At 71.2% G+C, this 42,225-nt stretch carries 39 protein-coding genes; 25 read left to right on the forward strand and 14 right to left on the reverse strand.

All coding sequences use genetic code 11. The features are described 5' to 3' along the window. The first annotated feature begins 17 nt into the window (after positions 1–17). The 8 genes from ACFVYA_RS34555 (at position 18) to ACFVYA_RS34590 (ending at position 5,711) form a co-directional block, all read left to right on the forward strand. A complete protein-coding gene (locus ACFVYA_RS34555; protein ID WP_387051017.1) occupies positions 18–1,124 on the forward strand; it encodes a hypothetical protein in 1,107 nt (368 codons plus the stop codon). Between the two features lie 24 nt (positions 1,125–1,148). After that, positions 1,149–1,616, forward strand: a complete 468-nt coding sequence (locus ACFVYA_RS34560; RefSeq protein ID WP_387051019.1) for a cupin domain-containing protein — start codon at positions 1,149–1,151, stop codon at positions 1,614–1,616. An 88-nt stretch (positions 1,617–1,704) separates the two neighbouring features. Further along, a complete protein-coding gene (locus ACFVYA_RS34565) occupies positions 1,705–1,902 on the forward strand; it encodes a hypothetical protein (RefSeq protein ID WP_387051021.1) in 198 nt (65 codons plus the stop codon). A 2-nt stretch (positions 1,903–1,904) separates the two neighbouring features. Then, positions 1,905–3,032 (forward strand): 3-oxoacyl-[acyl-carrier-protein] synthase III C-terminal domain-containing protein, encoded by a 1,128-nt coding sequence (locus tag ACFVYA_RS34570; RefSeq protein WP_387051075.1) that lies wholly within the window; start codon positions 1,905–1,907, stop codon positions 3,030–3,032. Beyond that, entirely contained in the window at positions 3,032–3,574 is a 543-nt protein-coding gene (locus ACFVYA_RS34575) for a hypothetical protein (RefSeq protein WP_387051023.1), read from the forward strand. Before ACFVYA_RS34570 ends, ACFVYA_RS34575 begins: the two co-directional genes overlap by 1 nt. Next, positions 3,571–4,635, forward strand: a complete 1,065-nt coding sequence (locus ACFVYA_RS34580; RefSeq protein ID WP_387051025.1) for a tyrosine-type recombinase/integrase — start codon at positions 3,571–3,573, stop codon at positions 4,633–4,635. The genes ACFVYA_RS34575 and ACFVYA_RS34580 overlap by 4 nt, the downstream gene beginning before the upstream one ends. A 223-nt stretch (positions 4,636–4,858) precedes the next feature. Continuing rightward, the gene (locus ACFVYA_RS34585) at positions 4,859–5,143 is read left to right on the forward strand and encodes an AbrB/MazE/SpoVT family DNA-binding domain-containing protein (protein ID WP_387051027.1); all 285 of its coding nucleotides are present in this window, start codon (positions 4,859–4,861) and stop codon (positions 5,141–5,143) included. Next, on the forward strand, positions 5,133–5,711 hold the full coding sequence (locus ACFVYA_RS34590) for a hypothetical protein (RefSeq protein WP_387051028.1): 579 nt from the start codon (positions 5,133–5,135) through the stop codon (positions 5,709–5,711). Before ACFVYA_RS34585 ends, ACFVYA_RS34590 begins: the two co-directional genes overlap by 11 nt. Here ACFVYA_RS34590 and ACFVYA_RS34595 read toward each other — a convergent pair. Together ACFVYA_RS34595 and ACFVYA_RS34600 are read right to left on the reverse strand one after the other, a co-directional pair. Next, positions 5,686–6,843, reverse strand: a complete 1,158-nt coding sequence (locus ACFVYA_RS34595) for a hypothetical protein (RefSeq protein WP_387051030.1) — start codon at positions 6,841–6,843, stop codon at positions 5,686–5,688. The genes ACFVYA_RS34590 and ACFVYA_RS34595 overlap by 26 nt on opposite strands. After that, positions 6,840–7,925 (reverse strand): helix-turn-helix domain-containing protein, encoded by a 1,086-nt coding sequence (locus ACFVYA_RS34600; protein WP_387051032.1) that lies wholly within the window; start codon positions 7,923–7,925, stop codon positions 6,840–6,842. The genes ACFVYA_RS34595 and ACFVYA_RS34600 overlap by 4 nt, the downstream gene beginning before the upstream one ends. A 295-nt stretch (positions 7,926–8,220) precedes the next feature. Here ACFVYA_RS34600 and fabG point away from each other — a divergent pair, with 295 nt between their 5' ends. From fabG to ACFVYA_RS34640, 8 genes are all read left to right on the forward strand, one after another. After that, complete coding sequence (gene fabG, locus ACFVYA_RS34605) at positions 8,221–8,982, forward strand: 3-oxoacyl-ACP reductase FabG (protein WP_387051034.1); 762 nt, start codon at positions 8,221–8,223, stop codon at positions 8,980–8,982. Positions 8,983–8,986: 4 nt separating this feature from the next. Then, positions 8,987–9,439 carry a MaoC family dehydratase gene (locus ACFVYA_RS34610; RefSeq protein ID WP_285990400.1) on the forward strand — a complete coding sequence of 151 codons (453 nt, stop codon included), beginning with the start codon at positions 8,987–8,989 and terminating at the stop codon, positions 9,437–9,439. Between the two features lie 123 nt (positions 9,440–9,562). Beyond that, positions 9,563–10,588, forward strand: a complete 1,026-nt coding sequence (locus ACFVYA_RS34615) for a phosphotransferase family protein (protein WP_387051035.1) — start codon at positions 9,563–9,565, stop codon at positions 10,586–10,588. Then, positions 10,589–11,812 carry an acyl-CoA dehydrogenase family protein gene (locus ACFVYA_RS34620; RefSeq protein ID WP_387051037.1) on the forward strand — a complete coding sequence of 408 codons (1,224 nt, stop codon included), beginning with the start codon at positions 10,589–10,591 and terminating at the stop codon, positions 11,810–11,812. After that, positions 11,809–12,993 carry an acyl-CoA dehydrogenase family protein gene (locus ACFVYA_RS34625; protein ID WP_387051039.1) on the forward strand — a complete coding sequence of 395 codons (1,185 nt, stop codon included), beginning with the start codon at positions 11,809–11,811 and terminating at the stop codon, positions 12,991–12,993. Before ACFVYA_RS34620 ends, ACFVYA_RS34625 begins: the two co-directional genes overlap by 4 nt. Continuing rightward, complete coding sequence (locus ACFVYA_RS34630; protein ID WP_387051040.1) at positions 12,990–14,084, forward strand: acyl-CoA dehydrogenase family protein; 1,095 nt, start codon at positions 12,990–12,992, stop codon at positions 14,082–14,084. Before ACFVYA_RS34625 ends, ACFVYA_RS34630 begins: the two co-directional genes overlap by 4 nt. Before the next feature lie 160 nt (positions 14,085–14,244). Then, the gene (locus ACFVYA_RS34635) at positions 14,245–15,759 is read left to right on the forward strand and encodes a hypothetical protein (protein WP_387051042.1); all 1,515 of its coding nucleotides are present in this window, start codon (positions 14,245–14,247) and stop codon (positions 15,757–15,759) included. Positions 15,760–15,896: 137 nt separating this feature from the next. Beyond that, positions 15,897–16,775, forward strand: a complete 879-nt coding sequence (locus tag ACFVYA_RS34640) for an alpha/beta fold hydrolase (RefSeq protein WP_387051043.1) — start codon at positions 15,897–15,899, stop codon at positions 16,773–16,775. Here ACFVYA_RS34640 and ACFVYA_RS34645 read toward each other — a convergent pair. Genes ACFVYA_RS34645 through ACFVYA_RS34660 form a run of 4 tightly spaced genes read right to left on the reverse strand, consistent with a single transcriptional unit; the run spans position 16,772 to position 22,494 of the window. Further along, a complete protein-coding gene (locus ACFVYA_RS34645) occupies positions 16,772–19,210 on the reverse strand; it encodes a hypothetical protein (RefSeq protein WP_387051045.1) in 2,439 nt (812 codons plus the stop codon). The genes ACFVYA_RS34640 and ACFVYA_RS34645 overlap by 4 nt on opposite strands. Further along, complete coding sequence (locus tag ACFVYA_RS34650) at positions 19,207–19,842, reverse strand: TetR/AcrR family transcriptional regulator (RefSeq protein WP_387051047.1); 636 nt, start codon at positions 19,840–19,842, stop codon at positions 19,207–19,209. The genes ACFVYA_RS34645 and ACFVYA_RS34650 overlap by 4 nt, the downstream gene beginning before the upstream one ends. A 14-nt stretch (positions 19,843–19,856) precedes the next feature. Further along, entirely contained in the window at positions 19,857–20,837 is a 981-nt protein-coding gene (locus tag ACFVYA_RS34655; protein WP_387051049.1) for a phosphotriesterase, read from the reverse strand. Positions 20,838–20,841: 4 nt separating this feature from the next. Next, positions 20,842–22,494: an AMP-binding protein gene (locus ACFVYA_RS34660; protein WP_387051050.1), complete on the reverse strand. Its 1,653-nt coding sequence runs from the start codon at positions 22,492–22,494 to the stop codon at positions 20,842–20,844. A gap of 357 nt (positions 22,495–22,851) precedes the next feature. Here ACFVYA_RS34660 and ACFVYA_RS34665 point away from each other — a divergent pair, with 357 nt between their 5' ends. Then, positions 22,852–23,706, forward strand: a complete 855-nt coding sequence (locus ACFVYA_RS34665; RefSeq protein WP_285990389.1) for a hypothetical protein — start codon at positions 22,852–22,854, stop codon at positions 23,704–23,706. Positions 23,707–23,748: 42 nt separating this feature from the next. Here the strand turns inward: ACFVYA_RS34665 and ACFVYA_RS34670 are convergent, their stop codons facing one another. Next, positions 23,749–26,823 carry a glycoside hydrolase family 2 TIM barrel-domain containing protein gene (locus tag ACFVYA_RS34670; protein ID WP_387051052.1) on the reverse strand — a complete coding sequence of 1,025 codons (3,075 nt, stop codon included), beginning with the start codon at positions 26,821–26,823 and terminating at the stop codon, positions 23,749–23,751. 172 nt (positions 26,824–26,995) lie between these two features. On the opposite strand from ACFVYA_RS34670, the gene ACFVYA_RS34675 reads away from it, so the two are divergent. The 3 genes from ACFVYA_RS34675 (at position 26,996) to ACFVYA_RS34685 (ending at position 29,112) form a co-directional block, all read left to right on the forward strand. Continuing rightward, positions 26,996–27,775: an enoyl-CoA hydratase-related protein gene (locus ACFVYA_RS34675; protein WP_387051054.1), complete on the forward strand. Its 780-nt coding sequence runs from the start codon at positions 26,996–26,998 to the stop codon at positions 27,773–27,775. A 30-nt stretch (positions 27,776–27,805) separates the two neighbouring features. Beyond that, positions 27,806–28,321, forward strand: coding sequence for a dihydrofolate reductase family protein (locus ACFVYA_RS34680; RefSeq protein ID WP_387051056.1), 516 nt, complete (start codon positions 27,806–27,808; stop codon positions 28,319–28,321). A gap of 194 nt (positions 28,322–28,515) precedes the next feature. Beyond that, positions 28,516–29,112 (forward strand): Clp protease N-terminal domain-containing protein, encoded by a 597-nt coding sequence (locus ACFVYA_RS34685; RefSeq protein WP_387051057.1) that lies wholly within the window; start codon positions 28,516–28,518, stop codon positions 29,110–29,112. A 1,116-nt stretch (positions 29,113–30,228) separates the two neighbouring features. Here ACFVYA_RS34685 and ACFVYA_RS34690 read toward each other — a convergent pair. The 4 genes from ACFVYA_RS34690 to ACFVYA_RS34705 form a co-directional block, all read right to left on the reverse strand. Further along, the gene (locus tag ACFVYA_RS34690; RefSeq protein WP_387051059.1) at positions 30,229–30,999 is read right to left on the reverse strand and encodes an SDR family oxidoreductase; all 771 of its coding nucleotides are present in this window, start codon (positions 30,997–30,999) and stop codon (positions 30,229–30,231) included. Then, positions 30,996–31,748 carry an SDR family oxidoreductase gene (locus ACFVYA_RS34695; RefSeq protein ID WP_387051061.1) on the reverse strand — a complete coding sequence of 251 codons (753 nt, stop codon included), beginning with the start codon at positions 31,746–31,748 and terminating at the stop codon, positions 30,996–30,998. The genes ACFVYA_RS34690 and ACFVYA_RS34695 overlap by 4 nt, the downstream gene beginning before the upstream one ends. A 112-nt stretch (positions 31,749–31,860) precedes the next feature. Beyond that, positions 31,861–32,823, reverse strand: coding sequence for a zinc-binding alcohol dehydrogenase family protein (locus ACFVYA_RS34700; protein ID WP_387051062.1), 963 nt, complete (start codon positions 32,821–32,823; stop codon positions 31,861–31,863). A gap of 70 nt (positions 32,824–32,893) precedes the next feature. Next, positions 32,894–33,772, reverse strand: coding sequence for an alpha/beta hydrolase (locus ACFVYA_RS34705; protein WP_387051064.1), 879 nt, complete (start codon positions 33,770–33,772; stop codon positions 32,894–32,896). A gap of 56 nt (positions 33,773–33,828) precedes the next feature. Between ACFVYA_RS34705 and ACFVYA_RS34710 the strand changes: the two genes are divergently transcribed. The 4 genes from ACFVYA_RS34710 to ACFVYA_RS34725 all read left to right on the forward strand — a co-directional run bounded on the left by ACFVYA_RS34710 (position 33,829) and on the right by ACFVYA_RS34725 (position 39,609). Continuing rightward, the gene (locus tag ACFVYA_RS34710) at positions 33,829–34,437 is read left to right on the forward strand and encodes an SGNH/GDSL hydrolase family protein (protein WP_285990379.1); all 609 of its coding nucleotides are present in this window, start codon (positions 33,829–33,831) and stop codon (positions 34,435–34,437) included. Positions 34,438–34,671: 234 nt separating this feature from the next. Further along, positions 34,672–35,040, forward strand: a complete 369-nt coding sequence (locus tag ACFVYA_RS34715) for a hypothetical protein (RefSeq protein ID WP_387051066.1) — start codon at positions 34,672–34,674, stop codon at positions 35,038–35,040. Positions 35,041–35,221: 181 nt separating this feature from the next. Then, positions 35,222–36,364: a cytochrome P450 gene (locus ACFVYA_RS34720; protein WP_387051067.1), complete on the forward strand. Its 1,143-nt coding sequence runs from the start codon at positions 35,222–35,224 to the stop codon at positions 36,362–36,364. 65 nt (positions 36,365–36,429) lie between these two features. Next, positions 36,430–39,609, forward strand: coding sequence for a BTAD domain-containing putative transcriptional regulator (locus ACFVYA_RS34725; protein WP_387051068.1), 3,180 nt, complete (start codon positions 36,430–36,432; stop codon positions 39,607–39,609). A 29-nt stretch (positions 39,610–39,638) separates the two neighbouring features. On the opposite strand, the gene ACFVYA_RS34730 is transcribed toward ACFVYA_RS34725, so the two are convergent. Genes ACFVYA_RS34730 through ACFVYA_RS34740 form a run of 3 tightly spaced genes read right to left on the reverse strand, consistent with a single transcriptional unit; the run spans position 39,639 to position 41,587 of the window. After that, on the reverse strand, positions 39,639–40,370 hold the full coding sequence (locus tag ACFVYA_RS34730; RefSeq protein ID WP_285990375.1) for a metallophosphoesterase: 732 nt from the start codon (positions 40,368–40,370) through the stop codon (positions 39,639–39,641). Further along, the gene (locus ACFVYA_RS34735) at positions 40,367–41,176 is read right to left on the reverse strand and encodes a nucleotidyltransferase family protein (protein ID WP_387051070.1); all 810 of its coding nucleotides are present in this window, start codon (positions 41,174–41,176) and stop codon (positions 40,367–40,369) included. The genes ACFVYA_RS34730 and ACFVYA_RS34735 overlap by 4 nt, the downstream gene beginning before the upstream one ends. A 30-nt stretch (positions 41,177–41,206) precedes the next feature. Then, positions 41,207–41,587, reverse strand: coding sequence for an STAS domain-containing protein (locus tag ACFVYA_RS34740; protein WP_387051072.1), 381 nt, complete (start codon positions 41,585–41,587; stop codon positions 41,207–41,209). A gap of 116 nt (positions 41,588–41,703) precedes the next feature. On the opposite strand from ACFVYA_RS34740, the gene ACFVYA_RS34745 reads away from it, so the two are divergent. Beyond that, positions 41,704–42,168 (forward strand): SRPBCC family protein, encoded by a 465-nt coding sequence (locus ACFVYA_RS34745; RefSeq protein ID WP_387051074.1) that lies wholly within the window; start codon positions 41,704–41,706, stop codon positions 42,166–42,168. The last annotated feature ends 57 nt before the right edge of the window (positions 42,169–42,225 follow it).

Genomic DNA, 42,225 nt, shown 5'->3' on the forward strand with positions numbered 1-42,225 from the left:
CACCAGGGGAGATTCCCATGTCCACGCGCGTTTTCAGCCACGCCGGCCGCGGCCAGCTCGACACGTCAGCTTCCGAGGACGTGCGTGCCGTGCACTTCGTCGGATCGCTACCCGCCGCCCTGACCGGCGACCACCGCCAGATGATGCAGTGGTTCCTCGACCATGCCCCCGACACTGCGTTGACCGGGCTGCCATGCGACCCGGACCCGCGATGGATCATCGACTGGCTCGACGGCCTCGCCGCCGTCGACGCCCTCGACCCCGTCCGCACCGGCCACTCCGCCGACTACGACGACATGCCGACCTACCGCCTCAAGCACGGCCACTGGCTGGAATCCGAGGATCTGTCCCTCGGCCGCGCGGCGCACACCGACGCGGTCATGGCCGCCCGCGAGCAGCTGCACAACGACCGGGACTTCCCGCCGCATCAGGTGTCGGTCCCGAACCCGTACGACTTGTCGCTGTTCACCTTCGGCAGCCCCGGTGCCGCGGTCACGCACCTGCCGGTGTTCCGCCAGGCCGTGCTCGACGACGTCCACACCATCCACCGCCAGCACGTCAACCAGGTCGTCTTCCAGCTCGAAACCCCCGCAGTGCTCGCGACGTTGGACCGCACCCCGCGGCCGCTCTGGTCGGCGGCGGTGCGGGCGCTGGCCAAGCAGGTCGCACGCGTCTTCGCCGACGGCCCACGCGAGGCGACATGGCGGATCCACCTCTGCCACGGCGACCTCGGCCACCAGCCACTGTTCGCTCTGACCGACCTCGTTCCCGCCGTGCAGTTCCTCAACGCGCTGCACAAACAGCTGCACCGGCTGAGGATCCCGATGCCGGCCGCGCACATCCCGATGTGCACTGGCACCCACGCGCCCCCGACGGATCCGCGGTTCTACCGGGCGCTGCAGCACCTGCGCCGCGACATCGACGTCATCGCCGGACTCGTCGACGAAACCCACCCCAAGGACTCCCGCACCGCACTCGGGCTGGTCGAGACCGAACTGGACCGGCCCGTGCTCGCAGTCGCCGCAGCCTGCGGCCACGGCCGCCGACTCGCTCCCGCCGCCGTCGCCAACGCCGCGCTCGCCTGCAAGCTCGCCCGCCACACCACCGACGCCCCGGCCCGCTGACTCCGCCTGGAAGGACCCGTCGAAATGGACACCACGACCACGCAGATCCCGTTCGCAGCTGGGCATCTGGCCGGCGAAGACGAAACGCTCACCTCGATCATGCGCACGGGGATCGTGCCCACCCGCGCGCTGTCCGGCGGCCGGATGCACCTGCCCGGTGGCACCACCCTCGCCCCGCAACGGCACGACACCACCGAGACCGCGATCGCGATCATCAGCGGCCACGCCGCCGTCCTCTCCGGCAACGCCATGCAGCCCTTCCACCCCCATGCCGGCGACATGATCTACATCCCCGCGACGCTGCCCTACGCGGTGGTCAACCTCAGCAACAACGCCTCCGTCCTCGCCCTGATCTTCCGCACCGACCCCGGATTCGACACCGACGTCCACCGCATGCCCGAACTCGACCCTGTCGCCCGCGACCAGATCCCCGAACTGCGCCGCGCCCACCACAAGGCCCTACTCAACCGACGAAGTGAGCGCACCCGCTAGTCCGTCTCGCAGCATCCCCATCGCCGTCAATGCCCGACGGTCTCCCCGTGCCTGACGTGCAAACCCACCCACTAGCCCGGGGAGAATCATGCGCACCCGGATCACCAACACCACCCTCGACCTCCTGGACGCCCCGCCGTCCGGTGGGCCAGTGACGCTCGACGAGATCGCTGCGTGCGCCGGCATCACGTGCGGACATCTACGGGCCTACTACGGCTCCGTTGAGGCCATCATTGCCGACCTGTCTCCGGTCTCGACACCGGCTGCCCGGAATCGAGAGTGCTGACGATGTACTGGGCTAACCTGCATTTGCGTGGTGTCGGCGCCGCACTCGGCGATATCGTGCCCGTCGAACAGCTCGAGGGCTCCCGCGACCTGCGCGGCCGAAGCAGCCAGCGCGCAATCTCCATCGCCCGCGACGCCACCGGTATGGATCTCGCCGTCCGCGCCGGCCGCAACGCCCTTGCCAGCATGGCCATGACCACCACCGGCCCACTCCCCATCCCGGACATGCACTTCCACGCAGCAATCTGGCGCGGTAGCCGCGGCATCGACTTCTGGTCCCGCGCCGCCTACGTCCGCACCCGACTCGGCCTCCCCGCCGGCCCCGGCATCACCACCGAGCTCAACGCCATGAGCAACAGCCTCATCGGCGGCATCGACATCTCCGCCCGCGTCCTCGCCGGCAGCCCCGACCTCAACAACGTCCTGCTCACCGGCGGCGAAACCTTCGGCCCACCCGCCTTCGACCACCTCACCGCCGACCACGGCATCGCCTACGGCGACGGCGGCTCCGCCCTCATCCTCGGCCGACAACCCGGCCTCGCCCAAATCCTCGCCACCAGCTCCTACACCGACCCCACCCTCGAACAACTCCACCGCGGCAACCAAAGCTTCCTTCCAGCTGGCACCACCGAAGTCGGTACCGAGCGCATCCGCGAACGCAAGCGCCAGTACACCGACGCCGTCGGAACCGCGTCGATCACCCGACGCAACCGCGACGGCGTCCGCGGCGCCGTCGACGAGGCACTCGACAACGCTGACCTCAGCCTCCAGCAGCTGCGCTGGGTGCTGCTACCGCACTACGGACGACACCTGCTCGACACCCACTGTCTGCAACCACTCGGTATCACAGCTGATCGCACCCTCTGCCGCGCCGGCGATCAGTGGGGTCACATCGGACCCAACGACCAGATCATCGGCCTCACCCACCTACTGGCCCGCGGCGCCGTAGCCTCAGGAGACCACGTCGCCTTGCTCGGCATCGGCATGACCTGGACCGCCGTCATCCTCCGCGTTGATGCCGCGCCGCCGGCGTTGGACATCCACGCCCCGGCTTTGCGCTGGCCTTGGCAAGCCGTACAGGCGCCTGATTCCAACGAGTCGCGGCCCGATCGCCGTCAGGGAGGTTTCTGATGTCCATCTGGAGAGCTGTCAGCAACCGATCAGACGACGCTGTCAACCTCGACCATGAGCCCGTCACTGCGCGACCTACGGCCAGGGGCGAATCCGCCGCAGCCGATCGCATCCTGCGCGCCGTGATACCTGATGCTCTCGCAGCTGTCGAACCATCCCCTCCGGAGCCGCTGCCGGTGGCGCGTCTGCTCTCGTCGCATCGCGATGACTCCATGACGTTCGCGCTCCCGCGGATCGACCGCGCCGGCCGTGCGCACGATCAGCAGGTCATCAACGCGGCCGCATGGCAGCCTGGAGAGACGGTCGAGGTCATCGCGACGACCCACGCCGTCGTCTTCCGTCCACATCCGAACGGCCTCCTGAAGGTGGCGCCGACGAGGTGCGTGGCTATCCCGGCGGCGGCGCGCCGCCGGTTCGGGATCAAGGCCGGCGACCGCGTTCTGCTCGCCGCGATCGAGACCCACCGAGTTGTCGTCGCATATCCACTCACAACGCTCGACGAGGCCCTCGCCGCCTTCCACACCACCTTGCCAGCACGATGACCGCGCATCTCGCCGCCGCGCCCCCGGAAATCAACCGTGCAACACCTCGCAGGGACGCCGACCTGGAGACGGCGAAGCTCCTCCTCGACCGGCTCGGCGTCACCGCCAACGACATCTTGGCGGCCGAGCTTACGACAGAGACCGACGTTCCGACCTTCACCGAGTACATCCCGATCGTGGCAGCCGCGACCTCCCCGAAATCGGCCGCGACCTGGTCGGTCTACTGGCGAGCCCTCAGCGAGAAATGGCCCGACCGCGCGATCAACGAACCGACTACGTCGGAATTGAAAGCTCTAGCCAACGAAGTTCAGACACGCGCAGCGAGCCGTCCTGGAGCACGTGGCGGCCAAGCGGCCAAGGCAACCTTCACCGATGCGACCAGAGCGCTCTATCGCTCAGCAGTGGACGACCAGCTTGTCCGAGCTTCGAGAAATCCGGCTCTGGGACTGAGGAAGCCCCGCCAGCGAAAGAACTTGCGGCGGGCCTTGACTGCCCGGCAGTTGACCGAAATCAACGACGTCGCCGCAACGACCGGAACCGACCCCGCACTCGACACGCTGCTCCTCCGTCTCCACACGGAAACCGCGTGCCGGCGAGGCGGCGCACTGGCGATCCGGCCGTGTGACGTCAACACAGAGCTCTGCCTGCTCAAGCTCAGGGAAAAGGGCGGCACCACACGGGATCAGCCGATTTCTCGCACACTCGCGCTGGGCCTCCTCGAACACGCCGAGGATCGCTCGCACCACCTCACTCAATACGACCAGCTTCTTCGGCATCGCAACGGCAACCCGATCCGCCACACGAGGTACGAGACGTTCTGGCGGCGGCTCAGCAGCCACCTGCCGTGGATCAGGGAGTTGGGGGTCACCGCGCACTGGATCCGGTACACGACCCTCACCTGGGTCGAGCGCAACTACGGATACGCAGTGGCGGCGACCTATGCCGGTCACGCCGCCGGATACCAGACTGGCAGCACGTTGACGTACGTCGCAGCGCCGCTTGAGGAGCTTGCCGCCGCTTTGGCGGCCTTGACCGCGGAGCCGCACCCGCTTGCGACGTAGACGAGTGCTTCCGGCCAGGTCCGCCCTCCCGATGATGACCGTGACACCAGGTGACGAGGAATGTTCGATACCGCGATCAACGCCCATCGGCCCTCGCGAGCGAGGAACGCGAGCCGACCGGATCGGGTCAGGTGGAGACGTGACGGCGTACCTGAGGCAGCCCGATCGAAGGAGTCCCGCGAACAACCTGGACTCCCCCGCAAAAATTTGTAAAAATACAAAAATGCACGACTTGGTGGGGCCACGGCGGATCTCGCAGGTGAACCAGGTCGCGATCCCGGTGAAACTCCTACGCGCGCTGGGGCTGTCGCCCGGTGACTCCGTGTACTTCGAGCTTCACGACACGACGAGAGGCGAACTCACCCTTGTGGCTGAACGGGAAGTGCATCGCCGCTACTCAGGTGGCAATGACGAGCCTCACCCTGGCGCACCGTCGGGTGACACCTCTAGGCTGCGGGACCGGCCGTCAACACGAACGCGGGAAGAGGGCAACACCGATGTCGAGTGAGCGGCGGGGCGGCCTGCTCCTGTCCACCGAGGCCGCAGATCGCCATCCCGCCCGCATCGCTGTCGACGGTCTGGGCTGGGACGGAGTCGTGGTGCCGGACATCACCTTGTTCGGCAGGCAGGTCTCCGTGCTGGCGCTCGTCGACGGCGAAGCCCATGCTCTTCGGTTGCGCCAAGGCATCGCTCCAGTCACCGACCGCACAACTGTCGCCCTGTGGGAATGGCCAGAACTTTCAGCACCACCGTCGGCCGCCAGGTTGTCAGCGGTCATCGCAACAGGTCCACGCTGGCAAACCGGGATGACGGCGGTGAGCGGCTTCGCAGGGTTCGCCTCGACGATGCTGCTCTTAGAGCAGAACGACGCCGTACCTCGCGCTTGCCTGACGGCGGCCGAGCGTTACGGAGTCTGGGTTCTGCGATCGGGACGTTCCGGTGTCGTCGTCGACCATCGAGGCCGGATGGGCCCGGTGGTCTCGTCACGGCCGACGACCGTGACGAGGTGGACCGAGGAACTCGTCTACGCACGCATCCTCGAAGACGGACTCATCGCCCCTGCGCCGGCAGGCTGAGGTCAGAGGAGTCGTTCCCCCGCTGTACCCAGCGACCCAGGTACGACGGAACCTCCCACGCGAAGTGGGTCGTGTCGATCTCCATGTGCTTGAACTGGGCGTGCGAGCATTGCTCCGTCCACGCTTTCCGGCGCGTCGAGAGGTCACCACCTCGCAGGATTTCGCGCCGGATACGGTAGAGAATTTCGATCGAGTGCAGGAACGCGGCCAAGCTGGGATCCGGAGCCGAGCCGAGCTGCTGGAGCGACTGGCCGTTGCAGACGTCGCAGGTGCAGTGCCAGTCCGGGTGATCGGGGTCCATCTGCGCGGTCAGGTCGATCTTCTCCAGGTGCACGTAGGACAAGAGCCGCTCGACCACAGCCGCCGGCTTGGGCTTTCCCCCGCCCGCGCCGTCCGAGATCGGATAGAAGTGGCGAAGGCTGGACCGCGTTCCCACGGCCGCGGCGAGCACACCGTAGGCGAGTGCTCCGATCGACGATGTGTCACACCGGAGCAGGATTACCGGCGCGGGGATCTGCAGCAGGGCCACCAACCCGTAGATCGCGTACTTCGTGCCCAGTGGGTCATTCGCGTGTTCGAAAGCGACAGCGATCGGCGTGCCCGCATCCGTGACGGCGTCGACCAGGCGCGGCAGCTTGTCCGGCTGCAGCCAGCTCACGTGCAGGAACAAGGAGGCTGCGACATCCGACCCCGAGGCGGCAGATCGCTGCAGCACGCTGTCCAGCCCGGCCCCGTCGTGCTCGCCGACATAGCCGGCGTTCGGAATCACGACCGGAAGGTCCAGCCGGCGCTGACGCTGGATCCAACCGAGATCGAAGTGATCCGACGCCAAGGCCCGGTTCTTGCCCGTGTACCGGCTGCGGTCAACCAGAATCGGCCTGCGGTAACGCTGGCCGCGGACGAGGTGCTCGGCTTTCTGAAGAGCGCTCTCTCCAGTCAACACGATGCCCCCACCCAGGCGGTCCGAGCGCTCGATCGCGATGTCGACGCCGGCGTCGCTCGCATCCGCCTGAACGAGCAGGACGTCAGCCAAAGCCGACTTCATCCGGCCGTACGGCGTGCTCTGCGCCGTTGCGGCGGCGATCGGGTTGACCACGCTGACCCCCTCGGGTCCCAAGTTGTCCGGATTCATGATCGCACCTCCACGGCGGCGGACTCGTCCACCACAAGGGGCAAGTAGTGGCGCCGGAACGGCTCCGGCAGCATCAGGGCGAGTCCGGCGACGGCGTCGACATCCTGCTCGTGCCGGTCGAGCTGAGCCGCGATCAAGCCGGCGACGTGGCGAGGCGTCTCGGTCGGCAGATCCCCGGGTTCGTGTTTGCTCCAGCCGTACTGGTTCAGACGGATGCGGAAGGTCTTGAACTGGCTCGCGGAAACGCATCCGAGATCGGCCGCTCGCTGGATGAGCATCGCCATGGACACCTTCCAGGTCATCTTCAGGTCCGCGAGCTTCGCGAACTGCCGCACGGTCAACCCTCGCAGCAGGGGTTCCAGCTCGTCGGCCGGTGCGAGGAACTCGCCGGCGAACCGGTTCGCTTCCTTTTCCTGGTCGTCGGACGGCAACTGGTGCATGAGTAGGTGGCCGACCTCGTGAGCAAGGGTGAAACGCTCGCGGTCGGGTGGAAGGTCGCGGTTGAGGAGGATCAGCGGCTGCCCGTCCGTGGGCCAGGTGCTCACAGCGTCCTGCGCGGCAGTGCCCAAGTCGCGGCGCACAAGGCGGACGCCGGCGGACTCCAGCAGTCCGACCAGGTCCTCGATCGGGCCCTTTGGCAAACCCCACGCACGCCGTAGAGACGCTGCGACAGCTGAGGGATCACCGTGTTCGGCCAGCGGCATCCGGGTCAGCTGGAGGAGCTGCGGCCGCGAGTCGTTCACGTCTTCGGACAAGCCGTCGACGGACAGCCGCGTCAGCTGGGTGAGCCCTTCGACCGCACGCACCACCTTCACCGACATGGCGCTGGAGCGCCGGCGATGATGCAGGCAGGTGACCTCGACGCCACCGATCGAATCGGTTACCCGCAGCAAATCCGCGGGCACAGCCAAGGCTTCGGCGATGGCCACGAGGTACTCCGCCGTCAACGGGAGGAGTCCTTTTTCCACCTTCGAGACGAACCCCTGTGAGACGCCGGCTGCTTGGGCCAGGTCGACCTGAGCCCAACGTCGGGCTTCGCGCACCGTGCGGACCATGCGCGCGACAGCGGCCGTCTCGCTCATCGGACCTCACTCCCAGTCGACCATCAACCAAAAGCCTACCAAACCTGTGCTCGAATATTCCGAGCCGACGCCGTGTCGGTACAGCAACATGTTCCATCGAGTCAAGACCACGACGGGGCGGATTACCCGAACCGGTTCCCCAAGCGGAGCAGTTGACTCTTCCGCCGTCGGACGCGGCTATGATCCTGCGCATGGTGTCACCACTTTGGGGATCACTCCCGCGTATCGTCGAGAAAGCAACCGCTTAGTAGGCTCGCGGGCACGAGCCCGTTTCTCAACGACGAGGAGGTCCCCCGTGACCGATTCCCCTTCCCGTGTCGCCGTGGTCACCGGTGCCGGCCGCGGCATCGGCGCCGCCGTGGCGGCCCGGCTGGCCGATGACGGGTTCGCCGTCGGGCTGCTGGACCTGGACGAGGCCGGTGTCAAGCAGGGCGCCGAGGCCATCGCCGCCCGGGGCGGCAAGGCCGTCGGGGTGGCCCTCGACGTCAGTGACGCCGCGCAGGTCGAGGCCGCCGTCGGCCGCGTCGCCGACGAGCTCGGGCCGCCGGTCGTGCTGGTCAACAACGCCGGCATCACCCGGGACAACCTGATCTTCAAGATGACCGAGCAGGAGTGGGACTCCGTGCTCGACGTGCACCTCAAGGGCTCCTTCCTGATGACCCGCGCGGTGCAGAAGCACATGACCGAGCAGAAGTACGGCCGGATCGTCAACCTGTCGAGCACCTCGGCGCTGGGCAACCGCGGACAGGTCAACTACTCCGCCGCGAAGGCCGGCATGCAGGGCTTCACCAAGACCCTCGCCATCGAGCTGGGCAAGTTCAACGTCACCGCCAACGCGATCGCGCCCGGCTTCATCGCCACCGACATGACCGCGGCGACCGCCGAGCGGCTCGGCATGAGCTTCGAGGACTTCAAGGCCGCGGCCGCGTCGCAGATCCCGGTGCAGCGCGTCGGCACGCCCGAGGACATCGCCAACCTGGCGTCCTACCTGGTCAGCGAGGGTGCCGGGTTCGTCTCGGGTCAGGTCATCTACGTCGCCGGCGGACCGAAGGACTGAGCACATGCGCGTATTCGGCAACCTCGACGAGTTCGCCGCCGCAGCCGGCGAGCACCTCGGGTACAGCGAGTGGCTGACGATCACCCAGGAGCGCGTGAACCAGTTCGCCGACGCCACCGACGACCACCAGTGGATCCACGTCGACGAGCCGATGGCGGCCGCGGGCCCGTTCGGCGGCACCATCGCCCACGGCTTCCTGACGCTGTCGCTGCTGTCGGCGTTCGGCCCGAAGATCTACCGGGTCGACGGCATCAGGATGGGCATCAACTACGGCCTCAACAAGGTCCGCTTCCCGCAGCCGGTGAAGGTCGGCTCGAAGGTGCGGGCCGGGGCGGAACTGGTGGAGATCACCGACATCCCGGGCGGCAAGCAGGCCGTGTCGAAGTGGACCGTCGAAATCGACGGCGAAGCGAAGCCCGCTTGCGTCGCCGAATGGGTGACGCGTTTCCTCGCGTGAGGCCCGCCCGCCCGGGCGGGAAACCCGAAGCGGCACTTTCGCGTTAAAGTGCCGCTTCCACCCGGGCCTGTACGACATACCGACTGGTCGGTATCATGCTCCGATGACGCTTGAGGAGGCACGATGAGCCGCACCGACCCGCCGGGTCTCGATCTGGGCCGGCTGCGCGCCCACCTGGACGCGCAGCGGCCCGGCCTGGCCGCCGGGGAGCTGACCGCGGACGTCGTGGAGGGCGGCCGGTCGAACCTCACCTACGTGGTGGGCGACGGCCGGTCGCGCTGGGTGGTGCGCCGCCCGCCGCTCGGGCACGTGCTGCCCACCGCGCACGACATGAGCCGCGAGTTCCGGGTGATCTCCGGCCTGCGCGACACCGCCGTGCCGGTGCCCGAAGCACTGCTGCTCTGCGAGGACCCCGACGTCATCGGGGCGCCCTTCTACGTGATGAGCTTCGTCGAAGGCACGCCCTACCGGACCGCGGACGAGCTGACCGAGCTCGGCGAACAACGCACCCGGGCGATGGCCGACGCGCTGGTCGGCACGCTCGTCGACCTGCACGCGGTGGACCCGGCCGCCGTCGGGCTGGGTGACTTCGGCCGGCCCGGGGGCTTCCTGGAACGGCAGCTGCGGCGGTGGAAGAAGCAGCTGGACGCCTCCCGCAGCCGCGACCTCCCGGGCATCGACGAACTGCACGACCGGCTCGCGACGGCGGTGCCGGTGTCCGGCGAGCCGTCGATCGTCCACGGCGACTACCGCCTCGACAACGTCCTCGTCGACTCCAGCGACAAGATCTCGGCGGTGCTCGACTGGGAGATGTCGACGCTGGGCGACCCGCTGACCGACCTCGCGCTGCTGGTGGCCTACGCCGAGCGCGACAAGGTGTCGCTGCCGTTCGTGTCCAACGCCAGCTCGGCGCCGGGCTACCCGGGCACCGACGAGGTCGTCGCCCGCTACGCCGAGCTGTCCGGGCGGGACGTCTCGCAGCTGGACTGGTACGTCAGCTTCGCGTTCTTCAAGCTGGCCGTGATCCTGGAAGGCATCTACTACCGCTTCAGCAAGGGCCAGACGGTCGGGGCGGGCTTCGAAGGCGTCGGCGCCGGGGTCGCGCCGCTCATCGCGCACGGCAACGAGATTCTCAAAGAGGAGAAGTAAATGGACTTCGCGTTCGACGAGAAGACCGAGGAGCTGCGCGGGAAGCTCCTCGAGTTCATGGACTCGCACATCTACCCCGCCGAGCCGGTGTTCGAAGAGCAGCTCGCCGAGCGCGACGACCCGTGGGCCATCCCGCCGGTGGTCGAGGAACTCAAGGCCGAGGCCCGCAAGCGCGGCCTGTGGAACTTCTTCCTCCCCGGCGAGCACGGCGCCGGCCTGACGAACCTGCAGTACGCACCGCTGGCGGAGATCACCGGCCGCAGCATCCGGCTCGCGCCGACCGCGGTGAACTGCGCGGCCCCGGACACCGGGAACATGGAAGTGCTCTCGATGTTCGGGACCGAGCAGCAGCAGAAGCAGTGGCTGGAACCGTTGCTGAACGGCGAAATCCGCTCCGCGTTCGCGATGACCGAGCCGGACGTCGCCTCCTCCGACGCCCGCAACATCGAGACCGCGATCCGGCGCGACGGCGACGAGTACGTCGTCAACGGCCGCAAGTGGTACATCTCCGGCGCGATGAACCCCGCGTGCAAGATCTTCATCGTGATGGGCAAGACCGATCCCGAAGCCGCGCCGCACAAGCAGCAGAGCATGATCCTGGTCCCCCGCGACGCACCGGGCGTCACGGTCAAGCGCGGCATGCACGTCTTCGGCTACGACGACAGCGACCACGGCGGGCACGCCGAGGTGCTCTTCGAGGACGTCCGGGTGCCGGTCGAGAACCTCATCGCCGGCGAGGGCGACGGGTTCGCCATCGCCCAGGCCCGGCTCGGCCCGGGCCGCATCCACCACTGCATGCGCGCCATCGGCATGGCCGAGCGCGCGCTGGAGCTCATGTGCCGCCGCGCGATCTCGCGCGAGGCGTTCGGCAAGCCGATCGCCCAGCAGGGTGTGGTGCAGGACTGGATCGCCGAATCGCGGGTCAAGATCGAGCAGCAGCGGCTGCTCGTGCTCAAGACCGCGTGGCTGATGGACACCGTCGGCAACCAGGGCGCGCACACCGAGATCCAGGCGATCAAGATCTCCACCCCGAGCACCGTCGAGTGGATCCTCGACAAGGCCGTGCAGGTGCACGGCGCGGGCGGGGTCAGCCAGGACTTCCCGCTGGCGGCCATGTGGGCCGGGAACCGCACGCTGCGCCTGGCCGACGGGCCGGACGAGGTCCACAAGCGCTCGCTGGCCCGGCGCGAACTGAAGAAGTACCTCTCGGAGGGCGCGAAGTGACTGTCACCGCCGAAGACCTGACCCGCCAGGCGACGGAGTTCCTGGCCGCGCACGACCCGAAGTCGGCCGACCCGCTGCAGTTCCTGCGGGCCCGGTTCGACGCCGGGCTCGCCTGGATCCACTTCCCCGCCGGGCTCGGCGGGCAGAACGCGCCGCGCGCGCTGCAGTCCGTTGTGGACGCGGTGTTCACCGAGGCGGGCGCGCCGGACAACAACCCGCGCCGGATCGGCATCGGCCTCGGCATGGCCGCGCCGACCATCCTCGCCTTCGGCACGCCGGAGCAGCGCGAGCGCTTCCTGCGTCCACTGTGGACCGGCGAGGAGGTGTGGTGCCAGCTGTTCAGCGAGCCGGGCGCCGGCTCCGACCTCGCCGCGCTCGGCACCCGCGCCGTCCGCGACGGTGACGACTGGATCGTCACCGGCCAGAAGGTGTGGACCTCCGGCGCGCACGAGTCGCAGTGGGCGATCCTGGTCACCCGCACCGACCCGGACGTGCCGAAGCACCAGGGCATGACGTACTTCCTGTGCGACATGACCGCACCCGGCGTCGAGGTGCGGCCGCTGCGCCAGATCACCGGCGAGGCCGAGTTCAACGAGGTGTTCCTGACCGACGTCCGCATTCCGGACACCCAGCGCCTCGGCGCGGTCGGCGAGGGCTGGAAGGTCGCGCAGACCACGCTGATGAACGAGCGCGTCGCGATCGGCGGGCACGTCCAGCCGCGCGAAGGCGGCCTGATCGGGATCGTCGCGAAGACCTGGCGCGAGCGGCCGGAGCTGCGCACGCCGGAGCTGCGCGACCGGCTGGTCCGGCACTGGGTCGAGGCGGAAACCCTGCGGCTGGCGGGCACCCGGCTGCGCCAGCAGCTGACCGCGGGCGCGCCCGGGCCGGAGGGTTCGGCCATGAAGGTCGCCTTCTCCGAGCTGAACCAGGCGCTGACCGGCCTGGAGGTCGAGCTGCTCGGCGAAGAGGGCCTGGCCTACGACGACTGGACGTTCCGGCGGCCGGCGATCGTCGACTTCACCGGCCGCGAAGCCGGCTACCGCTACCTGCGCGCGAAGGGGAACTCCATCGAGGGCGGCACCTCGGAGGTCCTGCGCAACATCATCGCCGAGCGCGTGCTGGGGCTGCCCTCGGAACCGCGCGTCGACAAGGACGTCGCCTGGAAGGACCTCCCCCGATGACCGACCTTCTCTATTCCGACGTCGAGGAAGACCTGCGGGCTTCGGTCCGCGACCTGCTCAAGGCCAAGGCCGGCGCCGAAGCGCTGCTGGCACGGGTGGAGACGGCCGAGCCGTACGACCTGAAGCTGTGGCGCACGCTGGCCGACGAGGTCGGTGTGGCCGGCCTGGCGGTGCCGGAGGAGCTGGGCGGCCACGGCGCGTCGGCCCGCGAAGTCGCCGTCGTGGCCGAGGAGCTGGGCCGCAGTGTCGCGCCCGTGCCGTTCCTCGGCAGCGTCGTGCTGGCGACGACGGCGCTGCTGCACACGGCCGACCGCGACTTCGTCGGCCGGCTCGCGGCGGGCCAGGCGATCGGCGCGCTGGCGGTGCCGCTGTCGACGGCGCCGGGCGCGGGCTTCCCGTCGTCGGTGACGGCGTCCGCGGACGGCACGTTGACCGGGCGCGTGGGCACGGTCGCCGACGCGTCGGTGGCCGACCTGCTGGTCGTCCCGGCCGCGGGCCCGGACGGCCCCGCGCTGTACGTGGTCGAGGCCCCGGCGGCGACGGTGTCGGAGCTGGTGTCGTTCGACCTGACGCGGCGCGTGGCCGACGTAACACTGGAAAACGCCCCGGCCACGCTGGTCGCTTCGGGGCCGGAAGCCGCCGCGGCGCTGGAGCAGGCGCTGCTGTTCGGCGCGGGCATCCTCGCGTCGGAGCAGACGGGCGTAGCCGAGTGGGCGCTCACCGAGACGGTGACCTACCTCAAGGGCCGGTACCAGTTCGGCCGCCCGGTCGGCGGGTTCCAGTCGCTCAAGCACCGGCTGGCGAACCTGTACACGGATCTGGTGCTCGCCCGCGCGGCGGCCCGCAACGCCGCGGACGCGCTGGCCACGGGCACCGACGTGCCGATCGCGGTGGCCGTGGCGCAGGCCCGCAACGCCCCGATCGCCGTCCGCGCGACGGAGGAGGCGATCCAGCTGCACGGCGGCATCGGGATGACGTGGGAGCACCCGGCGCACCTGTACCTCAAGCGCGCCAAGGCGGACGAGCTCGCCCTCGGCACCCCGGGCCGGCACCGGGCCCGGCTGGCGGACCTGGTCGACCTGCCCGCGTGAATCCGTCCCTGCCCCCACCACCACCCTCAATGGAGGCGCTTCGCGCGACTGTGTTGTCCTGGAAACGGCCCGTTCCCCGAGTGGGGAATGGGCCGTTTCCGCGTTTCGCAACACATTCGGCCGTGCCGGGCGGCGCGCCGGCTGCCGTACGCTGGCTCCCATGGCGCAGGCCATCCAGATGCACCTCAACCAGGCCCTGATGCGCATTCCCCGGCGGGCCGAAAGCGCCGACCGTTCGACGCTGGCCGCGACCTACGTCGCCGCGGGCTCGTTTTCCGCGATGATCAATTCGGCCGACCACCAGATCCTGTTCGGCCGCCGCGGCACCGGCAAGACGCACGCGCTGCTGCACCTGCAGGAGCTCGTCGAGCGCACCGGCGACCTCGCGATCCACCTCGACCTGCGGACGATCGGGTCCACCGGCGGCTTGTACGCCAACACCGCGCTGAGCCCGGCCCAGCGCGGCACGCAATTGCTGGTGGACACCCTCGAAGCCGTCCACGACCGGCTTTTCGCCTTCGCCGTCGACGGCGGTTCCGCGGATCAGGACGCGCTTCTGCGCGGTCTCGACGCCCTGGTGTCCGCGGCCACCGAAGTGGAAGTCATCGGGGAAACCGAACAGGAACAGACTTCCGGCGACGCGGTGGAACGGGGCTATTCGGCGGAATTGTCACTCGCCCCGAAAGGCGGTGCCAGGGCGTCCGCGCGGCACCGGACGTCCGCGACGACGTCGAGCCGCCGCAAGCGCACCGGCGTCGAGCAGCACCGGGTGCTGTTCGGCCCGCTGAGCCGGGCCGTGCAGGCCGTGGCCGACGGCGTCCGGCCCGCCCGGCTGTGGCTGCTGCTCGACGAGTGGAGCAGCGTGCCGCTGGACCTGCAGCCGTTCCTGGCGGACCTGCTGCGCCGCAGCGTCCTGCCGGTCCGGGGCGTCACGGTGAAGATCGCCGCGATCGAGCACCGTGCCCGCTTCTTCGTCCCGCTCGACGAGGACTACCTCGGCATCGAGGTCGGCTCCGACGCGGCGTCCGCCGTCAGCCTCGACGACGCCCTGGTCTTCGACCGGTCACCGGAGGCGGCCCAGGCGTTCTTCCGGGAGCTGTTCGCCAGGCACGTCCGGCCGATCCTCACCTCGATGCTGCGGACGGCGGTGCCCGGCGAGTTCGTCGACGCCGCCTTCCACCGCGGCGCGTTCCCCGAACTCGTCCGGGCCGCGGAGGGCGTCCCCCGCGACGCGATCAACATCGCGGCCCTGGCCGCCCAGCACGCCCACGGCGCCCGGATCACGAGTGCGCACGTGCGCCGGGCGGCGCGGGACTGGTACCTGCGCGACAAGCAGTCCGTCATCAGCCGCGACGAGGAGGCGGACCGGCTCCTGGGTCTCCTGGTCGACGAAGTGGTCGGCCGGCGCCGGAGCCGGACGTTCCTGCTGGCCGCGCGGGACCGTCCCGCGGCGATCGACACGCTCTGCGACGCACGGCTGCTCCACATCGTCCGGCGCGGCGTCGTCGACCCGCGCCGGCCGGGGCGGTTGTACGACGGATACGCGATCGATTACGGCTGCTACGTCACCCTGCTCGGCGACCCGGCGGCGGACGCGGCGAAGCACCTGCTCGCCGACGTCTTCACGTTCGACAAGGCCGTGGTCGACCTCCAGCGGCTGGGCCGGAATTCATGAAGAACCTTCAGTTTCGTTCGGAATTCTCGCTCATCTGAGCGAAAATTTGTGAGCCAGGCCACTTCGCGGGTAAAAGGGTGACAAAAATGCCCTTCTTCCCATGGTTCTTGTCGTCGCCCGGATCTAACCTGTGCGCCATGGAAACAGCCGTCGCGCCGGCCGACGCCGGTGCGCTGGAACGATTGACCGTCAGTATCGGCGGTCACCACCACAGCGCGCTCGCGGCCGGGCCCGCCTCGGGTGAGCTCGTCCTGCTGCTGCACGGCTGGCCCGAGTTCGCCGACTCCTGGACCGAACAGCTCCACGCCCTCGGCGAGGCCGGCTACCGCGCGCTGGCCGTCGACCAGCGCGGCTACGCGGCGGGCGCGCGCCCCGAAGGCGTCGAGCACTACACGCTCGACCACCTGGTCGGCGACGCCCTCGCGTTCGCCGGCAGCCAGGGAGCGGACCGCTTCCACCTGGTCGCCCGCGACTGGGGCGGCATGGTGGCCTGGGCCCTCGCCGCGGCCCACCCGGACCGCCTCCGGTCCCTGACGGTGCTCTCGACGCCCCACCCGTCCGCCCTCCAGCGCGCGGTGGCCACCGACGACGGCCAGTTCCACGACCTCGGCTACATCCGCTTCTTCCGGCGCGCGGTCGGCAAAGCCGAGAATTTCCTCTTACGCGACGAAGCCGCGCAATTACGGGCTGTTTACAACCGCCGCATTCCGAAAGCAATCGTCGAAGGCACGGTGACGCGCCTTTCGGAACCGGGCGCCCTGACGGCGACGTTGAATTGGTACCGCGGAGCCACGAACGACGAGTTCGACATCCCGGCGGGCCGCATCGAGGTCCCGACGCTGTACTTGTGGGGCCGCGAGGACCCGTACCTCAGCCAGAGCGCGGCCGAGCAGACGGTCCACCACATCGACGCGGAGTACCGCTTCCAGATCATCGAGGGCGCCAGCCAGTGGATGGCGATGGAGGTCCCGGACGAGGTGAGCGCGCTGCTGCTGGACCACCTCCAGCGGCACTAGGCACCGGCCGGCTTGCGGACCAGCCCGGTGTAGCCGACCAGCGCGAGCGTGGCCAGCGCCCAGATCGCGGCCTGGACCACCCAGATCGCCACCGTGAACACCTGGCCGGAGCCGACGCCGGTGTCGAGGTCGCACCGCCCGCGCACGCCCGGGGACAGCGGCAGCCCGCGGTCCAGCCCGACGCCGATGAGCTCCACCGTCGTGCACGGCGTGCCCACCGGTGCCTCGAAGGTCGCGACGCGCTCGGCGGCTCGGTGGCTCCCGTCGCCCACGTGCCCGGCCCAGAACCCGAGTCCCCCGGCGGCGACCACGGCGAACAGCAGCGCGGCGGCCGCCCGCCGCGCCCGGTAGCCGTACCCGGCGAAGAGGCCCCACAGCCGGTGGAACCACCGCGCCGGCCACCCGCCGATCGCCTGGGGCGCCCGCCGCCGCAGGTCCCGCTGCTGGGCGATGAGGACGGCCCGGGCATGACCGTCGTGCCCGTGCGCGCGTTCCGCCGCGGCCAGCCGCTGGTACGGCCCGGGGCGGTAGCCCGCGGTGCGCGACCCGATCAGCTCCAGCCACTCCCGCCAGGTGATCTCTTCGAGCGCGCCGAACCGGAACCCGTCGACGAACACCAGACCGGCGGAGGCGACCACCTCGACGGGGAAGAAGACCGGCCCGTCGACCACGGTGTCCTCGAGGCTCACGAGCGTCCCGCCCTCGCGGTGGACGATCCCCGCGCCGGTGAAGCTCAGCTGGCCACCGACGTGGGCGCCCAGCAAGCCGACGGTCGCGGAACCGCCGGCACCGGTCGCCCGCAGCCCGCTCAGCGCCAGGCTCGCCCCGACCCGGCACCGGTCGCCCAGCAACGCCGGTCCCCGGTCGTTGGTGACTTCGGCGCCGTCGAAGGTCACCCTGCCGTCGACCCGCGCCCCCATCAGGCTCACCGCGCCCACCTCCGACGAGCACGTCGCCCGCAGGCCGGTGAGGTCGAGTTCGTTGCCGACGCGGAGGTCGTCGGCGCTCAGCGCGGGACCCGACCCGTTCGCGCACACGGCGCCTTCGGCCAGCAGCTGCCCGCCGATTCCGGCCGCGTGCGCCCGGATCGCCCCGCGGTCACCGGCGCCGGTGGCGTGCGTCCCCGCCAGGTACAGGTTGTCCTCGACGCGCAGCCCGTCGGCGTAGAGCGCCGGGCCGGTGTCGCTGGTGAGCCGGGCGTCCTCGATCGTCGCCTGGCCGCCGATCCGGGCGCCGAGCAGGCGGAGCGTGCCCACCTCGCCGGACCCGGTCGCCGTCACCCCGTCGAGGCGCAGGGAGCCGTCGACGCGGAGCCGGTCGGCGCTCAGCGCCGCGCCGGTGTCGTTGGCGAGCTCGGCGCGCTCGAGGTCGACGTGCCCGCCGACGTGCGCCCCGATCAGGCAGAGGGCGCCGTACTCGCCCGAACCCGACGCCCGCACGCCTTCGCCGGAGAGGGTGTCGCCGACCCGGATGCCGTCGGCGCTCAGTGCGCGCCCGCCGTCGTTGACGACCACGGCGCCGTCGAAGAGGAACTGCCCGTCGACCCGCGCGCCGGTCAGGCTGATCGTGGCCGCCCCGGAGCCGGTGGCCGTGACCTCGGCGAGGCGAAGCTCCCCGGTGTGGAGCCGGTCGGCTTCCAGCGCGGTTCCGCCGCCGCCCCGCAGCGTGCTCCCGGTCAGGTCGGCCTCCCCGAGCCGGGCGCCGAGCAGGCGGAGTTCCCCGGTCACCGTCGCCTCGATCAGGCGCAGATCACCCTCGACGACCAGGCCGTCGGCGTTCAGCGCGGGCCCGGACTCGTTGGTGATCTCCGCGTCGCCGAAGTCCGCTTGCCCGTCGACGTGCGCGCCGAGCAGCCGGACCGCACCGAGTTCGCCGGCCCCGGTCGCCCGCAGGCCGACGGCCCGCAGCTGTCCGCACCGCAGCCCGTCGAGGTAGAGCGCGGGCCCGTCCGCGCCGGTGAACTCCGCGCCGGAGAGGTGGGTCCGGCCGGCGATCCGGGCGTCCAGCAGGCAGAGCGCGCCGTACTCCCCGGAGCCGGCCATCCGGGTGCCCGCCAGGCGCAGGTCGTCCACCCGCAGGCCCTCGGCGTCCAGCGCACACCCGGAGCCGCCGGTCAGCTCGCTGCCGGACAGGTCGAGCCACGGCAGCCGGGCGTGCTGGGCACTCATCGGTTCGGCGAGCACGCAGTCCACCAGCGCGAGCCCGGCAACGGCCTCGACGTCGTCGAGGTCGAGCTCCCCGGTGATCCGGGTTCGTTCCACCCGCACCCCGCGGGGGTCCACCGGGCCCCGGAGGCCGAGCAGCAGTTCACGCAGCACGAGCGCCCGCACCGGGGCGTCGGCCGCGAGCGAACGGCCGTGCCGGGCGGCGTCGAGCAGCTGCCGCTCCGGTCCGGTCAGCTCGTCGACGACGGGGAGCGGCGGGTACTCGGTCACCCCGTGAACTGACCAGGCGGCCGCAGGGCGTCGAGCAGCAGGTCCGCGTAGTGGTCGCCGATCTGGCGGGCCGTCAGCGAGCCGCTCCGGCGGTACCACGACCCCAGGTGGTGCACGGACCCGAAGAAGAAGTCCACCACCACGTCGGCCGGCTTGTCCGTGCGGAACTCGCCCGAGGCCTGGCCCTCCTCGATCAGCCCGCGGAACCGCTCGTGGTACTTGCGCCGCTCCGCCCGCACCGCCTTCTGCTTGTCCGGGGACAGCTGGTGCATCGACTGCAGGAAGATCGTGTTGTCGTCGAGGTTGTCGATGCTGGACACCACGACGTCGGACGCCGCGGCCGCCAGCCGCTCCCGCAGCGGCGCGTCCGACGAGGCCACGCTCTCCAGCTGGCGGGTCTGCTCACGCAGGACGCGCGCGTAGATCTCGTAGAGCAGGTCGTCCTTCGAGCCGAAGTAGTGGTACATCGCGCCCTTGGTGACGCCCGCCGCCTCGACGATCTCCTGGACGGACGTGCGGTCGAAGCCCTTCTTGGCGAACAGCTTCGTGGCGTGTTCCAGCAGCCGCCGGGGCACGGCGGCCTGGTCGTCGCCGGTGGCCTCGCCCGGCTTGCGGGTGTTTGCTCGGGTCACCGCGGTACCCCCTCTCAGGACGCATCAGGATAACGCCACGACAGAAACCGCCGCGGGTTGTCCACGAGCATCGTCGTGATGTCCGGTTCGGACACCCCGCGTTCCCGCAGCGCCGGCAGGACGTCCCGGGTGATGTGCAGGTAGTGCCAGTTCGGCGCGATCGTGGGCAGCTGCGCGGCGGGCAGCCAGTCGATGTAGCAGGACGCGTCGTGCGAGAGCACCATGCTGCCCGCGTACCCGCGTTCGCACAGCGCCGCGACCGTGTTCACCCGCTCCTCGAACGGCAGCAGCAGGTCCAGGCCGAACCGGTCCATCCCGAGCAGCGAGCCGGCGTCGGCGAGCTCGGTGAGGTACCCCAGGTCCGTCGAATCGCCCGAATGCCCGATCAGCACCCGGGTCAGGTCGACGCCTTCGGCCGCGAAGATCTCCTGCTGCTCCAGCCCGCGCCGCGTGCCCGCGTGCGTGTGGGTCATGATCGGCGCGCCCGTCTCGACGTGCGCCTTCGCCACCGCGCGCAGCACGCGTTCGACGCCCGGCGTCACCCCCGGCTCGTCGGTCGCGCACTTGAGCAGGCCCGCCTTGACGCCGGTGTCCGCGATGCCTTCGCGGAGGTCCCCGACGAACATCGCGATCAGCGGGTCCTCGCCCTGCAGCAGCGTGCCGGGCCCGCGGAAGTGCAGGTAGTGCGGCACGTCGTTGTAGGTGTAGAGCCCGGTCGCGACGACGATGTTGACGTCGACCTCGGCGGCGACGCGCTGCACGCGCGGGATGTAGCGGCCGAGCCCGATCACCGTCGGGTCGACGATCGTGTCGATCCCGGCTTCTTTCAGCTCCTTCAGGCGCCGGATCGCTTCGGGGACGTGCTCGTCCTCGCGGAACCCTTCGTGCTCCGGGTAGTTCTCGGCGAATTCGGGGCTGAGCACGAAGAGGTGCTCGTGCATCAGCACCCGGCCCAGCGCTTCCGGCGCGATCGCGCCGCGAACCGTTTCGATCACCGCGCTACCCCCGGGCCCGCAGCTCGCGGCGCAGGATCTTGCCGCTCGTGGTCTTCGGCAGCTCGTCGAGGACTTCGATGGTGCGCGGGTACTTGTAGGCGGCGAGCCGTTCCTGGCACCAGGCGACCAGCTCCGCGGGATCGGGGGTCGCCCCGGGCGCCGGGCTGACGTACGCCTTGACCGTCTCGCCGCGGTAGGGGTCGGCGATCCCGACGACGGCGGCCTCGCGGACCGCCGGGTGCGTGTACAGCACGTCCTCGACCTCGCGCGGCCAGACCTTGAAGCCGGACGCGTTGATCATGTCCTTCTTGCGGTCGACGACGTAGACCCAGCCGCGCTCGTCCATGAAACCGATGTCGCCGGTGAGCAGCCGCCCGCCGGGCAGGGCCTCAGCGGTGGCGTCCGGCCGGTTCCAGTAGCCCGAGACGACCATCGGGCCCTCGACGGCGATCTCGCCCGCCTGGCCGGGCGGCAGTTCCTCGCCGTTCTCGCCGAGGATCCGGACGATCGTGTCCGGCACCGGCAGGCCGATCGAGATGGTCCCGGATTCCGGGTCGATCGGCGCCTCGAGGGTGCCGGGGACGACGACGCAGCCCGCCGTCGTCTCGGTGAGGCCGTAGCCGTTGTGGATGTAGTGCCCCGTCTTCGCCCGGAAGGCTTCGACGACGGCGGGCGGCAGCGCGGCGCCGCCGGAGTACAACAACGCGAACGAATCGAAGTGCTCGCGGCTGAACGACGGGTGCGCCATCAGCGCCATGTAGGCCGTGGACGGCCCGACCGTGTACGACGGACGGTGCTCGAGGAACGCGTCGAGCACGACCCCCGGCTCGAAGCGGTAGGCCAGCGCCAGGGTGCCCTCGATGTCGATCGCGGAGCCGAGCTCGCAGACCATGCCGGTGATGTGGAACAGCGGCGCGAGCCCGAAGAGCGTCGACCCGGCGGGCAAGCCGCTGAACGAGCCGAGGCCGGCGGCGTTGGTGCCGATGTTGCCGTGGGTGTTGGTGGCGCCCTTCGGCGTGCCGCTGGTGCCGGAGGTGTAGCTGATCAGCGCGGTGTCGTCGAGGGCGAAGCCCGGCTCCGGCGGCTTCGGGCCTGGCGTCGCCGCGGCTTCGAGGAGCTCGGTCGCGCCCGGTGTCTCCTCCTTTTCCACCTTGGCCAGGACGCGCTCATCGTCACGGGTCTGGAACTCGAGTTCGCTGGTGGTGAGCGCGATGCCGACGCCGCCCGCGGCCGCGGTCTCGCCGACGTAGGCGTTCCAGCCGCGCTGCGAGCAGACGACCGCCTTGACGCCGGCGTCGGTGAACACGTGGGTGAGCTCGCGTTCGCGGTACATCGGGTTGACCGGCACGACGATCCCGCCGGCCTTCCACGCGCCGAGCAGGGCGATGACGAACTGCGGGATGTTCTGCAGCACCAGGGCGAGCCGGTCGCCGCGGGCGAAGCCGTGGGCCGCCAGGTACCGCGCGACGCCGTCGGAGAGCTCGTCGACCTCGCGGTAGGTCAGCCGCGCGTCGAAGTACGCGATCGCGGCCCGGTCCGGGACGTGGTCCACGGCCCGGCGGAACGACTCGGGCAACGTCGTCGGCTTCGCCGGCCCCGCGGCCCGCACCCGTTCGTCGTAGCTCGCGAGCCAAGGCTTCGCGTCGTACCAGCTCATCCAGTGACCTCCTTTGGACACCGACCGGTCGGTATGCCGACGCTAGGAGGACACCGCGGCCCGCGTCAAGCCCGCACAGGCACGCCGAAATCGTGCACGACAATTCCCGTGCACCACTGAATCACTAAAAGCAAATGCAGCCAGATGCCGCCGTCACAGAGGTACACGTACCCCGGTTCGAAATGGTTCATATCTTCTTTTTCGCCTGGATCACACTGGACAAACCCCTGGTCCAGAGGCCACCATGGCGTCGGCGACCAGATTGGTCCGCCCCATCAGAGAACCCCGCCGTATCCCCCGAACACGGCGGAGTACCCATATGTTCACGCTAACTCACGCACGAAAACGGAGTCATTCATGCCTGCTTCCGGTGGACGACACCGCCTATCCCGGCGGACGAAGATCGCGACGGGCGCCTTCGCCCTCGCGATCGCGGGCGGCGCGCTGGTGATCGCCACGACCTTCGGTGACCCCGGCGCCGCCAACGCCGCCTCGGGCGGTCAGGCGGCGGCCGGCCAGATCACCTGTCCCGACGTGGCGAGCAAGCTCCCGGCCATCCCCGCGCAAGCCCAGGCCGAGGTGCAACGCAACCTGGACCTGCTGAACACCCAGATCGCCGAAGCCAACAACCGCCTGCAGACGACCGTCGGCCAGGGCGGCCCGAACTTCGTGCAGAACGCCATCCTGGGCCCGCTGGCGGACAAGCGGAAGTCCACGATCGACCGCATCGCCATCTCGATCGGGCGCCGGGCCGAGAAGCCGCAAGGCCTCGACAGCCTGGCCACGTGCTCGGTCGGCGGGCAGTCCGGCACGGGCGCCGGTGCCGGTGCGGCGGCTCCCGCGCCGGCTCAGGGCACGGGCAACGGCGGCCAGAGCGGCAACAACGGCCAGAACGGGAACACCGGCAACACCGGCAACGCCGGGGTCGGCCAGATCTCCTGCCCCGACGTCGAAAGCAAGCTCCCGGCCATCCCCGCCCAGGCCCAGGCGGAGGTGCAGCGCAACCTCGAGCTGCTGAACACCCAGATTGCCGAAGCCAACAACCGCCTGCAGACGACCGTCGGCCAGGGCGGCCCGAACTTCGTGCAGAACGCCATCCTCGGCCCGCTCGAGGACAAGCGCGTGGCGACGATCAACCGGATCGCCACCGCCATCGGCCGCAACGCGGCCAAGCCGCAGGGTCTCGACGCGCTCGCGCCCTGTAGCCGGTGACACCGGGGTCCGGCGGGGGGTGCGCCCCGCCGGACCCGCGTCTCACCGGGCCAGCAGCGCGCTGATCCGCAGGAAGGTCCGCGCGGTCATCGTCACCCGCACTTCCGTGGTGACGACCGGATCGAATGCGAACGACGTCGGGTCGTTCGAGCCGGTCCCCCACGTGATCCGCAGGTTCCGCACCGGCTCGAAGCCCCGGGCGGTGCGGCAGGTGACTTCGACGGCGACCGGCAGCCCCAGCTTGGCGTCCACGACGAAGTTCGCCGTGACGGCGCTGATCCGCTGGGCCGACGGCCAGGTCAGGGACACCCAGTCCTCGGCTCGCGGCCTGCTCACCGCGTTCAGCGTCGAAGTCGCCGGTTTGACGTAGTAGTTGGACCAGGCGGTGGCCGGGTTCCCGTCCAGCATCGCGGCCGGCAGCGTGTCCGGGGCGCCCGAGTAGCTCGCGTCCGCCGTCGAAGCGGCCGGGACCACGGGGGTCTCGACGGCGCGCGCTCCCGGGCCGTTGCGCTGGCCGAGGGACGTGCCGGGCAAGGTGAGCTTCCCCGGCGTCAGGCCCGGGGCGCTCGCCGTCACGGTGATCTGCCCCCGCCCGCCGGTCGCCGCGACGACGGCGACGGCCAGCCCCTTGAACGCCGGGATCGCCGGCTGCTGGTAGCTCTGGGCCAGTTCCTGCCGTCCGTTGTCGACGCCGGCGACCCGGCCGGGGCCGGCGACGGTGAAGCGCAGCACCGGCCCGTCACCGGGCACGACGACCCCGTGGGCGTCCACGACCGACGCCGTCACGAACGTCATCGCCCCGGCCACCACGCCGCCACCGGGCGCGTCCACGCTCAGCTTGACCGCGCGCGGCGGCCCGGCCGTGACGAGCCGGTCGCGCGCCACCTCGCGGCCGCCGGCCCGGGCGATCGCGGTCAGCGTGCCGGGTTCGAAGGGCACGGTCCAGGTCAGGTGCAGCTTGCCGGTGCTGCCGTTCGGGCTGGTGTAGCTGCCGGACGGGTCGTTCTTGTCGTCACCGGCCGGCTCGCTCGTTTCCAGGTACGGCCGCCCGTCCACAGTGGTCTTGCGATCGAACTTCTTGACGCCCAGCGACTTCCCGTTCAGCACCAGCTCGACGGTGTCCACGGTGGAGTAGACCCACACCGCGACGGGTTCGCCGGGCCGGTGGTTCGTCCAGTCCATCGGGGTCAGGTGCACCATCGGCGCGGTGGTCCACTGGCTGCGGAAGAGGTGGAAGGCGTCCTTGGGCAGGCCGGCGCTGTCGATCGCGCCGAAGAAGGACGTCTTGACCGGGAAGACGTCGTACGGCGTCGGCTCGCCGAGGTAGTCCTGCCCGGACCAGAGGAACTGGCCCTGGCAGAACTTCCGGTCGCGGTCCTTCTTCAGCGAGTACTCGCCGCTGAACGTCCACGAAGCGAGGTTGTTGTCGTACGACGACGTCGCCCGCTTGCCCGGGGTGTGGTTCTCACCGGTGTTGAGCAGGTCCGGGTCCTGGTAGACCCCGCGCGTCGAAGTCTCCGACGACGACTCGGATTCGAAGAAGAACTTGTCCGGGTACTGCTTGTGCAGCCCGTCGATGGACTGGGCGGTGTTGTAGTTGACGCCGAGACCGTCGAGCTGCTTGAGGATGAGGTCCTGCGGCGAGCCCGGCGCGGGCACACCGCGGTAGCGGTCCGAACCCATGACGATCGGCCGGGTGGCGTCGATCGCGCGGACCACGGCGATCAGGTCCGCCGCGATCTGCGGGCCGCCCGCCATCGACGCGTCCGGCACCTCGTTGCCGATCGACCACAGCACGACGGCGGGCGAGTTCTTGGCCGCGTGGACCATCTCGGCGATGTCGCGCCCGCTCCACTCGTCGAAGTCGCGGTGGTAGTCGTACTCGAGCTTGCCGGTCCGCCAGCAGTCGAACGCCTCGACCATCATCACGATCCCGAGCCGTTCGCAGACCGTCACCAGCTGCGGGTCCGGCGGGTTGTGCGCGGTCCGCAGCGCGTTGACGCCCATCGCGAGCATCAGCCGCATCTGGTGCTCCAGCGCGGCCGGGTCGATCACCGCGCCGAGCGCACCCTGGCTCGAGTGCAGGTTGACGCCGCGCAGCTTCGTCGGCACGCCGTTGAGCGAAAACCCGTTGTCCGGGTGGAATTCGGTGTAGCGGAAGCCGAAGTCCGCGGTGGTCGTGTCGAGCACGCGCCCGGCGACGACGACGTCGGTGCGCAGCCGGTACAGCCGGGGTGCGCCGATCGACCACAGCTGGGGCCGCTCGACGCGCAACCCGGTCACCGCTGGCACCGTCCGCCCGCCGGGTACCGCCACGGTCGTCGAGCCGGTCGCCACGACGCGGCCCGCCGGGTCGGTGACGGTCGTGCGCACCTCCGCGGTGACCGGGGCGCCGGCGTCGTTGACGACGTCGGTGGCGACCCGCACCGTGCCCCGGCCGGCGGCGATGTCGGGCGTGGTGACGAACGTGCCGTGCCGGGCCACGTGCACCGGCTCGGTCACCACCAGGCGGACGCGCCGGTAGATCCCGCTGCCGGAGTACCAGCGGCTGCTGGGCAGCGGGTTCGTCGCGCGCACGGCGAGCACGTCCGGCGTCCGCCCGTCGGTGTGCAGCCGGCCGGTGAGGTCGAAGGCGAACCCGGTGTAGGCGTACGGGTGGTGGCCGAGCAGCTCGCCGTTCAGGTACACGTGGGCGTCCGAATAGACGCCGTCGAACTCCACCGACACGCGCTTGCCCGCGAGCGACGGCGGCAGCGTGAACGTCTTGCGGTACCAGCCGAGCCCGCCGCGGAAGAAGCCGGAACCGCTGCTGGTGCCCTTGCCGGTCGGCGGGAGCTCGATGCTCCAGTCGTGCGGGAGGTCGACGGCCTGCCACGCCGAGTCGTCGAAGCCGGGCTTCGGGGCGTCGGCGAAGCGGCCACCGGGATCGGTGACGCCGTCCGGATTGGCCAGTGCGAACCGCCAGCCGGTGGTGAAATCGCTTTCTCGCGCCGGCCCCGGCTGGGCGAGCACGTCGGTGGCCCGGGCGACCGGCGCGACGGCCGACACGGCGACGGCGGCCCCGGCCCCGCCCAGCACCACCCGTCTGCGGAGACCGTTCGGTTCTGCTTCCGGCATCGGGTGAGCCCCTTCCAGCGCGGCGACGTGCGGGCGGAAAGCACTATGGCACAGAGGTTTCCGGACAATCAAAGAGTTCGATAATTTCGAACTCGGCGCTCGCTCGCCGCTCCGGGGCGTGACTTCTCGCCAAGCGACCGCTTAGTATGGTGTCCGACGCGAGGAGGCGACGATGTCCATTGTGGATGGCGTGCGGTACGAGGCGGACGGCGCGGTCGCGACGTGCACCTTCGACAAGCCGGACCGCAGCAACGCGATGGACGTGCCGATGCAGGCCCGCTACGGCGCCTTGCTGCGGCAGGCCGACGCCGACCCGGAAGTCCGCGCGGTCGTCGTCACGGGGGCGGGCCGGGCCTTCTGCCCCGGCGCCGACCTGGGGTTGCTCGGCACGATCGCCGCGCGGCCCCCGGTCGAGGACAACTTCCGGGACGTGCTGGCGGCGGCGTCGGTGGGCGTCCCGGTGATCGCCGCGGTCAACGGCGGCTGCGCCGGTCTCGGCTTCGTCATCGCCTGCTCGGCGGACGTCCGGTTCGCGGCCGCCGGCGCGAAGTTCACCACCGCGTTCGCCCGCCGCGGCCTGATCGCCGAGTACGGCATCGCGAAGCTGCTCCCGGAGCTCGTCGGCCAGGGCCGGGCCCGCGACCTGCTGCTGTCCGGGCGGACGTTCACCGCGGAACAGGCGCTGGACTACGGCCTGGTCCAGGAGGTGGTCCCGCCCGGCGAGCTGGTGGCACGCGCGCACGCGTACGCGACCGAACTGGCGACGTACAGCGCACCGCGATCGATGGCGGTGATGAAGGCGCAATTCGCGCGGGAGGCGCTGCTGCCGCTTGCGGAGGCGGCTCGCTCGGCCACCGAGCTGATGATCGAGTCGTTCGGCCGTCCCGAGCTGGCGGAGGGGCTGGCCAGCTGGAACGAGCGCCGTCCACCGCGGTTCCCGCCGCACCGATGAGCTTTCGGCGTCCCGGTCGTCAGTACCGGCATGGCCAAGTTGCTCTACGCGTTCAGCTGCTCGATCGACGGTTTCCTCGCCGGCCCGGGCGGCGACATGTCCTGGTTGACGCCACACCTGCACCCCGACCCGGCGGTCGACGCCCTGATCCCTCGCATCGGAGCCCTGCTGGTGGGCCGCCGCACGTACGACGGCGACGACCCACACCGCGGCGGCCCGGGTGAAGGCAAGGCCTTCGGGGGCGGCTGGGAGGGGCCTCAGTTCGTGCTCACCCACCGGCCCCCGGCACCGGTTCCCGGCGTCACCTTCGTCGGCGACCTGGCTTCGGCGGTCGCCGCGGCCAAGGAGGCGGCCGGGGAGAAGTACGTCAACGTCCTCGGGGCCGACGTGGCCCGGCAGTGCCTCGAAGCCGGTCTCCTCGACGAAATCCTCGCCCTGCCGGTCCCGGTGCTCCTCGGCGACGGCGTCCGGATGTTCGACCGTCCCGGCGGTGGCACGATCGAGCTGGAACGCCTGCGCCCGAACTGGTACCGGGTGATCCACTAGAGGGTCGAGATGCGGACTCACCGGGCGGGGACCGAGCCTCGGCACCGGCCCGGAAAATGTTACGCCCATCAGTTCCGGCGCAGCGCGGTACGCTCTCGACCTGAGCGACGTAACATCACGACTTCTCCGCACACTGGTCAACGGATGGACCGAGAAAGGTGTCACATCTCGGTCACGTCGATTGGGAGGCACTGATGTTCGAGAAGCTTTCAGCGGCTGCGAATCGCGCCCTGGCGGAGGCTGCGAAACATGCAACGAGCATGTCGGCCGACGACATCGGACCCACACACCTCCTCCTCGGCCTGGCCGATGACCCGCAAAGCGTCGCCGGTACTGAATTGACTGAAGCAGGCGTCAATCTCGAACCTCTTCGACGCCTCGTTTCCGCAGCCCCGAGCACAGAAACCACGAAATCGAAACCTCTCGCACTGGCGCCCGACCTGTGGCGCATACTCGACGCCGCAGTACGAACCAGCGCATCAGCCAACGCCGACCTGGTGACGACGGGCCACATCTTGCAGGCGGCTATCGCTGATCAAGGCAGTGAGGTCCTGCAACTCTTGAGCGAGCTGGGGTTGTCAGTACCGTCAATCGCCGGACTACGCTCAGCGGATTTGACGCAACGCGGCACCAAAACTTCAGCCGAATACGAAGGGGTGCCGACAGTCAGGGATTTCGATCTTATCAGCGCGTCTGACGGCCCGCTCGACGACGAGGAGACCAGGCGCATTGGCGACACCGAACTCCGCCGCATGAGAGACCATCACCCAAGACGTCGGCGCGATAACTGAGGAGTGACGAGGAGTCTCAAGGTTGCAAGGTCGACAGCGCCGACGTCGACCCTGCAACCCGTTCGACACGCAGACTGGTCGCCCGTCACAGAACCCTCTGGCAGCAGCATGTCGACATAGTGAGTTATCTGGTAGTAGCCCGAACAGTTGAGCTCACCAGCGCAGGCGAAGTGGCCGACCGATCCGCGCGCGACACACGGGTTGGCTGCCGGATAATCACACTCGCCAAGATTGCCGGTATCCCTCTCAGTATTATCGATATAAAGCTTGGCAATGTCGGACAGATAATCCATCGTCTGCCCCTGGACAGTGGGCGTACATATGACACTGGAACTGTAGAACGTTTCAGTGGTCTCCAGAACACTAAGGGCGCCGGGCTATATTGAGCGCCGATATTGCCCTTGACATCCCCATAGTCGCAACCATTGCCAGGCGGGTCAGCGAAGGGAGCCACCACCTGCCCAGTCCGACTACTCACCGCTCTCAATTTAAAAAGTGCAGCCTGGCTTGCCTTATCGGCCTTGAGTTGATAATTGACTACCACAGGCCGATCGCTCGCATTAGCCAACCCACACCAGAAACAAGCATGGACAGGCACACGCCAAGCAATGGCAGCAATCTTCGAAGCGAACTTCTCAACATTACTCCCCCTTTTTCAATTATCTCCAGCCGTGGCGGAACGAGTCCTTTTTGCCGAAACACCAGTCAAGGTCATCGACATCTGTCACAATCCACGCCCCGCCTCGAATGCGGTGCGAATTCCGCACCTCGAGCGGCACGCGCCTGGCCGCACCCGGGCACCGCCGTGGCCGCATGGAACCGGTCTGTGGCCGGAGAGCGGGAAGCCGTCGCAGGTCGAAGTGTCGGATGACCCGTCCCGGGGTCACTGTGACCGGTCGGCATCCGTCCGCAGTCGACTTGAAGCCCGCCACGGCGTGGTCGAAACGCGCCGCCACCGATACCGGGCTGACCGTCGGCGGCCTGGACCCAGCCGAGATCCGGTGACCGATCCCGGCCTGCCGACGTCGCCGAGCGAGTTCGTCCATGCGGTGCGGCTGCTGCTCCCCCGGCCGCACCGAGCCGGTCGCCGCCGGTGCGAGCGGTGAAGCAGCACGCTCACAGCTCCCCGACGGCCTCCTCGACCTTGCGCTGCAGCTTGTTCATCCCGCCGAGCCACCGGTCGGTCTCGGTGGCGCGCGCCGCGTAGTAGCCCGCGACCTCGGGGTGGGGCAGCACCAGGAACCGCTTGTCCTCCATGGCGGCGAAGAGCGCGTCGGCGACCTGCTCCGGCTCGATCGCCGAGGCGCCCATCAGCAGCCGGCCCGCCGTGCCGGTGCTCTCCAGCATCGCCGTGCGCACGCCCTGCGGGCAGATCGCCTGCACCGTGATGCCGCGGTGGCGGTAGGTCGCCGACAGCCATTCCGCGAACGCCAGCGCGCCGTGCTTGGTCACCGAGTACGGCGCCGAGCCGAGGCTGGTCAGCAGGCCGGCCGCCGACACCGTGGCGACGAAGTGGCCCCGGCCGCGCTCGAGCCACGCCGGCAGCAGCAGGTTCGCCGCGCGGACGTGCGACATGACGTTGACGTCCCAGGTGCGCGCCCACACCTCCTCGCCGCTCTCCGCGCCGCCGAAGGGCGCGATGCCCGCGTTCGCGCAGAAGACGTCGATCTCGCCGAGCGTCGAGCGGGCGCTGTCGATCAGCTCCGTGACGCCGTCCAGGCTCGCGACGTCCCCCGCGAACGCCGTCCCGCCGACCTCGGCCGCGATCTCCGCGGCCTTGTCCCCGTCGAGGTCGGCCACGACGACCCGGGCGCCGTCGGCCGCGAAGCGGCGGGCCAGCGCGGCACCGATACCGCCGCCGCCCCCGGTGACGACGACGCCGGTCACAGGCCACCGCCCAGGGTCACGCCGCCGTCGAGGACCACCGTCTGGCCGGTGATCCAGCCCGCGTCGTCGGACAGCAGGAACGCCACCGCGCCCGCGATGTCGGCCGGCACGCCGAGCCGCTTCATCGGGTACGCCGCGGCGACCTCCTCCTCGCGGCCCTCGTACAGCGCGGTCGCGAACTTCGTCTTGACCACCGCCGGCGCGACGGCGTTGACGCGGATCTTCGGCCCCAGCTCGGCGCCGAGCTCGACGGTCAGCCGGATCAGCGCCGCCTTGCTGACGCCGTACATGCCGATGCCCGGCGAAGCGCCGAGGCCGGCGACGGAGGCGACGTTGACGACGGCGCCGCCGTGCTCCCCCATCCACGCGTCGCGGGCGCGCTTGGTCCAGCCCAGCGGCGCGAGCACGTTGACGCCGAGGATCTTCGCCGCGGCGGCCGGGTCGATGTCCAGGGTCGGGCCGTAGACGGGGTTGATGCCGGTGTTGTTGACCAGGTAGTCGAGCCGGCCGAAGGTCTCGATCGCCTTGGCGACCGTCTCGTCCTGGTGGTCGGTGTCGTCGGCCTTGCCCGCCACGAACATGGCGACGTCCGGGCCGCCGAGGGAGCCGACCGCCTCTTCGAGGGCCTCCGGCTTGCGGGCGGTGAGGCAGACCTTGGCGCCGCGCTCGACGAGCGTCTTCGCGATCCCGAGGCCGATGCCCCGGCTGGCCCCGGTGACGATCGCGACGCGATCCTTGAACGAGTTCACGGCAGGCGGTCTCCTTCGGCTGTGGTGCCCGGCACATACCAAGCAGTCGGTCAGTGGCCATTATGCGCGATGCGGCCCGGGTCTCAAGGCGGACACCCGTCACACCCGCCGGTCACCGCACGCGGAGCACGAGCTTGCCGGTCGTCGAACCCGATTCGATGCGGCGGTGCGCGGTCACCGCCTCGGCCAGCGGCAGGGATTCGACGTCGACGCGCAGGGTGCCGTCCGCAACGGCCGCGACGGCGCGGCGCACGGCCTGCCCCACGGTTTCCGGTGCCACGGCGGAAAACGCGGCGAGGTTGAACCCCGACACGGTCTTGGTGGTGAACCACAGCTCGTTGGCCGGGATGCCGACGTCCTCGGCGCCCGAGGCGTTGCCCATGACCACCAGGCGCCCCATCGGGGCGAGCCGGTCCAGGCTCGCGCGGCGCGCCGGACCGCCGACCATGTCCACCACGACGTCGAACTCGCCGGTGCCGGCCACCTCGTCGCGCAGGACGACCTCGTCGTAGCCGAACGCCTTCGCGGCGGCGATCTTCGCTTCGCTCCCGACCGTGCCGACCACCCGGCCGGCGCCGAGCAGGCGCGCGACCTGGCCCAGCTGGCTGCCCACCCCGCCGGCGGCGGCGTGCACCAGGACGCGTTCGCCGCGTTCCAGCCTGGCCACGCGCTCGAGGACGAGGAAGGCCGTGGTGCTGTTGGACGGCACCGCCGCCGCCACCTCGAGATCGGTTCCGCGCAGCGGGGCCACCAGCGCGGCGGCGGTGGTGACCACCTCGGCGTAGCCCCCGCTCGCCACGATCGTCAACGCGGCGACCGGCTCCCCCACCGACAGGCCCTCGACGCCTTCGCCCAGCGCGCGGATCCGCCCGGAGACCTCGATGCCGGGGACGAAGGGCAGCGGGACGTCGACGACACCCTGCCGGTAGAGGACCTCGGCGAAGTTGGCGCCGGCGTAGGCGACGTCGATCGAGACCTCGCCCGGCCCGGGCTCCGGCACCGCCACGGTGTCGAGCCGCAGGACCTCGGCGGGGCCGAACTCGGGGATGGTGACCGCCTTCATGCTGTTCGTCATGGCCTCGATCCTGCGGCGGCCGGGAGCACCGGACCAGGCCCGGCCCAGCCTGGGTCCGCCAGGACCAGGTTCAGCGCGGGACCAGCGAGAGCACCGCCTCGACCAGCTCCGGGCCGTCGAGCAGCACCGGGTCGTTGTGGTCGGCACCGGGGATCTCCACCAGCCGGGCCGACGCCGCGGCCGCCACCTCGCGGCTCTGGGACGGCGGGACGATCGAGTCCCGGCCGCCTGCGACCACCACGGCCGGGACGTGGAGCTGCGCGGCCTGCTCCTTGACCGGGAAGCGGTCGCGCAGCAGCAGGCGCACCGGCAGGTACGGGTAGATTTCCGCGCCGACCGCCGCGAGGTCGACGAACGGCGACCGCAGCAGCAGGCCCGCCGGCGGGTGTTCGAGGGCCAGCTCCGTGACGACGGCGGAGCCGAGGCTTTCGCCGAAGTAGATCAGGCGCCCGGGCGGCACCCGCCGGTCCTCGGTCAGGAAGCGGTGGGCCGCGCGGACGTCGAGGGCCAGGCCGTCCTCGCTGGGATGGCCCGGATTGCCGCCGTACCCGCGGTAGTCGAGCAGCAGCACGGCCAGCCCGGCCTGCGCGAGCTTCGCGGCCAGCGGCGCCCGGCCGGCCCGGTTGCCGCCGTTGCCGCCCGCGACCAGCACCGTCGCCGCCGGGTCCCGGCCGGCCGGGCGCAGGTACCAGGCGCCCAGGTCCAGACCGTCGGCCGTGCGAAGGCGGATGTCCTCGGCCATCGTTTCAGGGGTGCGGGTGGCGAAGCCCCCGCTCCGGGGCGGAGCCCCGGTTGTCACAGCGCCTGGCAGCACGCTCGCGGCGGCGGGCACCGGCGCGGGGTCCGGCAGGTAGATGAGCCGCCGCTGGACCGCCCAGAAGGCGGCCAGCAGGAGCACGAGGACGACGACGGCCACCACCAGCACCCGCACGAGCACCGTCCTGGTCAACGTGACCTCCAGCCCCACGGGAAACAACGGCGACCCGGTCACGTTGTACCCCGGTGATGACTTCGCCACTCGAATTCTGCGTCCTCGGCGACTCGCTGGCGGCCGGCGTCGGCAGCAGCCGGGAGGACGACACCCTCGGCCGGCGGCTCACCCGCCGCCTGCGCGACGCGGGCCACACCGTGCGGCTCCGGAACTTCGGCGTGCCCGGAGCCCGCTCGGCCGACCTCGAACGCCAGGTCGGCGTCGCCCTCGGCGAGCGGGTGGACCTGGCCCTGATCGTGATCGGCGCGAACGACCTCGCCGGGTTCGTCTCCCCCGCCGTCGGCGCGCGGCAGCTGCACGACGCCGTGGCGCGGCTGGTCCGCGCCGGCGCCCGCGTCATCGTGGTGCCGGCGCCCGACCTGGGGATCGTGGCGCGCGTACCCGGGCCCTACCGGCAGCTGGTCTCGGCGGCCAGCGGCCACTACGCGCAGGCCCAAGCCGAGGCCGCCATCCGGGCCGGGGGTGCCGTGGCCACCGCCGGCCCCGAACTCGCCGCCCGCTTCGCCGCCGACCCCGCGTTGTTCTCCGCCGACCGGTTCCACCCCTCGTCGGCCGGCTACGCCGTGATCGCCGAAGGCCTGGCGCCACACGTGCTGGCCGCCGCCGCGCACCTGGCCGCCTGAGCCGGTTTTGCCCGGCTTTAACCGGCGCCCGGCAAGATCGGTTCCGCCAGGCGGTCGGAGCGAGGGGTGGGGGTCCGGAGCTCACCGGCAGGGGGGACCTGCCGGTCGAGGGTGCCGGTCGCCTGGCAGCCAGGGGGGTACTGGGGGAGCTCTTCCCGCGTCCATCGTGACGCGCGCTGCGGGCTGGGGGCCTGCAGCGCCCGCCCCTTCCGCTCCAGGGAGAGAGGGCAGAACATGTACCGATCAACCCAGCGCGCCGCCATCGTGGGCGCGATCGCGGCCAGTGCGCTCGCACTCGCCGCACCGGCCGCATCGGCCACCGTGCAGGGCGGTGTCTCGAAGACGTGCAACACCATCAACACCTGCTCGACCGAGCCATCGGTCTGGTTCCAGGGCGGCACCCTCTCGGTCGACGCCGACGTGCACGGCACCGGCCCGGCCCAGTGGGTCGTCCGCAGGGACAGCGGCGGAACCGTCTGCCAGTCCGGGTTCGCCGCCGAGGACCCGGCGCGATCCTGGGTCTGCAACAACGTGTCCGCCGGGTGGCTGTACGGCATCGTCTCCGGCGGCTCCCCGAGCGTGAACATCGGCCTCCGCTGGTAACACCCACCGAGAGAAGGAGAAACACCATGAGGACGCTTCGCTTCTTCACCCGTTCCGTGGCTCGCAGCCTGCGTACCCGGGAACTGGGCGCCGCCTGGCGCTTCTACTACGAGATCTACTGATCACCACCGCGGCCGGGGTCTCCGAACCCCGGCCGCGGCGTTTTCCCCGGGAGACCTCCGTGCGCCAAGCCACCGCCGAAGCCGGTGCGTTCCTGACCGACCCGCTGACCGCCCTCGACGACTGGGCCGGTGACGGCATCGCGATCCGCCGGTTCGAACCGGGCCGGTACCTGGTGTCCGGCGACGAGCTCGTCCGCACCGCGCTGGCCGGGACCACCACGCCGTTCGAGGCGAAGGCGGCGACCTTCGGGGCCGTCGCCGGGTGGGTGCCGGGCTCCGAACGCAGCCGCCCGGTCAACGCCGCGCTGGCGCGGGAACTGGACCGGGCCTGGCAGGCCGTGCCGGCCGGGCGGATCGGCGCCGAGCTCCGGCGGTCCGCCGAAGCCGGGGAGGCGTGGCCGGGCGCGCTGGCGACGAGCTACCTGCGGCTCTTCGGTGAGCAGCTGTTCCCCGGCTTGCCTCCGCGGGCCCGGCAGACGCTGCGGGACGCCCTCGCCGCGTCCGACGGGCTCGACCGCACCAGCACGACACTGCGGCGGCTGAAGGGCCGGCTCGCGCACAGCCGGGCCGACGCCGCACTGCACCGCTGGGCGGCGGATCACACCGGGCCGCTCCTCGATGCGCTGCGGACCGCGCTCGGCTCGGCGGACGACGTGGCGCTGGCCCTGCACGGCCTGGTCGGCGCGGTCTGCCGGGCCGCGGCGATGGTGTTCGCCTGGACCGTCCTGCTCGACCGGGGCTGGCGGCCCGGGACACCGGCGGGCACGGTACTGCGGGCCGCCCCGGTGACCGAGCCCGCCGACCACCGCGTCCGGGAGGCCCTGCGGCTGTGGCCGGTGGCCTGGCTGCTGTCGCGCAAGGTCACCGCGGCCACCGAACTGGGCGGGGTCCGGCTGGTCCCGGGCGACCGGCTGTACCTGTGCACCTACCTCCTCCACCGCGACCCGGACTTCTGGGCCGGGCCCGGCGAGTACCGTCCCGGCCGCTGGGCCACCCCGCCCGAGGGCCACAAGGCCCGCTACCTGCCCTACGGCTTCGGCAGCGCCGCCTGTGTCGGCTCCCGGTTCGTGAACCAGGCGACGGCGAAGGTGCTCGAGTGCGCCGACGCGCTCGCCGGCTTCGGCCTGCGGATCATCGAACCCGAGCCGGTGTTCGGCTCGCTGCTCTCCCCGCCGGTGGTGCGGCCCGTCCCGCCGGATTGACCGATTCCCGCTACCCTCACCCGCGGGATGACCGGTTCGTCCGGTCTGCGGGGGGTGCGGAAGAAGTGCTCAGCTTCGGGGTGCTGGGACCGTTGCGGGTCCAGCGGGACGGCGAGCCCGTCCCGGTGACCGGGCCCAAGGTGCGGGCCCTGCTGGCGGCGTTGCTGATGCGGGCGAACACGCCGGTGTCGCTCGAGCGGCTCACCGAGCTGCTGTGGGGCGACGACCCGCCGGAGACCGCGCGCAAGAGCATCCAGGTGCACGCGGTCCGGCTGCGGCGGGCGCTCGGCGAGGGCGTCGTCGAGACGCAGCCGACCGGCTACCTGCTGCGCGTGCGGCCCGACCGGCACGACCTGCTGCGGTTCCGCGAGCTCACCGCCGCCGCGCGGGCCGAGCCGCGGCCGGACGCCGAAGGCGAGCTGCTCGCCGCCGCGCTCGCCTGCTGGCGCGGCCCGGTGCTCGCCGACGTCCCCGCCGAGGTGCGCAGCCGGGTGGACGTCGACCAGCCCGCCGACGAGCGCCTGCGCGCGCAGGAGCGCTACTTCGAGGTCTGCCTGGAGCTGGGCCGGACCGGTGAGATCACCGACGAGCTGGCGCGGGTGACCCGCGAGCACCCGTGGCGGGAGGCGTTCTGGGCGTTGTACCTGGAGGCCCTGCACCGGTCGGGCCGCCGCGCCGACGCCCTCGAGACCTACCGCGAGGTGCACCGGATGTTCACCGGTGAGCTGGGGGTCGGTCCCGGCGAGCGGCTGCGGCGCGCCCACCGGGCCGTCCTCGCCGACGAGGCACCCGCCGGACCGCCCGCGGTCGCGCAGCCGGAGTTCCGGCCGCGGCAGCTGCCCCCGGACGTCGCCACCCTGGTCGGCCGGGCCGCGCTCATGTCCACTTTGGACGAGACCGTGGGCCGCGCGACCGGCACGCACCCGCCGATCGCGCTGCTCGTCGGGCCGGCCGGCGTCGGCAAGACGACCGCCGCCGTGCACTGGGCCCACCGGGCCGCGCGGCACTTCCCGGACGGCCAGCTCTTCGCCGATCTCCAGGGCTACTCGGCGGTGCCGGCGCTCGCGCAGCTCGAGGTGCTGACCCGGTTTTCGCACGCGCTCGGCGTCCGGCCCGGCCAGGTGCCGACCGAGCTCGCCGACGCCGCCGCGCTCTACCGCTCGGTGCTCGCCGACCGGCGGGTGCTGATCGTGCTGGACAACGTGGCCGGGCCGGACCAGGTGCGCGCGCTGCTGCCCGGGAGCCCGGGCTGTGCGGTGCTGATCACCAGCCGCGACCGGCTCTGCGGCCTGGCCGCCACCGTGGACACCCGGCTGGTGGAGCTGGCCGAGCTGCCGCCGGACGATTCGCTCGCGCTGCTCGCCTCGGTCGTCGGCGAGGAGCGTGTGGCCGCCGAGGACACTGCCGCCCGCGAGCTGGTGCGGCTGTGTGCCGGGCTGCCGCTGGCCCTGCGGATCGTCGCGGCGAACCTCGCGCTGTGGCCGGACCGGTCGCTGCACGGCTACCTCGCCGAACTGGCCGGGCCCGACCTCGAGCAGCTCGGCGTCCGGCGGCCCTTCGACCTGTCCTTCGACGCCGTTTCCCCGGCGGCGGCCCGGTTCTTCCGCCTGCTCGGGCTGGTGCCCGGCGCCGACGTCGGCGTGGCGGGCGCGGCGGCGCTGGCCGGCGTGGCCGAGCCCCACGCCGGCCGGCTGCTGTGGGAACTGGCCGCGAGCCACCTGGTGCAGTCCCGCGGCGGCGGCCGGTTCGGCCTGCACGACCTGCTCCGCGCCTACGCCGCCGAGCGGGCGCGCGAGGACTTTCCGGCGGCCGAGCGGACGGCCGCTCTCGACCGGCTCTTCGGGTATTACCTGCGTGCCGCGGCCGGCGCGGCGACCGCGCTCTACCCGGACCTGCAACGGCTGCCCGGCGCGCCGGAGGGCGGCGAGGCCGTCGAGCCGGCCGAAGCGCGCCGGTGGCTGCTGGCCGAGCACGGCAACGTGCTCGCCGCGATCCGCCGGCCGGCCGGGCCGGAGCCGGGGCCGTTCGCCTGGCGGGCGGCCGACCTGCTGCGCGGCTTCTTCCACTCGCACCGGCTGGACGCCGAATGGCAGGCGGCGGCGACCGCCGGGCTGGCCGCCGCGCGGCGGGCCGGGGACGAGCGGGCGGCCGGGGCGATGCGGCACAGCCTCGGTGCGCTGGCCTGGAGCCGCGGCGACTACGAAACGGCGCTCGCGGAACTCGAAGCCGCCCAGGCGGCCTACCGCGCCGCCGGGTCCCGCGAAGGCGCCGACTCGGTCCTGCACGCGCTCGGCGTCGTGCACCTGGACCTCGGCCGGCTCGACCGGGCGATCGAGCACTTCACCGCCGCGCTGGCGGGCACGCTCCGCAGCGGCGCGTCGATCCGGGCGGCGAACGGGCTGATCAACCTCGGTGCGGTGCTCATCGAACACGGCCGGCTCGCCGAAGGCGTCGAGCACAACGAGCGCGCGCTCGAGCTCTGCCGCCGGCTCGGCTCACCGCACGCGGCGGCGATCGCGCTGTGCAACCTCGGGTACGGCTACCGCGTGGCGGGCGACCTCGCCCGGGCCGGGACCGTGCTCACCGAAGCACTGGAAGCGTTGCGGGAGCTGGGTTCCCGGGACGACGAGGCGGACGCGCTGGTCCGGCTCGCCGCGGTGCACCGGGTGACCGGCGACCTCGACCGGGCGTGGCCGGCCGCCCGCATGGCGGTGACGGTGGCGCGCGAGGCGGGCAACCAGCGGTTCGAGGTGGACGCGCTCGGCGCGCTCGGCGACCTCCACCGCCAGGCGGGTGACCCGGCCGCGGCGCTGGCGCAGTACACCGAGGCCCACCGCCTGGCGGAGAAGATCGGCTACCTGCGCGGCGCGATCGCCACCCTGATCGGTCTGTCCACTGTGGATCCTGCCGACCCGGCGGCGCACGCCGAGGCGGCGTTGCGCGAGGCCGAGGAGGGCGGCTTCGGCCTGCTGGCCGAGCAGGCCCGGACCAGCCTGGCGCGGGTGTTCCTCAACGCGGGTTCCCCCGAGGCCGCGGAACGGCTGGCCGTTCAGGCGATCGCCGGCTTCCGGGCGAGCGGGCACCGGCTGGGCGAGGCGTACGCCTTCGTGGTGCTCGGCAACGCCCGCCTGTCCCGGATCGGCCCGCCCGCGGCCCGCGAGTGCTGGCGCACGGCCGAGGAGATCCTCGCGGCCGCCGGCGAACGCCCGGTGCTGGCGGCGGTCCGGACACTGCTGGAAAAGTAAGCCGCCCCTGCCCGACCCGCCAACCGGCGTCAGCGGCGCGTGGACAACTCCGCCGGGTGCAGCTCGTACAGCGCATACGCCTTCCGGATCACCGGCTGCGCCACGTTCCGCACCCGCACCCCGCCCGGCGTCACACCCTGCTCGCACCCGAAGTGCGCGTGGCCGTGCAGTGCCAGGTCGGCGCCCACCTCGTCGATCGGCTCGCAGAGGAGGTACGAACCGAGGAACGGGTGGATCTCGGGTGGCTCGCCGTGCAGGGTGCCGGGGATCGGTGCGTAGTGCGTCAGCGCCACGACGACGTCCGTGTCGAGGGTTTGCAACGATTTGCGCAGCGAATCGGCGGAGGCCATCGTGTGCTCGACGAAGTCCTTCATCTCCCGCTCGCCGAAGCGGCTGGCGCACTTGCCGGCGAAGCCGCCGCCGAAGCCCTTGACCCCGGCGACGCCCAGGGAGCCGTCCGGCAGGTCGAAGCGGACCGCGTCGCCCTCCAGCACCTCGACCCCGGTCTCCCGGAGCAGGTTCGAGATCATCTCGCCGAGGTCGCTGTGGTGGTCGTGGTTGCCGAGCACCGCGGCGATCGGCACGCCGAGCCCGGCGAGCTCGTCGGCCACCACGCGGGCTTCCTCGATGGTGCCGTGCCGGGTGAGGTCCCCGGCCAGCAGCAGGACGTCGGCGGTGCCCGCCAGGTGCTCCAGGGCCGGCCGGAGCAGGCCGCGGGAGTCCTCGCCCAGGTGCACGTCCCCGACCGCGGCGATCCTCATCGGCCGATCTCCTCCGCGCTCGCCGGTTCGCGGACGTCGGCGACCCGGAGGTCGTTGTGCACCAGCTCCCCGGTCAGGTATTCGCCGACGACGGTATCCACCTCCGCCTTGCGGGCCGGGCAGGTGACCTCACCGCTCAGGTGGACGTGCTCGCCCCGCACGGTGACGTGCACGCCGAGCTCGGCGGTGCGGGGGTCTTCGGCCAGGGCCCGGCTGAGCCGGGCGACGAGGTACTGCGGGGGTTCGGGCACGAGTGCCTCCTTCGGGTCGATCACGGCCAGGTCGCCGAGCAGCGCCAGGAACGCCCGGGCGTACGGGGACGCCGACACCTGCACGGCGACGTCGGTCCAGTCGACCTGCTCGCGCAGGTCGCGGGCGATCCGCAGCAGCGGCGCGAAGTCGCACCGGTGCGCGCTCAGCACGAGCAGCTTGTCCACGAGCAGGTCGGTGCCGGAGACGACCGGCGCCGCCGTGGACCCGATCCGCATCAGCGCGGCGCGGTCGAGCAGCTCGTCGGTCACCGGCCGGTGGTTGGGGCCGTGGATGAGGTCCACGAGGATGTCGCCGTCGTAGACCTTCGTCAGCCAGTCCTCCGGCGGGTGCACGCGGCGCAGACCCGCGGCGGTGAGCACCTCCGCCGCCCGCTCGGCGTCGCCGGGTTTGAGGAACAGGTCGACGTCGTGGTCCGACGGCGGCCCGCCGCGGGCGTACACGGCCAGGCCGCCGGCGACGGCGAACCGGATGCCCGTGCCGTCGAGGGTGGTCACGACGCGGGTCAGGCTCTGCAGCAGCGCCTCCGCTTCCATGGCCGGGGATTACCCGCGACCGGGCCGCCCCTAACCGCCGTTCGCGGGTTGCCGCCGGATCCACGCGCGGGCCCCGTCGACCGTCGGGTGCAGCGCGAGCGTGCTGTCCAGGCGGGTGACCTGCAAGGAGCGCAGCACGGGGCGGCCGTCGGCGACCACCGCGAACGGCAGGTCCGCGACCGCGGTCTCGGTGACGAGCTCGGCGAGGACCTGCAGCCCCGCCGAGCCGCAGAAGGTGATCGCGCCCAGGTCCACGATGAGCGCCCCCGGCCCGCCCGCCAGCGCGGCCCGCGCCTGCGTGCGCAGCATCGGCGCGGTGCCGAGGTCCAGGTCCCCGGCCGCCGCGACGACGACCGCTTCGGGCACGGTGCGCACGCGCACCGTCAGTACGGGCGTCCGGTCGTCGGTCACGGGGGGCTCCTTCCGTCGCTGCTGCCCGACCTTAGAGGGGTTGCATCGTTTTGTCATCGATTTGTGGGGTAACCGGGGACGAGAGCATCCGACCCCGGGAGAGAGGACAGGCTTCGATGAGCACCGTCACCGAATCCGTCGATGTCGAGACCGACGTCACCACCGCCTACAACCAGTGGACGCAGTTCGAGTCCTTCCCGCACTTCATGGAGGGCGTCGACGAGATCCGGCAGCTCGACGACACCCACACCCACTGGAAGATCAGTGTCGGCGGGCAGACCCGCGAGTTCGACGCGACGATCACCGAGCAGCACCCGGACGAGCGCGTCGCCTGGAAGTCCGACTCCGGGCCGACACACGCGGGCGTCGTGACGTTCCACCGCCTCGACGACCGGCACACCCGGGTCACCGTCCAGCTCGACATCGACCCGGACGGCTTCGTCGAGAACGTCGCCGACAAGCTCGGCATCCTGGACCGCCGCGTCAAGGCCGATCTGGGCCGGTTCAAGTCCTTCATCGAAGAGCGCGGCGGCCGCGAAACCGGCGCTTGGCGCGGTGACGTCGCCCGCCCCGGGAACTGAGCCGGCCGGTGAGCCGCCCCGCGACCGCCCCCGCCGTCACCTGGACGGCGGGGGCGG

The organism is Amycolatopsis sp. NPDC058278, assembly GCF_042881395.1.
GTDB lineage: Bacteria > Actinomycetota > Actinomycetes > Mycobacteriales > Pseudonocardiaceae > Amycolatopsis.

Excerpts from the sequence above, each read along its gene's own strand:
- ACFVYA_RS34630 (WP_387051040.1), top strand. The coding sequence starts at position 12,990 with ATGACCGACCTTCTCTATTCCGACGTCGAGGAAGACCTGCGGGCTTCG.
- ACFVYA_RS34585 (WP_387051027.1), top strand. The coding sequence starts at position 4,859 with ATGCACGACTTGGTGGGGCCACGGCGGATCTCGCAGGTGAACCAGGTC.
- ACFVYA_RS34670 (WP_387051052.1), bottom strand. The coding sequence starts at position 26,823 with ATGCCGGAAGCAGAACCGAACGGTCTCCGCAGACGGGTGGTGCTGGGC.
- ACFVYA_RS34660 (WP_387051050.1), bottom strand. The coding sequence starts at position 22,494 with ATGAGCTGGTACGACGCGAAGCCTTGGCTCGCGAGCTACGACGAACGG.
- ACFVYA_RS34590 (WP_387051028.1), top strand. The coding sequence starts at position 5,133 with ATGTCGAGTGAGCGGCGGGGCGGCCTGCTCCTGTCCACCGAGGCCGCA.
- ACFVYA_RS34730 (WP_285990375.1), bottom strand. The coding sequence starts at position 40,370 with ATGAGGATCGCCGCGGTCGGGGACGTGCACCTGGGCGAGGACTCCCGC.
- ACFVYA_RS34570 (WP_387051075.1), top strand. The coding sequence starts at position 1,905 with ATGTACTGGGCTAACCTGCATTTGCGTGGTGTCGGCGCCGCACTCGGC.
- ACFVYA_RS34580 (WP_387051025.1), top strand. The coding sequence starts at position 3,571 with ATGACCGCGCATCTCGCCGCCGCGCCCCCGGAAATCAACCGTGCAACA.
- ACFVYA_RS34565 (WP_387051021.1), top strand. The coding sequence starts at position 1,705 with ATGCGCACCCGGATCACCAACACCACCCTCGACCTCCTGGACGCCCCG.
- ACFVYA_RS34665 (WP_285990389.1), top strand. The coding sequence starts at position 22,852 with ATGCCTGCTTCCGGTGGACGACACCGCCTATCCCGGCGGACGAAGATC.
- ACFVYA_RS34640 (WP_387051043.1), top strand. The coding sequence starts at position 15,897 with ATGGAAACAGCCGTCGCGCCGGCCGACGCCGGTGCGCTGGAACGATTG.
- ACFVYA_RS34700 (WP_387051062.1), bottom strand. The coding sequence starts at position 32,823 with ATGACGAACAGCATGAAGGCGGTCACCATCCCCGAGTTCGGCCCCGCC.
- ACFVYA_RS34735 (WP_387051070.1), bottom strand. The coding sequence starts at position 41,176 with ATGGAAGCGGAGGCGCTGCTGCAGAGCCTGACCCGCGTCGTGACCACC.
- ACFVYA_RS34710 (WP_285990379.1), top strand. The coding sequence starts at position 33,829 with ATGACTTCGCCACTCGAATTCTGCGTCCTCGGCGACTCGCTGGCGGCC.
- ACFVYA_RS34680 (WP_387051056.1), top strand. The coding sequence starts at position 27,806 with ATGGCCAAGTTGCTCTACGCGTTCAGCTGCTCGATCGACGGTTTCCTC.
- ACFVYA_RS34715 (WP_387051066.1), top strand. The coding sequence starts at position 34,672 with ATGTACCGATCAACCCAGCGCGCCGCCATCGTGGGCGCGATCGCGGCC.
- ACFVYA_RS34555 (WP_387051017.1), top strand. The coding sequence starts at position 18 with ATGTCCACGCGCGTTTTCAGCCACGCCGGCCGCGGCCAGCTCGACACG.
- ACFVYA_RS34560 (WP_387051019.1), top strand. The coding sequence starts at position 1,149 with ATGGACACCACGACCACGCAGATCCCGTTCGCAGCTGGGCATCTGGCC.
- ACFVYA_RS34615 (WP_387051035.1), top strand. The coding sequence starts at position 9,563 with ATGAGCCGCACCGACCCGCCGGGTCTCGATCTGGGCCGGCTGCGCGCC.
- ACFVYA_RS34610 (WP_285990400.1), top strand. The coding sequence starts at position 8,987 with ATGCGCGTATTCGGCAACCTCGACGAGTTCGCCGCCGCAGCCGGCGAG.
- ACFVYA_RS34600 (WP_387051032.1), bottom strand. The coding sequence starts at position 7,925 with ATGAGCGAGACGGCCGCTGTCGCGCGCATGGTCCGCACGGTGCGCGAA.
- ACFVYA_RS34620 (WP_387051037.1), top strand. The coding sequence starts at position 10,589 with ATGGACTTCGCGTTCGACGAGAAGACCGAGGAGCTGCGCGGGAAGCTC.
- ACFVYA_RS34635 (WP_387051042.1), top strand. The coding sequence starts at position 14,245 with ATGGCGCAGGCCATCCAGATGCACCTCAACCAGGCCCTGATGCGCATT.
- ACFVYA_RS34745 (WP_387051074.1), top strand. The coding sequence starts at position 41,704 with ATGAGCACCGTCACCGAATCCGTCGATGTCGAGACCGACGTCACCACC.
- ACFVYA_RS34575 (WP_387051023.1), top strand. The coding sequence starts at position 3,032 with ATGTCCATCTGGAGAGCTGTCAGCAACCGATCAGACGACGCTGTCAAC.
- ACFVYA_RS34595 (WP_387051030.1), bottom strand. The coding sequence starts at position 6,843 with ATGAATCCGGACAACTTGGGACCCGAGGGGGTCAGCGTGGTCAACCCG.
- ACFVYA_RS34675 (WP_387051054.1), top strand. The coding sequence starts at position 26,996 with ATGTCCATTGTGGATGGCGTGCGGTACGAGGCGGACGGCGCGGTCGCG.
- ACFVYA_RS34685 (WP_387051057.1), top strand. The coding sequence starts at position 28,516 with ATGTTCGAGAAGCTTTCAGCGGCTGCGAATCGCGCCCTGGCGGAGGCT.